Origin of the sequence: Methanosarcina acetivorans C2A (genome assembly GCF_000007345.1) — an archaeon.
In the GTDB taxonomy this organism is placed as follows: Archaea; Halobacteriota; Methanosarcinia; order Methanosarcinales; family Methanosarcinaceae; genus Methanosarcina; species Methanosarcina acetivorans.
Genome location: NC_003552.1, coordinates 3,575,631 through 3,633,301, shown reverse-complemented (window position 1 = coordinate 3,633,301; position 57,671 = coordinate 3,575,631). Strand labels below are relative to the sequence as shown.

Genomic DNA, 57,671 nt, shown 5'->3' with positions numbered 1-57,671 from the left:
GAACAGAAACGCACCAAGTGCTGCATATGCAACTTATAGTCCAAATTTCAGCTACACTTATGATGACAGCGGCCAGATAATCTATTATGGAGGGCAGTTCTGGGACGGCAGGGCGGATAACCTGACAGAGCAGGCGAAAGGCCCTCTCCTGAACCCTCTGGAAATGCACAACCCGAATAAAAGGACCGTGGTTATGAGTATCCGAAGATCGGACTATGCAGATCTTTTTGAAGAAGTCTACGGACCATGTTCCCTGAACAATGTAGATGTGGCTTTCGATTATGCAGCTGATGCGATTGCAGTTTATGAAAGTTCTGAAGAAGTAAATACATTCAGTTCCAGGTATGATGAGTATCTTGAAGGAGAGTATACTCTATCAGATGAAGAGAAACTGGGACTCGAATTATTTAATGGAAAAGCCCTGTGTTCAGGATGCCATATAAGTAGTGGAAGTGAACCGATATTTACGGACTTCACTTATGACAATCTGGGTGTGCCCAAAAACCCTGATAACCCATTTTATAGCATACCAAGAGTATATAACCCTCTAAGGAGTGCATACGTAGACCTTGGACTGGGAGGAAGCGGTCGTACCGAGATAACCGATCCAGAAGGTGAAGAGGGAAAAATGAAAGTCCCCACTCTCCGAAACATAGGAAAGACAGCTCCTTACACACATAATGGATACTTCACCAATCTCGAAGACATTGTCCACTTCTATAATACGAGGGATGTAGCATCAGAAGGATGGCCAGAGCCTGAAGTTGCCGCGAATGTTAATACTGAAGAAATGGGCGACCTGGGTCTGAACGATTCGGAAGAAAGGGCAATTGTTGCCTTCCTGCTGACACTGGATGACGAATAACCGGAAAAAGGTGTACGGAATGGGTGCAATGGTATAATTTTTCAGTGCATTATTTTCCGGCCTGTTTAAAACCCGGTTACATACATTCCTATTCCATACTCCCGATATTCATTACACATTAAAAAATAAAGGAAAATGATTCGGTTCGAGCGGTCATGAACAGGCAGTTTTCAATTTCAGGTAGTAATGGCCCTGTCAAACCAATCATAAGCATTTTTTAATGCATTTTTCAATCCCTATTTTTAAGAAGTTATCCCATAAAGCAAAAAAAACCATTAAGTGAAAAAACGATTAAAGAACTAACAGGTGAACTAACAGGTCTTTTTCGTACCAGAGTTTGGAAATTTAGGTATTTGTTTGATCATTAATTCTCAATGTACAAATGAACAGGTTATCTGTATTTTGCAGTAAGGTACTTTCTTCATGTCATATTTCCTTTCACTAATTAAATAAAACGCATATGAAATTCTTCGAATAACATGCACAAAGAAATGAAAGTAGTTTTTTTTCCTTCCCTTTTTATCGATCAACCTCATCATTCTCTTTGGCAGTAAGGTTGTACTTATTTTGGTTCTTCGAAGCCGTGATAAAACTAACCAGTGAATTGCCATCGAAGGCTCAAATGTGACTTTGATCACGGATGCTAAATTGGCCTTTGAGGCAATTCTACTGCCCAAATTAATTTGGTGATCTAATTTGGTGATCTAAATTGGTTGAGGTTATAAACAAAGCTTGTGGTTTAGACATTCACAAACTCTTTTTCATTGCTACAATCCTCAGTAGATCTGGTGAAAAACAGCAACAACATTTCTATAGAACCCCTGACGAAATATTAGCTTTTAAAAACTGGGTTATCTCAGAGAACTGTGACGTTGTTGCCTGTGAATCAACGAGTGACTTTTGGGTTCCGATTTATGATGCGTTGATAAAACATCTACCTGTTATAGTTGGAAATGCCCGAGATATGAAGGCGTTTACACACAAAAAAACAGATAAGATCGATTCCGAATTCATCGCACAACTTGCATTGAATAATATGGTTCAACCATCAAGAGTTTTCCCAAAAAACCATAGAACATTTCGTTCATGTATTCGGCTTCGCCATAACCTTGTACAAAAAAGAACAGATATAAAAAATGAAGCTCACGCCATACTCGCACCTGAAATGTTTAGTCTGAAGAATGTGCTAACAGATATTTTTGGTAAGAGTGGTAGAGCAATTCTATCAGGAATTTGTTCAGGTAAAAGCGTTGACCAGATTATTGCAAACCTTTCTCCAAATGTTCGTAAGAAAAGTAAGCAGATAAGGGAAATTCTGGACAGAGAAATCTCTCAAGATACTGCATTCAGGCTTCAAATCTGTTTGGATATCATAAAGCATCTTGACAATGAAATCAAAATTTTGGAAAAAGAAATTTTCAATTATGCTTATAAAAATCATAAGCAAGAAATGGAAATTTTAATGTCTGTTCCAGGAATAGGAGAACTTGGAGCAGCAACTCTTACTGCTGAAATAGGCGATTTCAAAGATTTTTCTTCAGGAGATAAGCTTGCTTCATGGCTTGGCCTAGTTCCGAAGGTGTACCAATCAGCGGATAAATACCATAACGGTAGAATCACTAAGAGAGGATCTAAGGAAGCAAGGTGGATCCTAACACAGATTGCCCAGGCAGCAGCAAGAACGAAAAATAGCAGGTTAAAAGAATTTTTCAACAGAAAAAAGAAGTCGATTGGACATTCAAAGGCGATTATCGCCCTAGCAAGAAAAATTGCAACAATTATCTGGCATTTGATTACAAAAGAGGAGATGTATGAAGATGAAACTGGATATAAAAAGGGAGAAATTCAAAAGAGAAAGATAGTTGAGACTGAGATGTTCTCAGTTGATGAAAGGATCAAAATAATGAGTGAAATATACGTAATTGCGAGAAATGACGAAAAAGAGAGTACGTGAGGAAGATCTCCTCATATACTTTCATGCTAATAATTTATATATTTGTTGTACACTTATGTGCTATATGGTACACATTATGACAATTGAATATCATGGCATCAAGCCCTGGGGCAGGTCTTTCGACGAGTATGTGAGGATGTTTAGCCTGACCCCTGCCGACCTAAAGCGAAAGATTCTGGGCTGTGGGGACGGTCCGGCAAGCTTCAACGTAGAGCTTACAGAGCGAGGTGGAAATATCATATCTGTCGACCCGATCTATTATTTCAGCGCTGACCGGATCATGCAGAAAATCAGTGAAACCTATGACGATATAATTGACCAGACAAGGAAAAATCGGGATCAGTTCGTCTGGCAAGAAATCGGCTCAGTTGAGGAGCTCGGAAGGGTCAGGATGTCGGCTATGGAAAAATTTCTGAAAGATTTCCCAAAAGGAATGATGCAGAAGAGATACATACCGGGTGAACTGCCTTCACTGCCTTTTGGTAACAAAGAATTCGATCTGGCACTTTGCTCGCATTTCCTGTTCCTCTATACGGATAACCTGTCGCTGGAGTTTCACCTGAGGGCGCTTGAGGAGTTGTGCAGGGTTTCGAATGAAGTCCGAATATTTCCGCTGCTGGACGTAAACGCCAGCCGATCGACATATGTTGATACTGTTATTGATTTCTTAAGGGAGGAAAAGCGGGATGTGGAGGAAGTAAAGGTGGCATACGAGTTCCAACGGGGCGGAAATACGATGCTGAATATTTGCTGAAACTTTCATTGTCTTTAGAGTTCATTGTCTTTAGCATTCATTGCTTTTTAGCATTCATTGTCTTTAGCGTTCATTGCTTTTTAACATTCATTGCTTTTTAACATTCATTGCTTTTTAACATTCATTGCTTTTTAACATTCATTGCCTTTTAGCTATTATATAGATTTTTTTGAATTTTAAATAAATCATGCCTGAGTCATCTGATTGTCCATCAATAACCTCTTCAACTAACTAATGGAATTTATATAGTCGCCTGTAAAAGTTACGGTGTAATAAGACTGATTCAAATAACCATTTTCGGCTCTGATTGATAAATCTTATACGCCTGTTCAAAAGAGAAGAGGTTTGATTCATCCCGAAGTTCGCTATACATAATATCAAATCCGTAACTACTGAATAGCTGTTCGTATTCCTCTTTGCTTTCGAAGAAACGCTGTGAACTTTCAATGTATTTAAAAATCTCTCGTGTAAACGGATGCGTACGGATTTTCTCTCTCGCTGCAACAAAGTTCGGACAATACAACTAGGTATCGGGAGCCTGTACTCCGATTCTCCCCCCTGCCTAAGCACATTAAAACAACGCATTAACACCTTTTCTGGTTTTTGAAACCACTGGAAACTCGAATTACAAACAATAACGTCAAAGTTAATAGGTAGCTCTAAATTTTCAGCATCCATGACAGAATATCTTAAACTAAGAAATCCTTGATTGGAGCTTACTGCTTGCTCTATCATACCTTGAGAAATATCGATGCCCATCACAGTTCCTTCTGTAATATGTGCGAGTTTTTTGTGATGTGACCTGGCACACCGCCTATATCAAGGACATCTTTCCCGGTTGAATTGACAATAAGTTCAGAATAACTTCGGAAACTGACTTTTGAACCAATGCGTTATCTGCATACGTAAAAGCCCTGGATTTAAATTAATCTCTGACATAGTTAAGCCATCTCCCGGAGTCCAGTTTTTGAATAAACTTTTCGAATGTCATGTCTGTCCCCGCCAACCTTCGAACTATTCTTCATTAGTGATCTGGCCTTCCTCTTTAAGAGATTCTACAGCTTTTATCTGAAGGGTGCTCAATCCAATCTTCCCGGCTTTTTCCTTCATTGACCGATTTTTGCCAAAATAAGGGTTGCATCAGACCCTTTTAGCGGAGCACAGTGGCGAAGTCAACATTTATTAGCCCCCACTTTTTCCATGACCTCCGGCTTTATAATCGTTATACTATGGCATCTGGCATATTCTTCTATCTTTTCTAGGACCTTTCATCCTTCCGTACAAATAGCTCATAATCTTGAAAATTATTTTAAACGCTCCTCAACCCGGCCATTAAGTTTACTCATGCCAGTACGATCACCAGATATCGTTATGGTACAGAAGATACCGCCATCGACGATGCTAAATGCTTGAAAATGTTCAATTTATTCGATCACTGCGTGAGCAAAGAATAAAAGATCGCATACTTCCCTATCTTTATTTATCCCATGGAAGTACATTTTCCTGTACTCCTCAGCAGTCACGTTCTGAACTCCGGAAAATCCCCTTTCACCAAGAAAAGCCTCGACCATTCCTTCCCTGATCCCGAACTGAAGGGGTTCTCCCTGTTGTTTCGTATAATTCCGGATGTTTTTCCCCGCTTCCAGTTCGCATGTCCCGTCAACAACGGACTCAGGGTAGTAATCAAACAGGATAGCACTGCCCTTCTCCGAATTTTTTGCGATAAAGGATAACGTCTCATCAATGGCCTCGGGAGAGATATACATAATGAGCCCTTCCAGAAGGAAAAGAGTTTTCAGCGACCTGTCGTATCCCTGCGCAGCAAGCTTTTCGCCAAAGTTGTCGGTTTCGAAATCAACCGGCACATAGATAACGTGGTCCGGCAGGGAACCAAAGATTTCTTCGACCTTTTCGATTTTTACACTCTGAGTATCCGGGTGGTCCACTTCGAAAACCCTGACTTTCCCTTTCAGCCCTTCAATCCTGTACGCCCTGGTATCATATCCCGCGCCAAGGACGACCAGTTGACGAAGCCCTTCATCGACTGCTGCCCTGACAAAATCGTCAAAGTATCTGACTCTGTCCCGAATAGAATTGCCGAGACCCGGGAAAAGACGCTCCATCTGCTCCACTGCTGCTTTTGCCTGTTCGGGATATTTTGCTGCATATTCCAGAATCGCAGGGTTAACAAAATGAACGGCATACGGATCATAAAATATCCGTTCTTCTTCGGACTTATTTGATTCATCGACTCGGTGGAGGGTAATTCCCTCAGCCATTTTACTGGGTCCTTTTCTCTTTGTGTGCGTTTCATTTGAAGTCGTGGAAATTTCCGGTTCTTGCATTGCATGCTCACCTCTTCTCACATAAATTTCAGAAAGATTTAAGGTTGTTTTTGATTCGGTTGTTTTTGATTTACCTGACCAGCGCATAGGCAAACGAGATCAAGCTGCTAACTACCCGGCCCTCGTTTTTTCCGCAAAAATATGCCTTTTTATAGTCCTTGCTGGTCATGTTCTGGATTCTGGAAAATCCCCTTTCGGAAAGGAATGTTTCGACTTCTCCGTCTCTGATTAGGAATTTAAGGGGTTCCCCCCGTTTTTTAGTGAAATTTCGGATGTTTTTGCCCGCTTCCGGTGCAGTCTCTCCGGCATCTGAAGATCTGAAAACTCCGTAGTCGAAAATAACGGCACTTCCTTTACCAGAATTATGCGCGATAAAAGACAATATCTCATCCATTGTCTCGGGCCGGAGGTACATTACCAGCCCTTCCATGACAAAAAGGGTCTTTCGGGATCTGTCATATCCGCACTCTGTTAGCTGCTGGCCGAGTTTATCAAACTCCAGATCGAGAGGAACGTATGTGACGTGACCTGGGAGAGAACCGAAGACCTCCCTGACCTTCTCTATTTTCACACGCTGGGTGTCAGGGTGGTCCACTTCGAAAACTTTGATGTTTTTCAGCCCCTCAATCCGATAGGCACGGGTGTCATAACCTGCACCCAGGATTACCAGCTGCTCGAGACCATCATCAGCAGACGCTTTTACAACGTCGTCGAAATACCTGACCCTGGCAACTGCCGAGTTCGCCAATCCGGGAAAGAGCTGCTCCAGCCGTTCAATTTCTGCTTTGTACTTTTCCGGATTACGGGCCGCAAATTCCAGTATTTCCGGGCTGATGAAGCGGATGGCATAGGGATCGTAACAGATGCGTTCATCTTCAGGCTTTCTCGATTCACCTGCTCTGATAAGCGCGATTCTCTCAGCCATATTGCTGGGTCCTTTTCTTTTCATGGTTACTTCACCTGAAGCTGTGAAGTTTGTTGGTTCTTGCATTTATGGTCCGTCCTGTGAAAATTTCCATTAAAAATAAGTTCAATCAGACACATCACTTTTAGTTTTTATCCACCTGTCCGGGTTCATGAGCATGTGGTGCATGAAATCAGCGGCGTCTGCGAAAAACTGATGTTGAGTAATTCCCCGTTTCTCCAGTACTTTCTTAAATCTGGGACTCATTTCTGTAAGACCTTTGGCAATCAGGTTCAAGAAAACGGTCATTTCGACAGGGTCGACATCGCTCCGGATCAAGCCTTCATCGATTCCCGACTTTATCGCGTTGCGCGTTATTGCGATTATATCATGGTCCAGCTTGAGAATCTCCTTTGCAACCTCATCCATATCTTCGCTATCTTCCAGGTTGAACCTTCCCGAATGGAAATATGAGTACATCCGACTATAATCGGGGTACTCACCTATGAACTAAAAGTACTCTTTTCCAATCGTGTCCAGGACCTCGATGCTTGTTTTGCAATTTTTAATACCTTCTTCAACCATGGAATTCAGGATTCTTTTTCCGCGCAGGACAACAGTGAAAAAAAGCGACTCTTTATTCTTAAAATAAAGATAAAGTGTCGCTTTGTTGAATTCTACCTCGTTTGCGATATCGTCCATTGAAACGCCATCATAACCCCTGGAGAAAAACAATTTTTCCGCCGCGTCAAGAATATAATTGCGTCTCTGCTCTTTTTCCTGCTCCCTTATTTCTTTCATAGACACTTCTATCACCGAGAAAAACTAACTAGGAGTTATTTTACTAACTAATAGTTACAATTATAACTTTTAGTTAGAATTGGATATAAACATTTGTATTCTGTCAAAATGCAGAGCTTCAATAGAAAATTTCGACATTTTTCAGCAAGAAAGAAACATTAAATAGGCTTCGAGATTCACCCTCTTAGGAGTGATGGTGAATATGGATAATGGAGAAGATGCAAATATGGATGCTGAAGAAATTCGGGCAATCTTCAGATTTTCAGCCCTTGAAAAAAATCTGATTTCCAGCTTTGGAATCCAGGGAGATCTGTTTCTTCCTTTTCTACTTTCACTGAAAGCGGGAGGCTCGTGGAGTTACGCCACCGAAGAGGCAAAAAGCATTGCAGTAAAGGACGTAATCACCTATTATGATGAGGAAAACAGAGCCGGCTATACACTGGAAAAGATATATCTTTTTATCAATCCCGAAATCATAAAAGGGGAAGGAGTAATCTTCAGGCTGGAGAAATGCGGGGAAAGAAAAGAAAGAGAACTGGTCGAACGCCCTTACCGCATAACCCTCCGGGCAAAAAGGATGCTACTTGCAGAGGTAAATCCTGGCCTGAAGGAGATCCGAATCAGGGAACTGAACAAAAAAAAGATATTACTGAAAGGCACTCCGGCATATAGCGCAGCTCATGAGCTGGAACACCTTGAAAAGGGAGAAGTAAAAGGGACTCCGATCTGGACCTTTGAATATATTAAAGACCAGTAAAAATAACAGAAAAAGATTAAGTGGATATCAAATTACAGGGCTTAAACGATTGAATCTTTTTTCTCGATTCCGTACCGCAATAGAGGTTAGTCCGATATAGTCAGTTCTGGTTATCTGAGCTTCTGACTACACTTCGACGAATTTTATCTTTAATAAGATAGAGGAGACCTCCATAGGAAAAAGCTGTGAGTATGGGAAATATAACGAGTCCTTCTTTTGCTGTCTCCGTATCCCCGTTCAGGACCTGAACTATGGCCATCATATCTACAGCAGTTCCGGTGGTAATGAAGAACCCGAAGAACAGGAGCAGTAGCGAATATGCCTTTTTTGGTTTTGAAAGCATCAGGAATAGCGCAAGGAAACCTAAGGGAATACTTATTCCGAGGTCAAGATACCTGATGACCCAGAAGACAGTTGGAGCCTCTTTGTATGAGCCATCGGGAAGGTCTCCAGTAGATGTAACCTGTTGGATTTGAGATATCCACATCACTGCAAAGAGCAGGAAGAATACGGTCATTAGGCCCACGTAGATTCGCAGACCTCCTGGTTTGAAGTCAGGGGCATCTGTTTCGGTAAACATGGATAGGCTACCCAAAAGCAGGATAAGTCCGCCTATAACAAGTATTCCAAAAAGCCACCAGTAACTCTCAACATTGCCGCTGTAGGCCGAATTGCTCCATTCCTGCCCAATCTCCACGGAAAGCCCTGTATACATTAATGTTATCGGTGTAAGTATCAAGAGGTATTTCGAGCCGGTCTTTCCGGCCAGACATAAAATTCCGCCAATTAGCAGTATCGGCGCAATCAGTGCCAGATTTGCAAGGTCCTGCTCGGAGGTCTGCCATATGCCGGATTGAGAGGTTCTATATTGAATTATTCCCTGGCCAACGGGTCCGAGAAAAACGATTAAAACCAGAGTTGCTGCGCAGACAATCGCAGTTATTCCAATTATGTAACAGGGAATTAAGTATTCATGTGCTTTTTCACTTCCCGTTTCACATGAAATATTAAGAAAAGACGTCATTCTACATGGTACAAATTTCCACATTTATATAGTCCTCTCTTTTTTTCCTTATTCCGAGAAGACTTTTAGCTTCCTCTCTTTAATGTCATTATTATATTTTGTCCTCAAAATATCAAATAATTAATGAGGTAGAAATAATCAGCTCCATTTTGCTAAAATACTATTCTTCTTCCAATTTAGCTTTTCTTTGATTTTATTCAACCAATCCGGCTCGTTATCCAGTATCTCGCTTGTGGAATGCATGATTCTTGTATAGCTATACAAATCAATAAATCTTCTGAACACAGGTAAAAGTGCTAACATATCACTTGAGATCTCAAACTCTGTACAATAACCATTCAAAAACATTTTTCTGGCTACAGCAACTCTTTCCTCATCCATGAATTCTGCTAATGAATCGAATACCTGCTCTATATCCAGAGCAAACCAGTGATATATCCCATCTTCAAAATCAATAACGTTACATGTCTCAGTTTCTACATCATAAAAAATATTATCCGGTTCAAAATCGTAATGTACTAATCCAAAATTTTTCTTGTTTTTCGGAAGTGTTTCAAGAAGGTTTTTCACTTCTATGTATTCATTCATCGCGGCAGTCTGTGCACCATATAAACCAAGTTCTTTTTCTATCCATTCCAGCACATCTTCATAAGTCCACTTTTTTACGGATGGTCTGAAATCTGAAGCCAGCCTGTGCAAAGTTCCCAGTGTCTTGCCATATACAAAAATGATATTGTCATTTAAGTCTGTATCTTCTATCGGAACTCCTTCTACTCTTTCAAATACGCTTGCAAAATACGTCCCCCACTCAGTTTTGATAATTTCAATCAGTTGACCGTTCAGTGAAGGCAATGGTGTTAATGCAGAGAAATTATGTTCTCTCAAATATTGAATAAACTCTATTTCTCCATATTCATTATCTTTTATTTTTTCTTCAACAGGTGCCAAACGCAGGAAGCAAATCTTATCATTATTCAGAAAGGGATAGATTGCATTCGATGAAATCCTAAAATATGGGAGTAATTCCTCTACATTGTTCATCTCAGTTTTCCATCTTCTAATTCCGTCCACTGCCAGATTCTTATTAAAAAATAAATATTTTAATTTTAACATAACTTCAACCTATTTTTTTCATAATTTCTTCTGTTTAACTCTATCTGGTTAATTATATACAGATTTCGAAATTCACCAATCATTTTGCTGCTGTCTTAATCTCTTCCGCTTTCTGGGCAGGGCCGTCAGACGGGTTGGCGGAGGCTCCTATTACAGAATAAAAAATAAACTTTAGGAAGACGAAAGTACTTTTTAGTATTTACTTTCTGACCGGTAAGATTTTGGAAAGGAAGAATTATCTTGACCGTTACAACCTTATTCGCTGTATTGTGTCGCTCTTTCCCGCTCGACGCAGGAGAGCGGCCTTTCCCAAGAAGACAAAAATGAATAAAAAAGAGAAAGTAAAGAAAAATAGAAAAGACAAAAATGAGTAAAAAAGAGAAAGTAAAGAAAAATAGAAAAGACAAAAATGAATAAAAAAGAGAAAGTAAAGAAAAATAGAAACAACATGCCAGCAAGTAAAAGCTTCTGAAACGCTTTTGAGTGAAAAAGATAAGCAAACAGGTCAAATGAACTTAAATTTCGGTCTTGTTTTTTATTCAAATCTGTATTTTCTTCTTTTTGGGAAGGGGCGCCAGACAAGCTGGCGGAGGCACCTATTACCTGTAGATTAAAAAACGGTTTCCGGGGTCAAATAATATAAACCGATTGATCAAGAGTCATCATATTATTTTTGTCGGATTATATTTTTGACCCGCCTGTCCCATTCCGTGGATTCGAAAAGCTCCTTCAGTTCCGGGGAAGCGTCAATAAAGCAGAAGCCCCAGTAGACCGCAGGGAGAAACTCTCTTTTCCATTGATCTTTTTTCTTTTTGTCAAGGAACTGGTAGGTTTCGGAAGATGAGAGGCGGCTTACAAAGCCGAGAACCTTAACGAGGTCGGGGATGGTCTTCTGGGCAGAACCTATTTTCAAGCATTTAAGCCTGTGGCTATCTATCTTCCTCATATCAGGTTCAAATCCCAGAGTTTTTAAAATTTTGTTTTTCTCGGGCATAGAGATTCGATCTCCGGCATACTTTAGGGAATTTAGGGCCTGAAGTTTAAGGAGCCATTCGACCTCTCCGAAGACCTTGGGCTTGTGCTGCCTTGAAACATCTCCTAGCCTGCGGTCTTCGTAAGCTTCCCTCTTGAGTTTATTTACCTGGTCACAGAGTGTGGAGAGCTCTTCGGCATCTCTCAGTTCCCGGACCCTGAATCTCAGGGCTCCCCTCATAAGCTCCCGTTTTTCCCGTTCAAAGGCGCCGACGTCCTTTTCCTCAGTGATGGCAAGAAGACGCGAGAAATATTTTGCCCTGAGGGCGGTTGGGGGGAGTCGGACAGGAACTTCTACTGCCTGTGCATTCTTTCTTCCCCTTCCTTTCCCCCTTCCTTTCTTTAAATTGCTGAGGTCTACCTTGCTGATTTCGATTTTTCCTTCCTCAATTGCCAGGGCTGCGTCTCCCTCGGAGAAAAGTTCTTCGAGGCGGATTTCAGGCTGGAGCATCTGCACCTGATCAACCTTTTCCCCGTTGAAAACCCCTTCTCCGAAACGCTGATAGAGGGAATCGATGCTGTCCGAGATCTCAAAGATGTGTCCCTTCCCCTTCCCGGAAACCGGAGAAAGCCTTGTAACCCTTCCCACCTGCTGTTCAAAGAGCCGCATGCTTAGGGTCGGGCGCAGCAGGATGAGGGTCTCAAGGCCCGGAAAGTCGAAGCCTTCGATCAGCATCCCGACCGTGCACAGAACATAGGGCGGCTTTTTTGTGTCCCTGAATGCTGCAAGCAGAGCACTCTGTTCGTCCTTGGGCAGTTCGGAGGTTATGAAAGCAGCATCTCTGAACTTCCCATCTGGAGTGTAATTGTCAAAATCGAGGGGTAAAACAGGGTCAGAGTCTTTTCCCAGCTTCGAAGCAGAGATTTCCCCGTTGAAAACCGAGGCTGTAAGTTTGGCATGGAAAGCGTTAATTTCCTCTCTATCGGCTCCGGCTCCGTAGACACGCTTCCGGACAGGGGCGCAGAAGACGAGGGTCTTTGCATTCTTCCGCTTTACCATCGAATCGTAGACATCTTTTGCGAGCTGGGTTCTGCGGACTACTTTTTTTAACTTATCTGCGGTGCTGCAGTCAAGGAAAAGGTCCTGCTTATCAAGTTCGTCCAGCCCTTTTTCAAAGTCAAAGATCTCAAAGATATCTTCCGAACTTTCGGCAATCGTATACTTAAGGGGGGCGAGTTCTTCGTCCAGGATACACTCAGGCAATGTCTTTGCGTAAACCTCGCGCATATCCCCGGCGATCTCGTCCACGAATTTGACATTTCCGACCACGCCCTGGAACGGAGTTGCAGTCATGCCCAGGATTTTTGTCCGCTCTCCTAACTCATTGAGGAAATCGTTTCCCCTGTTGTTGATGAAATTATGGATCTCGTCCACGATTGCAAGGTCGGTATGTTCAAGAATCAGGTTTTTGATTTCAGCTCCCTGCTTTCCAAGCACTGTCTGCAAGGAAGCAAAAAGCACAAAACCTTTTCCTTTTCCCTTTCCAAGGGCTTTCAACGTTTTAGCAAGCTCTTTTCTATCTTCTTTATGTTCAGAAGAGAGAAGAGCGCTATTGGGAAAAAGAGGCTGGTTTTTCTTCCTGTCATAATATGTCTGACTAAGAAGAGGGTTATTTTTAGAGACCAGGAAAAGCACGAGTTTTCCGTCATCATAATATTTTTTCATTATATGCTTCGAAAGAAAAGTCTTGCCCCAGCCCGTAGGAACCTTGATGTAGCCTCTCTGATGGGTTTCAAAATACTTCAGTATATCTTCAAAGATTTTCTTCTTATCTTCCCTCAAGGGCTCGAGCTCGACGGTTTCCATATCGGCTACGGCTTCATTTGAAATTGTCATCAGTACGCGGTCCTTAAACTTTTAACTATATAAATTCTTTAATGCCATCTCAAAAACCAGAAAGTACCTTTCAAAGAGGTTTTTGGGAAAGCGGCATAGTCCATGCAACAGGCTACTGCATGCAACTGTAAGCATTATAAGAAGTAACTCCCCGTAACTTACAAACAACCTGTAAAAAATTTCAGTCCAGGAAACTTCAAGCGGCATCTCTCAACTCAGTAGCGGAAAAGAATAAACCTGGAACTGCTTTTATTTAAAAGGAATCCCTTTTCATAATAAGAATTACGTCAATATATATGTTATGCCAAAAAGTCAAAGGGAAAGGGCAAATAAGAAGTTTATATCTCCTCTGGCCCTCTCCGATAATCGGTATAATAACTTAGAAGAATTTTGGCCTTGCGGAAAGATACTTTGCAAGGGGCAGTTTTCTGTAAGGTTTGCCAGCTATTTCGCCTCTGATGCGCGCATTGAGTTCTTCAGGAGTTATCTGTACTTTTGAAGGCTTATTCTGTTCGGACTCAGCCCGGACGGTTACATTAATCGTACCTTCCTCCATTTCCTTATCTCCGATAACCACGACATACGGCACCCATTCCCTGCCCGCTTCCCTTACCTTCTTTCCTATGGACAGGTCGCGGTCGTCGATATCGACCCTGCAATCCAGTTTCTTTGAAACCTCTTCGGCAAAAGCAAGGTGTTTTTCGGAAATCGGCACAATCCGGACCTGGGTAGGTGAAAGCCAGACAGGCAGCATAGGGACTTTTCCTTCTTCGGTTTCCATTGCAGCTTTTTCAAGAAGGGCATAGATACAACGTTCGATTGCCCCGCTCGGCGAGCAGTGGAGAACGATCGGCCTTTCCAGTTTGCCATCAGCGTTCACATAGGAGATATCGTACCTTTCGGCATTTTCCACATCGATCTGGACCGTGGAAAGGGCGCTTGCCTTGGCAAGGGCATCTACGAAGTTAAACTCGAATTTGAGTACGAAGTAGAAAAAGCGAGTGTCCCACATCTCCACAAGCACGGGCTTGTTTACGGTTTTTGCCATGTTGACTACAAGCTCTTTATTCGACTCGTAAAAGTCCCTGGTGAAACGGATGGCAACCTCATAATCGTCAATATGAATTCCCACGTTTTCAAGCACATCGATGCAGAGGTCGTACTGTTCCTTGAACTGGCTTACAGCCTGGTTCATGTCCTCGCAAAGGGTGTGCATATCCGGCATGGTAAAAGCCCTGAGTCTCCTCAAGCCTACAAGTTCCCCTCGCTGTTCTTTTCTGAAACTGTAACGGGTCATTTCGATCATCCTGAGAGGCAGATTCTTGTAGGAGATCGTCATGTCATGGTTCATAAGGAACTGCCCGAAACAGGCTGCAAAGCGAAGGAACATCTGCCGTTTGTCCGATTCGATAGAATACTGCCTTGCAGGGAACCTATCAAGGTATTTCTTGAGGGTCGGGTGGTTCATGTCGTACATCAGGGGAGTTTCGACTTCCATTGCCCCGAACTCGGTTGCGACATCAAGCACGTAGTTTTCAAGAAGAGACTTAACAAGCCTTCCCTTGGGGTAATAGCGCATGTTCCCCGAGTCGGACCCTGGCTCGTAGTCTGCAAGTTCAAGTCTCCGCATGAGCTCAACATGGGGAGGGGCTCGTTCAACCGCCCTGCTCTTGGAGATTTCATAATTTACAAACTGCTGAAGTTTGGGGTAGGGGGTGAGGTCAAAGGTCTCAACTTCGTGGAGTTCCCCGTCCGGGGTAAGGATGCGCCAGTAAGACCTGGCAGTACCTTCGGCCTTCAGGGCTTCGGAAACGACTTCTTCTTTTTCTCCGGCTGCCTCAGGTTTGACTGCCGCTTTTGCCGTACCCTCGGGGTGGATGCTCCGGGAAAGTTCGGAAAGGGGATGGCCCTTGCAGCTCACGGTAAAAGCTTTGTACCAGCCAAACGGAGCTCTTTTGACCTCGTATTTGCCAGAAAGAGCTGCTTCAATGCCTTTTAAGACCTGTACTGCAACTTTCGGAGAGGAGAGGTCAGAACTCAGGTGAGCGTAGGGATAAAGCATTATGCGGTTTGTTTTGACCTGGGCTGCAACCTTTTCGATTTCAGAAACAGCTTTTTCTATGGCTTCTTCCGGGTTGGCTTCGTCCACGCTTTCCACAGCCGTAAAAGCGGTGAGGGCTTCTTCTAGCCTGCCTGACTTTAAGGACTCTTCTATTTTTTCAGCAACTGGAGTTTGTTTTTTGGTTTCGTATTCAATATAATCAGAGTGAATGAGCAATAACTGCATTCTATCACCTGTGTTTTCTAAGCCAGTATGGGTTCCGAATTCACTTCGGTTCTTAATCAAACAGGGATCAAACAGTATTACGGTCTGGTATTAAGACTGCGACCTGGTATTGCGACTTAATACTTGACCTGATTGAAGGATCGTTTGAGGCCTGTACCCGTCAGTAGATCTTGATTATAGGATGTAAGGAAGAATATATGACAGTCCTAACATCCTGCAATGATATAAAGCAATCCCTTTCGCCTCATTGAAAGCTATTTTTCTCATCAGTCCTGCAGGCTTTTGCCGGATCTTTGAGGTAGACGTCAGCCTGAGCTACCAGTTCGGGATGGATCTGCTCCTGATAAACCCTATAAGCTGCAACGAGGGCTCCCAGCAGAATGGGGGCTGCAAAAAAACCTGCAATTCCTCCCACAAAAGCCCCTCCCAGGAAGGCGAGCATGAGGAGCATCGGGTGGATCTTTGACTTCAGGCTGGTCAGGAAAGGCCTGAGGATCAGTTCGGGAGGTCCGTAAATTACAAGGGACGAGACCACAAAAAAAAGTGCTGCACTTTGAAATCCCTGTTCGAAATAACGGAACAAGGCCATGGGAACGAGTACCATATACCCGGCAAAAAGAGGGATTACCGATGCTATGAAGACTAGGGTCGCAAGAGCCAGGACATGGGAAAATCCGAAAGCACGAAAAACGAAAACCGAAGTCACGCTCACTATGAGGGCAGAGTAGGCGTTGCCTATGAAAACTCCCTTCAGGATAAGGTCCAGATGAGAAGCATAACGGTTCACAATGTTCTGATAATCTGAAGGTATCATGCCAATAAAAGCACAGTAAAGCCTGTCCCCATCGGCAAGCAGGAAATAACAGAAGAAAATCGAAACTATGAAATTAATAACAAAAAGGCCTATGCTCTGGGCATATGAGATCAAGCCTACACTCCCTACTGCAGGGAGCAGGGAGGTAAAAAGGTTCCATATAGCATTATTTATTCTTTCAACGTAAGTAGAAGGAATTTCCAGTCCATGTATAAAATCTAAAATCCCGCTCATTACTGAAGTCTGGTTTTCAAAAATCCAGGAGATCTGGTTCAGGATCTCAACAACTCCGGCTCCTACAATGAATACTATGGGGATAAAAATAAAAAGGCTGGCTATCAGAGCTCCAATTTTCCTGTATTTTCCAAATTTCACTTGGATAGGCCTGGCAATATAAGCAAAGACTATTCCGAGCACGATTCCGTCTGCCAGGGGCAGCAGGACAAGGAAAGCAAAGAATAGAAGCACAGCTAATGCAAGAGCTACGCCGATTTTCCAGCGGCTGGCAATAAGCTGGCTTACTCCGTCAGGTGGGTAATTAAATCGCATTTTTCAGTTCCGTTATGATAAATATATGATAGTAATTCAGCTAGGAATTCAATTTAATGACTTAATTTAGTAATTCAAGTTAGTCAAGTTAGTAATTCAAGTTAGTAATTCAAGTTAGTCAAGTTAGTAATTCAAGTTAGTCGAGTTAGTAATTCAAGTTAGTCGAGTTAGTAATTCAATCAGTTGCTTGGAAGCCCAGGTAATTCATTATTGTAAACCAGGTAATTCATTATTGTAAAGTTTAGTTAGTTTATTGAGAGCCCGATCAGGTGAATTACAGGATAATCAGGTATTGTCGTGAAGTTCCCAGATGTTTGACCTGAAAAGGCATGGTAAGATTTCAACTATAATATGAAAATATAATTAGGAACTATTTAAAAATTTCATAGAATTCTGATGAGATTCATAAATTTAGAAATTCTGGTTCAATTTTAAACCTCTCTATTTTTTAATAGCCACATCCGGTGTTTACTCTACAGTAATCCGTAGGTTTATGATACCGAGTTTTTCCGCAGGGTTGAAAATTGCTTATTGATAGCTTAAAACCGGGGGGTTCAAGCGCGCCGGAGTGGTCAGTTCCGTTCAAACCTTTAGTTTTTCATCCAGCCCTGGAACAATTTTTTCAAAATACCTGGTTACCACACAGGAATCCGTGCATTTTCCACACCTAATACAGGCCTCACTTACATGAGGCTTTCCTTCCTTAATTGTGATCGCATCGACCGGACAGGCTTTTTCACAGATTCCGCAGCCTGTGCAGCGGGAAAGCCTTACGAACTGTTTTGCAGTCTCTTTAAAGAGGTTGACTGCTTTTTCCTTTGTTTCCGAACTTACGAGTAGATTTCCGTTTGAGAAAAACTTCACGGTCCCGTTTTTGGTTCTGACAAGTAGCATGCCCAGCTCTTCCGCATAAACAGTCTTTCCAAGCATGTTAATGAAATCCGCAGCTTCTTTTTCCCTGATGCCCTTAACTCCTGCCTCAACAGAAAAGCCTCCTGCTTTGCAGGGGGAAATTCCTCCCACAACCTCAATTTCAAAGGTTTCGGCCTTTTCTTCCGCAAGAACCGAGATTCCAAGTTCCTCTGCCAGCTTCAACATTTTCGGAGGCAGTTCTTTCCAGCGCCAGAACCCGTGTTCCACAAACTTTTCCGAAAGCCTGCGCTTTTTTGCCCACTCGAGCAGGAAAGTATTCCACCGGGCATGCATCTCAGGGTGCAGCACTTTTACCCGCGAATATTCGGCAGCAAGGGCAGAAGGGCAGAGCCAGCACCCCACTCTCTCAAAGCCCTGGTCGTAGAGCGGGTTGTAGGATAGTCCCCGCCAGTGGATATAGAGCCAGACCTCCAACGCCCGCCAGTCCCGGATAGGAAAGATATTGAGCTGCGCCGGGACAAAGGGGTTTGTCTCACTTGCCGCAATCCTTGCCCTGGAAAATGATTCATGCTTTCGCTTGCCATCTATTGTCAGGTAGGCAATTGTGTTCCCATTTTTCTGCCTGCCCTCCTCTCCTGGCAGGGCACATGCGCCTTTTCCTGTTTCCAGGTCTCCTGCCGAAGCCAGCTTGCAGACCTTGCAGCACCAGCGGAAATCCTTTGCAGGAGGCCCGAACTTTTCTACCTGCTCCCAGAAAGCTGAGCCTGAACTCATTTCTTCAAGCGGGACTTTCATTTCGCGGCATAAGTCCCGGGCAAACTTCACAGTCTCCGGAAATTCGATCCCCGTGTTCAGGAAAAAAGCCTTAAACTCCCTCTGCTTGAGGGCAGCTCTTGTAAGGTCGAGCACAACAAGGCTATCTTTTCCCCCGCTGAAAGATACATATACAGGTAACTCCCGGTACTCATTTCTGGAAACAATCCCCCGGATGGTATTGATGGCATTTTTTCCCAGGGCCTGCAGATGTTTTTTGTTAGCTTCTATGCATACCCTCAAATCCGGGGTTTTGGGGTGCAGGAATACTTCACTGTTGTCAACCTTTCTGACCCTGAGGATTTTTGTGCCGGTTTCGGGTGAGGGTGCGGGCTCGGCCTTCACTCGAACTTCAGGTTGTACTCCGGTCCCTGATGAGGTTCCGGGCTTTTCCGGGTTCCGGGCTGCAAAATCCGTGCCATCAATGTAAGAAACTCCGTACCCGCTCAGGTTGCCCGCAGTCACGAGGACAAAATCCCCTGCTTTAATGTTTCCGGCAAAAGATTCTATAAGCCCTGCTTCCACGTTTTTTCCGTTAAGGTGCCGGTTTGTCTTCTTGAGCTTGACTTTTCTGCCTTCAGCCGACTTGAGGAGGATCTTTGCCCCCTGAAGGGAAGGTTCAAAGCTGTAGTCCATTTCCGAAAGTTCAAAACGGAGCACGCCGAAAATGAAGCCGTCTACAAGAACCTCGTCGGTTTTGTCTTCTCCGGGGATTTTGTTAAGGAGCACAAGTCGGTCTCCCAGAGGGTCGCAGCCGAAGGCTGAAAGTAGCTGCTCTGTCAGGACTTCCCGTTCGTAGGGAGAACAGAGCCTGACATCTGCCGGCTGGGTAAGATGAAGTATTTCGCCTTTCCCACCACAACCCCCGCACTCTTCCCCTGTGAGAGGCAGGTTGCACTTCCTGCACCAGTAAATATAGTCATCTTCATACTCGAAACGTGTATAAGGTTTTTTCTTTGAAAAAGCCATATCAGAACGTTTTTCAGGGCCTGAGCTCCTTTTGTGAGAGGCATTCCTTCCGGGAGATACTTTTTCTTTGAAATCCCGTACTTTGTGTTCTGCCCTTTTTTCCCTGGGCTGCTGCCCCTTTCTGTTCGAACCGTTTCTTTTTTGTTTTTGTGAATTGGAAGTCTGGTATTTTTCTTTTTTCTGCTGCATGGAAGCCCTGACCGGTGATTCGAAGAAATGGTTAAGTATCATATCGTTTAGTTTTCAGCAAGGATGCGTTTATCGATATATCAATATTTTGAAGGAAAGGAAAGATCCGATAAGGAAAAACATATAATACTTTCAAAAGTCCATTTCAATAGAACTTAAATCTTATTAACATGACCAGAACTATGAATATGACTAAATGCTGTAATATGACTAATAACTTATATTTTAATTGTTATTTAAATTATGTATATGAATCATAAATATATTAAACTTTCTGAGACTGAGTTTAAGCTTCCTTTCGAAAAGTTAAACATCATGAGAAAATTAAAACCTCTCGCAAAGGTAAACCTGTTATTCGAACGTGATAAGGCATGAAGTATGATGTTGTTGTGGTAGGAGCCGGACCTGTGGGCTCAACAGCCGCCCGCTATGCAGCAATGAATGGGGCAAAGGTCCTCCTGCTCGAAGAGCACTCCTCAATAGGGTCTCCTGTAGGTTGTACAGGGCTTCTGAGCACAAGAGCCGTGGAAGAGTGCGAACTCAGGCCCTCGGACGAATTCGTGTTCAACTCCGTGCGCGGGGCTTTTGTGCATGCACCTGACGGGCAGTGCCTGCCTATTGATGGAAAGAAGACAAAGGCGTACGTTATTTCCCGGAAAAACTTTGACCGTACCCTTGCAGTAATGGCTGTGGAAGAAGGCGTTGAGCTATCCCTGAAAACAAGGGCCGTAGGGCTCGAGAAAGAGAATTTTGATGCCGAAACCGGGACAAAAAGAAATGGAAATGGAAAAGAAAACGGAAACAAAAAGAATTCCCCTGTAAAGCTCAAAGTACTCAGGAACGGAAAGCCCGAAACCATATCCACGTCCGTAGTTATCGGGGCAGACGGGGTAAAAAGCCGGATAGCCAGTCATGCAGGCCTTGGAAAGCCTGCGCGCATACTCCCCGGAATTCAGATAGAAGCCCCATATACCTCGGATGACAGCGATTTTGTAGAACTGTTTCCCGGCTCTTCAGCCCCCGGTTTCTTTGCCTGGACCGTCCCTCTTAACGAAAAAGTCTCTCGAATCGGGCTTGCACTTGATTCGGGACTTGCCGGCAAAAGCGGGCCTGGAGGAAGCTCTCCGCTTTTCTATCTTGAAAAACTCCTCTGTTCAAACCCGCACATAAAAGCAAGGTATTCGGACGGTATGCTTGATTTCGTGGTTGGAGGGATTCCCGTTGGTCCCCAGGGAAGAACCTTTTCTGACGGAATACTGCTTGCAGGAGATGCCGCAGGGCAAGCTAAACCCACGTCCGCAGGCGGGGTATATACAGGAGCTTTTGCAGCAAAAATTGCCGGAAAAATTGCAGCTGAAGCAGCCCTTGAGGGAGACAACTCTGCCCGAAGGCTCTCAGAATACGACCGGCTCTGGCGGAAGGGCCTTGAAAAAGAGCTCGAAATAGGCATGAAAATCCATGATTACATGGGAAAGCTGGAAGACAACCAGTTGAACGAACTCATAGGCTCGTTAAATACCCCCTCCATTCTGAATACGATCACGGAGTATGGGGACATGGACCACCCCTCCGTTCTTGTGAGGAAGCTGATGTTTTCAGGAAACTCCCTCAGGCTCGTGAAAGCCTTCGGGACATTTTTAAAGACGCTTTTTTAAAGGAAGTGGTATCCGCGTGTAATTTCAATATCCGGGCCTATTCCTATTTTTAAAATCCTGGCTTAAAATTCTATTTAAAGTCTTACTTCAAAATCTTGATCTGAAATCCTGGCCCAAAGTCCCGGCTTAAGATTTTGATTTTTTTACTATAAGGCCCAAATTTGACAGAAGCACACATTTTATAATGTTGAAATGGGCTTAATGTTTCTGTTTTCTTAATACAATTCAAAGTTTTGTCTTTCATCTTATGATTTTTGGACATTTTTTAATTTACTGAAATGTAGTGTGTCAATGCAATGTGTTTTGTGTAAGAAAATACTGTATTAATTAGCAGAATCTATCAAATTAGGGATAAGGACTATAAATTCCGGGAACCCCTTATATTGAAGGGGGTAACTGTGAGTTCCGGTTCCAAACTTCTTGATGACGTAAAACAGCACCTTTGCACGTGTTCTGCAGGCCTCAGGCTCACTTCTGATATGGAATCTTTCCTGAAAATGCCTATGAGAGAGCTCTATGTCTCCCTGCCCATCCGTATGGATGACGGTTCCATAAAGGTTTTCAAAGGATTCAGGGTTCAGTACAACGAAGCCCTGGGACCTGCCAAAGGTGGAATACGTTTTCATCCGGATGAAACAATGGAGACTATCCGGGCCCTTGAAGCCCTGATGACCTGGAAATGTGCCCTCCATAAGCTGCCTCTGGAGGGGCAAAAGGAGGAGTTGTCTGCTCCCCAAAAGAGCTCACACACCGGGAGCTGGAACGCCTGAGCAGGGCATACATCCGCAGGATTTACCAGATCATAGGCCCTGATAGGGACATACCTGCTCCGGATATGTATACAAACCCGCAGATTATGGCCTGGATGATGGACGAGTACTCGAAACTCGCAGGAAAAAACGTCTTTGGTGCCATTACAGGCAAACCTACAAGTCTCGGAGGTTCTGCGGGAAGGTTTGATGCAACAGCTAAGAGTGGCTTATATGCGATAAGGGAAGCTGCAAAAAAACAGGGCATGGAGCTTAAAGACGCAACGGTTGCAGTCCAGGGATTCGGGAACGTGGGATACCATGCGGCATACCTTTCCGAGAAACTTTTTGGTTGCAGGGTTGTGGCTGTAAGTGACAGCAAAGGGGCTATCTACTTAGAAAGTGGGCTTGACTCCGAAGATGTTTCCGGATACAAGCATTCCAAGAGTTCTGTACTGGACTATCCGGGAGCGGAAAATCTCACCAATAAAGAGTTGCTGGAACTCGATGTAGATATCCTTATCCCGGCTGCCCTTGAAAATGTAATAAATAAAGAGAACGCGAACAGAGTCAGACCGAAAATTCTTGCAGAAATGGCTAACGGCCCCACGACAAGGGAAGCAGAAGAAATCCTTCGTTCAAACGGGGTCCACATAATTCCCGATATCCTTTGCAACGGGGGAGGGGTCATTGTTTCTTATTTTGAAATGGTGCAGAACGAGTCCAACATACAATAGGAAGAGGAGGAAATCGAAATCCGTCTGGAAAAAAAGATGAAAGAAGCATATCATTCCGTGTATGAATTTGCGGCAAAGAACAATGCTGGAATGCGGCAGGCTGCCTATACGCTTGCTGTTGGCAGGGTTGTTGAAGCCATGCAGCTCAGAGGCTGGATCTGAGACCCGAAAAACAGGTATGGAGAGGCAAAAAAAGAAACAAATGAGACGTTTAGAAATTAACGAATCGTTTAGAAATTAACGAATAGTTCAGAAATTAACGAATAGTTCAGAATTTAATGAATATAAGTATTAAACAAATACATGTAAACAAATACATGTAATGAGACAGGCAGGTGATTTGAACGTACCGATGCCGCAACTGCGGATACCTTTACAACCCGGACCCCGGTGATTCTTCACAGTCCATAGCTCCTGATACCAAATTTGAAGAGCTTCCAAAATCCTGGAGATGCCCTAGATGCGGAGCTTTCAGGGAAATGTTTGAAAAAGTGTGATGTTTAAGTGTGATGTTTAAGTGTGATGTTTAAAAGGCGCAGGACATTCAAAAGAAGTTTATACGTAAGCGCATAAACCTTACTGTCCGGCTGTTTCCAGTTCATTCAGAAGGTTTCTTTCAAAGTTCAGGATCTTCCTGATAATTATCTTTTTGGATCCGAGTGCAAGTTCCTCATTTTCAGGATATTTTACTCTTACATACTCATAAAGCTCCGGTACACTCATCGCATCAAGTTTTCTTTTGAGCTGGTTAAAGTTCTCCATAAGGCCAAAATCCTCCATAAAGACATTCTCTTAAACAAAAAGTAAAGTTATATTTATTTTTTTCATGTGGCAGTAATCGCATTTTCATATGCGTTCTGGGGAACTGTTGTAGATTTCTGCCAGTATTGCATATCCTTAATAACAGGCCTTTTTATACATTCATGTTCGGGAAAAAATTGTGAATGGCGTCATACCTCACCCTAACTTATTCAATTTTCTTTAGAGTAATTTCCAAAATATTAATATGTCAATAACCTTATCATACATGTGACTACCGGAAGGATTCTATAAAAACGAATTTCGGAAACCCGGAGTTCTGACTGAATACTCTTAACATTGGGGACGGCTAAGTAAAAGCAGAGCAGGCACTTAAGCCCAGGCACCTAAAGGCGGGGGTTATAGCATAAACGTTATTGAGAGAAAATGCGAAGCCGAAGAAAGCTGGATGGAAGAATTACTTTTAAACAGCCCCAGCCCGATCCTGAGAATAGAAAAAGAGGGAGTAATTCTCTACGCTAATAAAGCAGGAAAATTGTTGCTTGAAACATGGAAAAGCGAGGTCGGAGAAAAAGTTCCCGTAAAAATCCAAAAAACTGTTCGGAAAGCAACCCTCAAGAAGAAGCCAGAATTCGTGGAACTTGATGTAGGTGAAAAAACATATTCAGCCACTTTAATCCCTTCTGCTGACGGGAAATATATAACTCTCCACGCACTGGATGTCACTTTTTCTAAACAGGCAGAAAAAAAATTGAATTGTATAGACAGGCACCGCGAAACCCTTGCCCAGATTGCCGAACTGGCTCTCAAAACCCCGGACCTCCGGACCCTGATGGACAACTCCTTAACCCTGATTGCTACTACGCTTGATGTAGAATATTGCAAGATTTTGAAACTTTTGCCTGATGGAAACTTTTTGTTCGAAACGGGGATTGGATGGAAGATCGAAGATATAGGCAGAGTTATTAAAAGAGACACGGCTTCGGTTGCCGGGTACACAGTGCTTTCAAAAAAACCTCTCCTGATAGAAGATTTAAATAGAAAAGACTCAATTGAAGGAATGGGACTCAAGGAGTATAACAGAATCAAGACAGGAATAAGTGTCCTGATCGGAAGCATCGAAAATCCTTATGGAGTGCTGGCAGTTCACAGCACAAAGAAAGAGAAATTTACAAAAGAAGAAACTTATTTTTTGAATGATGTTGCATTCCTGATTTCGTTAACCATAGAAAGAGATAGGGTAGAAGGTACGCTCCGAGATAAAATACATTTTCTTGAAACGCTGCTTGATACTATTCCTGCTCCTGTATTTTATACGGACAAAGGAGGGGTCTACCGCGGGTGCAACGAACTCTTTGCGAGGATGATTCTCGGGATCCCAAAAGAGGAGGTGACCGGGTGCTCTACAGATGAACTTTCCGAAGCGATTCCCCAGGAGCTTGGAAGCGCCTACAGGAGAGTGGACCGGCAGCTCCTCCAGAGAGGAGGAAGCCAAATTTATGAGTCAAAAGTTATGTGCTCTGACGGGATTATCCGGCAGTTCCTTTTCAACAAAGCCGTATACAGGAACCTTAATGGGACTGTGGGAGGACTTGTAGGAGTAATGCTTGATATAACCGGACGCAAACGTACCGAAGAGAACCTGGTAAAAAGCGAAGAGAGGTACAGGCTGGCTACCGAGCAGACAGGACAGCTGATATACGAATTTGACCTGCAGGACGGACATGGTGAATGGGCAGGGGCGGTCACGGAACTCACAGGTTACAGCTACAATGAGATGCAGGATTTTACTTACTATGACTGGCTCGATCACATTCACCCCGAAGAGCGCAGAAGAGTGCAGCAGGAATTTAAGAAGTGCTGGAACACAGGAGAAAAGTTCAATGAAGAATTCAGGTTTCGGCGGAAAGATGGAAGCTACTTTTTCGTGGAAAACAAAGGGGTATATCTGAGGAATGAAGAAGGCTGCGTATGCAAAGCCCTCGGGGTGATGAAAGACATTACTGAAATCAAACTTTCCTCGGAAAAACTGAAGGAAAGCGAAGAGCTCTACCGTTCATTCTTACAGAACTTTAAAGGAATCTCATTTAAGATGGACAGAGATTTTGTCCCTCTCTTTCTGGAAGGCGCTGTTGAGGAAATAACCGGATACGCAGAAGAAGACTTCATCTCCGGCAGAATAAGTTTGGGTGAGCTCATCGATCCCGAAGACAGGCAAATTCTCGATATCAACCGGGGAAAAATGAATTGTTCCCCGAACTCTATTGTGGAGAATGAGTACAGGCTGAGGCGGAAAGACGGAACTGTAAGGTGGGTTCATGAGTTAATTCACAACACCTGTGACGCGTCAGGAGAAAACGAATTTATCCAGGGCTATGCTTATGATATTACTCAGAAGAAAAAAGCCGAGGAAACCCTTGCAAAAGTCGAAGCTATCGGCATGAGGGAAATTCACCATCGGATCAAGAATAACCTTCAGATAGTTTCGTCCCTGCTCAGCCTTCAGGCTGATAAGTTCAAAGACAAAGATGTTATTGAAGCCTTCAGAGAAAGCGAAAACCGCGTCATCTCCATGTCCATAATCCATGAGGAGCTTCATAAGTCCGAGGACACGACAAATATAGATTTTGCAGCATATCTCAGGAAACTGACTTCCGAACTCCTTTACTCTTACAAGGTCGGAAACGAGAAAGTCCGTTTTTTCCTTGATGTTGACAATGTGTTCCTTGGAATCGATACGGCAATTCCCCTCGGGATCATAATTAACGAACTTTTCTCAAACTCCCTTAAATATGCGTTCCTCAAAAGTGCCGAGGGGGAGATAAGGATCTCTCTTTACAGACAACCTGAAGTTCTGGAACTCTGTAGCACATCCGGCAGAGGCCAGAACACAGGCTCAGTGGTGCATTCCAGCTTTACACTGGTTTATTCGGATAACGGGGGACGTTTCCCTGAAAATATCGATTTTAAAAACCCAGAAACCCTTGGCCTGCAACTCGTAAATGCCCTTGTTGAACAACTCGATGGGACGATTGAGCTTGAGAAAGGGGGAGAAACAAAATTTATTATCAGGTTCGATGATAAGGGCCTTCCGGGGAAGAGCTGAAAAAGCTGTTAAAACCGTCAAGGGCACAAATAGGACAGAATTAAATAGTATCGAGAATCACTCTTTTTCGAGTCTTTTTCTTCTTTGCCAGATGGTTAATAAATACCCTCTGGTTAATAAGATCCCGTCCTGCAGGCGTAAAAGCGGATGCTTGACTGCCCGGGCGGAGTTATGTGCGGAGTACCGGCGCATTAGTCGAAACAGAGCACACAATTATTTCTATGTCAAACTCATTTGAAACTGGATATAAATTAAATCCAGCTACAAATACCAAAAAAGTACGAAAAAAATTGAAAGATGAATTCATTCATGTGAGGATAGGCGAATTGTGAATGCTTATAGGAATTGATGTAGGAGGCACCACCACGGATGCGGTGCTTATCCGGAACGGAGAAGTATACAGTACAGCCAAAGTTTCAACCGAGCGGGGGAACCTGCTGAAGTCTCTGCTCAGGGCTCTTGATGATGTCAGTAGAGGAGTTTCCCCTGAAGAGCTCGAAAGGGTGGTTTTCAGTACAACAGTAATCACAAATCTTATTGCAGAGGGCAAAACTGACCGCGTGGCTCTGTTGCTCATTCCGGGTCCGGGGGTTAACCCTGAAAGTTATATTTTTCCGGATAGTTTCTACCTTAAAGGGGCTATGGATTACAGGGGAAGGGAAATCCAACATCTTGACGAAGATGATGTTCGGGAAACGGTGAGCCGAATCATGGAACAGGGATTTTCCAGAGTTGCCGTGGTAAGCAAGTTCGGGCAGAGAAACCCTGCTCATGAATTCAGGATAAAAGAAATCCTCAGGGAAATGCATCCAGGCTGCAAAGTAGAGCTCGGGCATAAGGTTTCGGGGAAGCTAAACTTTCCGAGAAGGATTGCAACTTCCATGCTGGCTTCTGCAACAGGGGAGCGCTACCGGGAGTTTGTTGCAGAGATCAAAAAAGCCCTTGAGGAAAGGAAAATCAGGGCTCCTGTATACATCCTTAAGGCGGATGGGGGGACTCTCCCTATTGAAAAATCCATAGAGTTCCCTGTGGAAACTATTTTTTCGGGGCCTGCAGCAAGTACGATTGGAGCTCTTGCCCTTACTCCTGAGGGGCATACATCTGTTGTGGTGGATATAGGCGGAACCACGACCGACCTTGCCCTTATACTTTCGGGAAAACCGCTTGTCGCGTCCAAAGGCGCAAAACTCGGCAACTTCCTGACCCATGTCCGGGCTTTTGCCGTCCGTTCGATAGCGGTAGGAGGAGACAGCATTGTAAGGGTCAGGGAAACAGATCGCGGGACCAAAATAACCATTGGCCCGGAAAGGGCAGGTCCTGCTTACTGCATGGGAGGAAAGGAGCCAACCCCTACGGATGCCCTGAGAGTGCTCGGGCTTGTTGAGGTAGGAGACCCGGAACGTGCAAAAGAGGCTATTGCATCTGTCGCCTCCAGCCTCGGAAAACCTGGGACTGAAACCGCTTCCCTTATAGTGGACATAACTGCAGGGATGATTGAAAAAGCCGTCAGGGAAATGTTTCTCGAATGGGAACAGGAACCTGCTTACAGGATCTGGGAAGTTCTGCAGAAGAAAAAAGAAAGGCCTGAAAATGTGGTAGGAATCGGAGGAGGTGCAAAAGGCTTGATTTCAGCAGTCGCGGAAAAGCTGAACGCAAAACCGATTATTCCCAGACATTCGGAAGTAGGAAATGCCATAGGGGCAGCTGTTGCAAGGCCCACACTTACCCTTAACCTGCGCATCGATACACAGCTGAAGGTCTATTCGGTAGCAGAAGATGGAGAGATCGTAAGCCTTAACTCAACGGATATTGGGAATTTCAATAAAATGCGCTCAGAGGAAGCTGAAGCCCTTGCAAAAGAACTTCTCAGAGACCGCGCAAAAAGGTTTGGGATTTCGGAGTATGCAGACGAAGCCGAAATTTCGAACAGTGAGGTCTTTAACGTGGTTGAGGGCTGGTTTACTGCAGGGCGGCTTTTTGATGTGAGTATGCAGATCCCGGCAGGCCTGATCCCCGAATGGAGGAGGGAAAAAGTATGAAACTCGGGCTTGGAAGAATTAAGGATGCCCTCAAAGGCGGAGCAGAAAAAAATGCCGGGACAGAGAAAAAAGAACTAAAAGAAGAGACCATTAAGCCTGATAGAGTAGAGGAAGCTGCGATGAAAACAAAAACTTCAGAGCATAAATCTGAAGATTTATTGAATAATGAACTGGAAAATGAACCGGAAAAAGAAACGAAAGACAAATCAAAAATAAAATCTGAAAACGAATTGAAGATTGAGCCTGAGAAAGAACAGGAAAATAAGCCCATGGTTCCGGCAGACCGGTCAGGAGCAAAAAAGACAGGCCTTATTTTCTTCCCGGCTTTTGACTGGGCAATTTCTCCAACCCATCCGGAAAGAGAGGAACGTCTCCTCTATACGCGGGATCAGATCTTTGAAGAAGGACTTATGGATCTCCCGCAAATTGCGGAGTACAAGCCCCGCCTTGCAGCTTTCAGGGACATTGCAAGGGTGCATTTCTGTGTTCCTGATATAAAAGCCCAGGCTACAACCCCTCACCTGATTGCATCAGGCAGCTGCCTGGTCCTTGCTGATGCGCTCATGCGGGAAGAAGTAAAAAATGCTTTTGCCCTTGTCCGCCCTCCAGGGCACCATGCAATGGCAGTATCCCATGGAAACCGCGGCTTTTGCAATATCAATAATGAAGCAATCCTTGTCGAGTACCTGAGAAAGAAGTATGGAATCCGCAGAATCGCAATCGTGGACACGGATGTCCACCACGGGGACGGGACGCAGGAGATTTTTTACAACGACCCTGACGTGCTTTTTATCTCCTTCCACCAGGACGGAAGGACGATATTTCCGGGGTCGGGTTTCACATATGAATTGGGAGGCCCTAAAGCCCTTGGAAGGACAATCAATATTCCTCTACCTCCCGGGACACCTGATGAGGGCATCCACTATGTACTCGATACCCTGGTGCTGCCCATTCTCAGAGACTTTAAGCCCGAACTCGTCCTCAATTCTGCAGGGCAGGACAACCATTATACAGACCCGCTTGCAAACATGCGCTTTTCCACACAGGGCTATGCAAAATTGAATGAGAAACTTGCCCCTGACATGGCAGTGCTTGAAGGAGGCTATGCTATCCAGAGCGCGCTGCCCTATGTGAATACAGGAATAATTCTTGCTATGGCCGGGCTTGACTATTCCTGTGTAAAGGAACCTGACTTCAAGCCCGGAATGTTTGTCCAGGCTGCAAGGGACAGGCGGGTCCTGGAAGAAGTTGTTGCAACCCAGCTTGAAAACTGGAAAAACAGGGATAGGCTTGTAGCGGCGGAGGTGGCAAAACACGGAGACTTCTACCGTCGGAAAAAACAGATCTTCTACGACACCGATATGATACAGGAATTCCAGGAGGAAACTGTCAGGATGTGCCCTGACTGCCAGGGTTATGTGACCATAGACTCCCAGGCTCACAGGAGCATAAACGATACCAGAATATTCGGGGTTTCGGTCCCAATTTACGCCTGTGACCGCTGCCAGGCTGAAGCCAGAGAAGAGTACAGAAGAAGGCTCAATTATCCCGAGTACGAATACGTCTACCTTCAGGATAAAAAAGCGGATGAATATAAAGAATACAATAGAAGGACAAAACAGGAAACCTCATATTGAAATCCAGGAAAACGAGTATTGGGAGAAGGAATCAGTTTACTATCCGGGAATTGAGATTTTTTGACAGGTCCGATTTATTTAAGGATGTCCGATTCGTTTAAGGATAAAAGATTCTTCGGACAGGAATGATGGGTTTTTTTCTCCCATTTTTTTCTCCCATTTTTATATGTCCATTCCCTCCTCAGTTCCTTTGTCTTTTGAGTATTTTTCCTTCCAGTGTTTTTTCTTAACTTTTGTTTCTTCTCTTTTATTTTTTGCATTTCTAATTTCCGGATTATGCACGCTGTTCTGAGGTTATATTTTAGAGAAGATATCACTTTTTCCGGGGTAAACAGTGTTAATATATTAATTTTTCTCTCTGACATTAAAATAATTATATTCCCAAGGAAAAATTGATCCTATTGTTTGAAAAATACTATCTATATATATAAAATGTTATACAACTGAAACGAAATGGATTTTGACTAGACAAAATAAGAAGAATAGTGCTCTAATGGCATAATAAATCTAAATTTTATTAGAGTAAAACTGGAAACTAAGCTAATTTTGGTAAAAATGATATAAAATAAATTTCAATAAACATAGTTATTATTTGTCCGGATTTTGCTGGAAATATTACTTTTGAAAAATATTAAATAGAACCAGTACATTTATATGTACACGTTGTTAATTTCTAATTAATTGGAGGAAGTATCATTACAAATTTCCTTGACTTGTAGAGGGAGGGATACGAATAAACATATTAAGGATTTTACTACTAACTACTCTCATACTCACCCTAAACTCTTTTGTAGGGGCAGCGGATGTAATTCATGCTAATTCTACGTTTTCAATACAGAATGCAGTGGACAGTGCGGATCCAGGTGATGAAATTATCGTCGCACCCGGAACTTATACTGAAAACATCTTCATAAACAAAGATGACCTGGAAATCAGATCTTCCGGGGAGCCTGAGGACACGAAAATTGTTGCGGACAACTCGTCTACATACGTGATCAAAATACAGAATGTGGATCACGTAACAATTCAGGGACTTACTGTTTCTGGAGGACTCCACGGTATAGTTCTGGAAAATTCAAAAGACAGCATTTTAGAAAATAATGTGGTATATTCAAACCTGCTTTTCGGTATCTATCTGTCAAATTCAAATAATACCAAGCTGGAAAGCAATAAGATGTACAACAATACCAATGGAATCAACTTGGTATTTTCTTCAGGGAATCTAATTTCGGACAACACGGTTTCTAATGACATCCTGGGTTCGAGCACTCATAACATTTTCCTGAATAATTCTCACAACAATGATCTTCAAAGAAATACAGTTTCAAAAGGCGACTATGGAATCGCCATGCGGTATTCCGACAACAACAACCTTACAAGCAATAGTGCTTCTGGAAATAACAGAGGCATTTACCTGACCTTAAAGTCCAGTACAAACACACTTTCAGACAACCAGGTAAATTCGAATTTAATGAGCGGCATAATTCTGGACAATGCCGGTAGCGGCAACAACCTTATCAACAATACTGTCAGGTTGAACAATGGTAATGGCATCTGGCTTGCAAATTCCAACAACAATTACCTGAGCATTAACAATGCATCTCAAAACAGCAAAGGAATATATCTACAGTCCTCTGCCAGTGAAAATACACTTTCAGGCAATATTGTGAATTCAAACACTGGGAGTGGGATTATGCTTGAAAACGCTGGCAATAATAACAAACTCATCGGCAACACTGTAAATTCTAACACTCATTATGGGTTCTACCTGGTGAATTCCAGCAATAATTTCCTGCTCGATAATGTAGTTTCGAGCGGTGAGAAAGGCATCAACGTCCTTAGTTCAAGTGGGATCACTATTTCTAACAATACGCTCTCGGATACTACCAAAGAGGGGATAGCACTCTCACTTTCCAACAACAATAACCTTTCAAGAAATACGGCTTCTAAAAACAGCTTTGGAATTTATTTGAACTCTTCTGATAGCAACGATATCTCAAGCAATATCATAACCTCGTGCATTAACTTCAGTATCGGTATGTGTGCCGCCAGTAATGATAACCTAATTTTTGACAACTACTTTAATAGCAAAAACAATGCAAGGATAAAAAATCCTTCAAACACCTGGTACATAACCAAGACTGCAGGCACAAGTATTGCTGGCGGGCCATACATTGGAGGAAACTTCTGGGGAAAACCTGATGGAAGCGGACACTCTCAAATTTACGGTGACACAGATGGGGACGGTATTACAGATGAGGATGGTGTTATTAAAGAATTTACCACAGAAAACGTTATAGACCGCTTCCCGCTTGTAGCTGTTGCTCCACCTGTAGTTCCTGTTGCAAACTTCAGTACCAACGTTAGCAGCGGATATGCGCCTCTTGCAGTCCAGTTTACCGACCTTTCAGAGGATGCAACAGGAAGGAGCTGGGACTTTGGAGATGGGAACAATTCAAGTGAGCAGAATCCAATCCATTCTTATTCAATGGTAGGAAGCTATACTGTTAACCTGACAGTAAGCAACCCGAACGGCACGGATTCAAAAACTGCGGTTATAACCGTGCTGGAAGAGGGAGGAGATGAAGATAATGAAACTGAAATTCTTCCCGTAGCAAATTTCACAGTGGATAAGACCGGCGGTTATTATCCCCTTACAGTCCTCTTTACTGACACTTCACAGAATGCAACAGGAAGGAGCTGGGACATTAATGGTGACGGAGTCGAGGACTCGAATGAGACAAGCTTCTCTTACACATACACTTCCAGAGGGACTTACACAGCTAAACTGACCGCAATCAATGCAAACGGCACGGATATAAAAACTACCACAATAACTGTGGAAAAGAAGAGCAGTGGTGGAAGCAGTGGTGGTGGCGGTGGAGGGGGATCTCCCGAAGCTTCAAGTAACGTTGAAGTAAAGGAACTTTCCCAGGTCTTCATCACGAACGACAAGGCTATAAAGTTTAATTTTGCGAAGAATGCAACCTGTGTTGTATATGTGGGCTTTGATGCAAAGAAGACCGCAGGTAAAACCACAACCATTGCTGAGCAGTTAAAAAATCAATCTACCCTTGTCTCAGGAACGCCTTCGGATAAGGTCTATAAGTTCTTTAACATCTGGGTTGGAAACAGCGGGTATGCAACCTCAAAGAACATCGAAAACCCTGTAATCGGTTTCAAGGTTGAAAAGGCCTGGGTCCAGGATGAAAAGATCGACCAGTCTTCCATTATCCTGAACAGATACAGCAACAAAACCTGGGAGCAGCTGCCAGCCAGTCTGTCAGGGGAAGATAACAAATACCTGTATTTCACAGCCGAAACCCCAGGTTTCTCTTCCTTTGCAATAACAGGTAAGGCAAGCGCCTCTCAGGAAGAAACTGCAGCTGAAATACAGTCAGAAGATGAGTCTGAAAACTCTGAAGAGAACACGGGGGACACAGGATCGGAAGTTGAGCAAGAAACTGAACAGGAAGAAGGTATGGGCATGCCAGGCTTTGAGATGCTTTATGGTGTGGCTGGTCTGCTTACATTATTCCTGTATAAGAAGAAATAAGCCGTAGATTAAAGACAAGAATATGATTTTAAGTTCAGAAAAGAAATGGGGGAGGTTTGATACCTTCATCCTGCTTTCCTTTTGTTTTTCTTCTTTCCTTTTGTTTTTCTTTTTCTTTCTGCTTTATTCTTTTTCCTGAATTGCTTTCTTCTTACTTTTTAACTCATATTCTTGAGTTTGGCCCAACGGATTGGTATTGACACTCTTCTCCGCGTACTTTTACGGGTATTATTCTGATGTTATTTTCTAATAGATTTATATTATTGCATGTTTATTTTATGTTGTGGAATATAAATTAAACTAATAAAAATATTGGCGTGGGGGATTTATATACAAAGGTTTATCGCTCTATTTTTAGCCTTACTCGTCTTTATGTTAAGCTCGGGTATAGGAACTGCAACTGAGATTATTGTCCAGCCAGGAGAATCAATACAGGACGCAGTTAATAATACTGTTCCGGGGGATGAGGTTGTCGTGAGTCCCGGAAGTTATACTGATAATCTCAGGATAACAACTGGGGACCTGATAATAAGGTCAGCTTCCGGGAACCCCGAAGATACTACAATTATAGCGAACAGTCAATCTGAGGATGTATTTTATGTCGAAGCAAATAACGTAACAATTACAGGGTTCGGCATTAATGGTGCCGGAACAGACCGTGCAGGGGTTTACCTTGTAAGGTCCGGCAACTGTATCATCGAAAATAACAGGTTAGCAAATGACACCCTGGGAATATACCTTAAACAGTCAAATTATAACCTTATACTCAACAATACGGCAGTAGATGGTAAGAGAGCAATTAATATCGAGAGATCAAACTATAACAGGGCTTCAGGAAACACAATTTCGAATCAGAGGTTTGGAATATATTTGCTTGTCTCTGAAGGGAATACGCTCTCGGATAACACAATAAGTATGAGCGCCGACCACGGTATTGTCCTGGAAAGCTCCAGTAACACCAGCCTTGAAAACAACATTGTAAGTTCAAATGGAGATTATGGTATTTACCTTGCGAGTTCAAGTAACTGCAACCTGACCGGCAATACGGCAGATTCCAATATAATCTATGGCATCTATCTGAAGGATTCCAGTAGTAACAACCTGGTAAACAACACAGCATTAAACAACAGTAGAGGTATTTTCCTGTTAAGGACAAGGGAAAGTATGCTATCGGGGAATCTGGCTTCAAATAATGGAAGAGGTATTCAGATCACATCTGCAGGAAACAACGATGTCTTAGAAAATTCGGTTTCGGATAATTTCTACTCCGGAATTTCATTCCTGAACTCTACTAACTGTAATGTAAGCGAGAACATACTGGCGAACAACACAATTGGAATAGACCTGGCTTTTTCCAGCAACAGTACCGTTCTTAATAACACTATGCAGAACGGAGGAAGAGGACTTAACCTGGAGGATTCCAATTACAATACGCTTTTAAACAACAATGCTGTGAAAAACAGGTACGGAGCTTACCTGCTGCGCTCGGGATGGAATGTCCTCTCGAACAACGATGTGAGTGAAAGCGAGGATCATGGCATTGTCCTGGAAAACTCAAGCAATTATAATGACCTGACCGGCAACTTAGCAAGCTATAATCGCGCTTACGGGATCTACCTCGGAGATTCGAGTAACAATAACTTAAATAGCAACGAAGCTTCCGGCAATAATAGGGGAGTTTTCCTTACAAAATCAAACAGGAACACGCTTTTGAACAATACTGTTCTGGACAACAGCGAATACGCAATACTGCTGACTTACTCCTCAGAAAACAACATCTCGGAAAATGACGCTTCCAACAGCAACCGGGGCATCCACCTGAGCACTTCCAGTGATAATACGATTTCAGGCAATAATATTGTTTCAAACGGTGTTTCAGGCCTTTATATGACTTCTACAAGCAACAACAATACAGTGTTTAATAACTACCTGAACAACAACGTTAACGCAAATATTAAACCTGGAAGCTTTGGAAATGTCTGGAACACAACAAAAACCGCAGGTACGAATATTGCGGGTGGACCCTACATAGGAGGAAACCTCTGGGCAAAACCTGATGGTACCGGCTTTTCCCAGACTGCAACGGATGCGGATGGAGACGGCATTGCAGACGGAGTGTACAATATCGGAACCAGTGGCTATACGGATTACCTCCCGCTTGTAACTGCCTCTATACCAGGGCAACCCACAACTCCTGTAGATGTAACAGACAACCAAACGGAATCTCTGGATAACCAAACGGAATCTCTGGATAACCAAACGGAATCTCTGGATAACCAAACGGAGTCTATGGATAACCAAACGGAGTCTACGGATAACCAAACGGAAATATCCACAGATAACCAAACGGAATCCATGGATGACCAAATGTAAATATCTACAGTGGAATCGGAGGGATCTACAGACTAAGAGACATCTGCAAACTAAACAAAAACAATTACTTACGAATCAACAAAAAGGAGTTGACATAAAGCCTGGTTTCATAGAGACCGCAATCAAATAACTCGACCAGCACGAAAAGAGACGGGATTGAGGAGTAACTCCTTCATCCCGATTATGTCTTTATTTTATACTTTTTATATTGTATCCTGAAATTATTTCGCAGATTCAAATCGGTTTGAATGTTCAATACATGATACCGCAGCAGATGGAGCAAAATGTAGAACATTGAGTAAATTTCAATTCCATTCTGATATTGTGGAGTGATCATGTAAAATAAAGCAAATTCGAAGTTGAAGTAAACAGTGAGTCGCATGTATATGATATATAACTACAGCAAAAGAAATTAAAAAAGCGAACTAATTTTGGGATAAAACAAAATTCATCGAGAGGGATTTTAATAAAATCCTGGGAAGCCTTCGAAAGATATGCAGAAAAATACGATGCTTGGTATGAAAAATATAAACCTGCATACGAATCCGAACTTCTTGCCCTGAAAACGTTCATCCCGGAAAATCCGGGAATTCTTAAAACCCTTGAAATCGGGGCTGGAACTGGCAGGTTTGCAGTTCCCCTCGGGATAAGGTATGGGCTTGAACCTGCAGGATCAATGGCAAAGATAGCAGAAAAAAGAGGTATGCAAGTCGTGCTTGGAGTTGCCGAGTTCCTGCCTTTCAAAAGACAGAGTTTTGACCTTATTTTGATAGTAGCTGCCCTTTCTCTTTTCAAAGACCCGGAAAAGGCACTTTGTGAAGCTGCAGGGGTCCTTAAGCCAGGCGGGCAAATCATCATAGGGATACTTGACAGAAACAGCCTTCATGGATATTTCTATGAATCGAGAAAAAAAGAGGGCAGGTTCTCTTCTGAGGCGAAATTTCTCTCGACTGCAGAAGTGTCAGGCTGGCTTATAGAACTTGGATTTGAAGAAATTAAGGCCTGCCAGACCCTTTTCAAGCATCCCGAGAAAATAGAACGGATAGAACTCCCACAAAAAGGATCAGGAACAGGGAGTTTTGCTGCGATCTCAGCCAGAAAAACATTTTGTGGATTCGGTGATTGAAAGATTAATATCCATGATTAATATAATAATGAATGAAAAAACAGAGTATTTTCACTCATATTTTCAAAGGGAATAATAAAACTGGGGGGTAAGACCCGTGTCTGTGGAAAAAATTCCGGGTTACACCTATGGAGAAACCGAAAACAGGGCTCCTTTCAACCTGGAAGACCTGAAACTTTTAAAAGAAGCCGTAATGTTTACAGCAGAGGATGAAGAGTACATCCAGAAAGCCGGAGAAGTGCTGGAAGACCAGGTCGAGGAGATCCTTGATACCTGGTACGGATTTGTGGGCTCACATCCGCATTTACTGTATTATTTTACCAGTCCGGACGGCACTCCTAATGAAAAATACCTTGCTGCTGTTCGAAAACGATTCTCCAGATGGATTCTTGATACCTGCAATCGCAGCTATGACCAGGCATGGCTGGACTATCAATATGAGATTGGGCTGCGACATCACCGAACCAAGAAGAACCAGACCGATAATGTAGAGTCTGTTCCAAACATTGGCTACCGCTACCTTGTAGCTTTTATCTACCCAATAACAGCAACGATGAAACCTTTCCTCGCCAGGAAGGGCCATACTCCCGAGGAAGTCGAAAAGATGTATCAGGCCTGGTTTAAAGCAACTACACTCCAGGTAGCTTTATGGAGCTACCCATATGTGAAATATGGTGATTTCTGAGGGATTCAGAAACTCAAAACTATTTTATTATTTCGATACTGCCTGGGAAATTTTTTCAAAAAATAGAGAAATGCCTTAATTAGATTAAGGTTCTTTTTGTTTTTTCTCTCTTTATCTGCTCCTTGTTATCTGTATTCCCACTTCTACCTAACCACTATCTGAAATCCTGGCATTATCTCAAAAACTTGGAGACAAAAGGAGAAGTATCGCCTCTGCGCAGGAAGTGTCCGGAAGGCCCTTCTCCGAGGAATTCGGAGAACCATGACTCATGTTCGATTTCTTCGTTAAGGATTGCCTGGGACAGGTCATAGGTGCGGTGGTCTTTACCGGCAGTTAAGTTGCAGATTTCGGTGTATCCGCGCACTGCACATCTTTCTGCGTCAACAAGCACTTGCAGCATCGCCCGGATGTCTGTCGGATCTTCCGGAAGATATGCCGGCGAGCAGGCGGAAATATCGTGGAAGTCATTCATGTTTCTGGGAAGTTTTCCGCCCAGTTCGTAAATCCTGGGTACAAGAGCTTCAAAGTGGTTCCGGTCTTCGACCCGGGCCGTTTCGGCAATCTCTTTTATCCCTTCCCCCTCCAAGCCGATTAAATTAAACCTCAGTATGGTATAGTAGTAGTAAGTTGTGAGTTCAGCAGAAGCATTTTTGATCAAAAGTTCTAGCAGTTTTTCAATGTCAACTCCTGCTTTCTCTACAACTTCTCTTGCCACTTTTGCCACAGTAATCACCCCTGTTGTAGCTATCGATTTCGATCTATTGTTGTTTTATTATTATGTTTTTTATTATATTATTGATATATTATATTTGGCCTTATATATCCATTTTGAAACAATCTTACATCGATAATCTCAAAAATAAAAAAGAAAGCAAGCAACCTTATTCTATCTTTTCTCTTTGAGTCCGCTGGAGACTGAGGCCAAAACAAAAATATGTCACAGGTCTGTGAAAAACCAGAGATCGCCATAAAAAGTTAATTTCCCGGAAGTTGTTTGAGATAAATTATTAGCCAAAAGCCACGTCAAGGACCATCATTACCGAGAAGCCTATCATTGTACCTATTGTTGCAAGGGGAGCATTCCCTCCGTGCTGGGACTCGGGAATAATTTCTTCAACCACAACAAAGATCATGGCGCCTGCGGCAAAGGCAAGAGCATATGGCAGGATAGGCCGTACAAGCATAACTGCTGCGACCCCGATCACACTTGCAATAGGTTCGACTATTGCGGAAGCCTGGCCGTAGTTGAAGCTTTTAAAACAGGACATGCCTTCACGCCGAAGAGGAACGGAAACCACAAGCCCTTCCGGAAAATTCTGGATCCCGATCCCTGTAGTCAGGGCAATGGCTGCCGGAAGGCTATACATGTATCCTGAAGCTGCAGCTCCAAAGGCAACCCCGACGGCAAGTCCTTCAGGGATATTGTGCAGTGTTACGGCAAGAACCAGCAGGGTGTTTCGCCTCCAGGAGGTTTTTAGGCCTTCGGCAGCTTCAGTCGCAGAGCCAAATTGAAGGTGAGGAAGTATTTTGTCTATCCCTCTGAGGAAAAGACCTCCCAGGAGGAAGCCCAGTACGGCAGGAAGCCATGCCGGAATACTCCTGCCTTCCGACATTTCAATAGCTGGAGCGAGCAGGGACCAGTAGCTAGCAGCGATCATTACACCGGCTGTAAAACCCAGCATCGAATCAAGTACTTTCCTGCTAACCTCCCTGGTAAAAAATACAGATGCTGCTCCGAGCGCAGTCATTCCCCATGTGAAAATTCCTGCAAGCAGTGCCTGTTCCAGTGGGTGTAACTGCTGCAAAAAATAAATAATATCTCCAACCCCTCTTATGTACATTCAGGATAAGTAATCCTTCTAAAGTGTTCGCAGCCGTATTTTTTGAATACAAACATTTCCAAAGCTCACATTAAAATCCTGAGAAGCATGACACCTGGGAACTAAAATTAAATCTGACTACATTGAGAACATAAAATTAAGATCTGCAGATGAATATGTTACGGTAATATTATATAAGAATAGAAAATATTGTTCCGAATTTAAGATTCATCATTTCCGAAGCTACATTTTTTCGGTACGCTGCCGTCAAATCTTCATTTTGGCCTGTATTTCACTCAGTCTTTTTTTCCCGAGTTCAACAATTTTCATCAGTTCCAGGTGCTCGTTTTCTGAGATAACACTACCTGGAGATAAAGGTTTTACAGCATTCCCGTCAGAGTACAGCAGAACGCCGTTCCAGGCTGCAAAATGAGAGCCAGACAGGTATTCACAGGGCAGTTCCCATCTGGATTTTACATTTTCAAAGCCTTCAAAATTGTAGAAAACAGTTCCGTTTTTCAAGACCCTGGTAAATTTCAGGAGTACATCAGCCATACTCTCATCCGGTTTGGTTTTAAGAAAAAAACTGAAAAGGGAGAAAATAAAGCAGAAAAAGTAAATTTCCGTTTTTACTATTTTTTTGTAAGTTATCTTTTGCAAGCTATCCTCTAAAGGCTGTTAACGGTTATCTTTTAAAGCCTCTTTTCTCCCATTAAGCCTGCCAAAGAAAGTTAAAACTCGATTTCGGTTACTTTTTCTCCTTTTGCGTTGGTAACGGTTACGGAAATGTCTTTGAATTTGGGGACCCCGGTGCCGCCCGTTCCGTCCGAGACCAGCATATTGGACCAGGGGCTGTTAGGCATATACGCAATGCCCCTATGAGGGGTTTCGTATCCGGACTCCTCAGCTTTGACCACAATCGTTCCGAAGGAGTTTTTCAGGACTACGGTGTCGCCTTTTTTCACGTTCAACTGCTTGAGGTCTGCAGGGTCCATTTTTATTACGGCAGAAAGGTTCCTGTACTCTTCTCCAAAACGGTTTTCAACCATCGCTTTGTCCTGAAAGATATCACTGTAGGTTATGATCCTGATCTTTATTTCAGGGGATTTAAGAAAAGATCCGAAATCCATCAGAGAGCCTCCATTATCTTTTTGAGAACAGCTTCATCCGAGAGCCGCTTTGTTTCAACAACAGGTTTGAAGTCTACCTTTACCCCGTCCATACGTGTGGCAGTCCCTCCTGACTCAACTCCGCCGACTGCAGTATTAATATAGACTTTTGCGTTTCTGGAAGTCAGGGTTTCGAAGGGGTTTAGCGAGATGACGGGAATTTCAAGCAGGTTCTTTGCAATAGACCTGGGGAGGCTTGAAAACGGATCATAACCGATTATAAGGGCTGCATCCACGGTTTTTGCTTTCAGAGATTCAACGATCGAATATTCGGGTCCGTGCTTTACGGCACCGTCTTCAAACTTTACACTGTTTACGTACCCTGTTTCTTCAAAGAGGTTTTCATTAAAGCCCCGTGTGTTGGAGTATCCCACCATGGGGATCAGGTGGAAATTTGCTTTTTCGTTCAGGGCATCCATGAGCCGGAAAAGAGGTTCCAGGTTTTCCAGGGAGTAAACCAAACCAAGCCCCACAAAGACCACTCCGAACTTTGCCCCCTTAAGGATGTTTGCCAGTTCAAGGATTCTTTTTGGGGGGAAGTTGTAGGAGGTTTTCGGAAGCTTTCCGGAAAGGGCTGCAATCAGGGCATCGATGAACTCGGCATCTCCCCCTGGAGGGATCTCGAAGAAATAGTTTCCGCAGATCTTTGCAGTATGGGACTTCCGGACATCTATTGCAATTGCAGTTCTTTCTTCTTCCCAGCCCCGCTGTTTTTCCTTGCCTCTGGGGAAATAGGAATGTTTCGAAAGGTGGCGGGGGTGAGAGTCCGAGGGGTTCGTCCCCCAGTAAATAGTAACATCGGCTTTATTCCTCACATCGTCAAGCGTACAGGTCTTGAACCTGTTTTGAAGGAGGGCTTCAACCAAACTCCCCAGACGGAATGAAGAAGGATCATCAAGAGTTGCACTGGTTTTTTTTGCAAGCTCGATTGCAAGTTTCTGCGCTTCATTACTGGAGGTCCCAAGCCCGAAAATCAGGGGGTTTTTTGCATTCTTCAGGATAGCTACAGCCTCGCTTACAGCAGTAGCTTCATCAACAGGCTTATCGCCAACACGGAAAACTGCATTATCCGTGCCTTCTTTCATGTGGGCTACCCCAACCCTGCAGGCTGTATATACTTTGTTTACGATGTTCTTTTCAGCCTCGACCTCGATATCGTCGCAGAGCATTCCACAGCCTGTGCATACGTAGTAATTTTTCTCCATCCTCTCAGCCTCACACAAACTCGATTGCCTCTACAGGGCAGGTTACTATACAGCCGTTACAGAGGATCTTATTCTTCCCGAATCTGCGGCACTCCCCAAGGTTCTGGGCTTTTACAACGCCGTCTTCTACGGTCAGGACCAGCTTGTTAGGATTCGTAGGGGCATTTCCAGAACCTACCCCATAAGGATCGTTTGCTACATTAGGAGGGCAGGCAACGACGCAGTTTCCGCAACCGAAACAGAGGTCTTCATGCACTATGAGCCCTGTTTCGGTTGCTCCTTCCGACGGCTTGAAAAGGCCGCTGATCTTTTCGTAGTTTTCTTTATATTTGGGTTCTTCTTTCAGGGGCGGGCAGTCCTCAGGCGTCAGCTCATGAGCCATAAGGGCAACTGCAAACGCCATACAGGAGGTCTTTCCACATTTTTTGCAGTTAGTCTTTGGAAGCATCTGATAGAGTTCCATTGCATTTGTCATTTCAGGTCACCCTTGAGTCAAATTTATCCTAAGTAAATTAAAGAAATGGCAGGTCAATACCATACCAAGGAAATAGTGTCTGTAAAGGCCAGTAATGTGAACCGAAAATTACTCATTTGAATTCCGGTTTGAAGGAAACGTGGTCTGAGAATATTGAGCGTCTAAGAGCATTGGAATACAATGTTAATAGATTTATTTAAGAGATGAATTTAATCCACCTTAAACTATTGCTTTTTAATTCTCAATGTTAATTTTGAGTTACAGTGTTAACGGGCTTTCTGTTCCCGGATAAGGTTCTTGCCTTTTGCAGGTTGAAATACATGAATTTCAATTTAACTGCTCATCCGGAAAGAAAAAATAAGAATTTACGTTTTTATAAGAATTCACGTTTTTTAATTTATCGGTATCGGGCTTCAAATGGTACAAGATATACGCCATCGTCTCTTTTTTGGCCTTTTACCAGCTCACAATGTCTCAGGAGAGCAAACTGGTTTTCGGCTTCGCGGGAGGATATCTCGAATTTTTCGACAATTTCTTCCTTTTTTACTCTTCCCCTGGAGACGATGAATTCATAAATGGCTTTTTGCAGTTCAGTCAGGCCTTCAGTCCCCTCAAGCCCGGCTTCTTCCCTGAAAATCTTTTTCGAACGGACAGCCCAGGGGTCACATGCCTGGATTTTATGGTGGCCTTCGATATAACAGTCTTCACAAAGAACCTTTCCATTTTCTTCGTAAATGTCTTCTTTTTCCAGTTTGCATCCGCAGACTGAACACTCGGTTTTTTCTTCTGTAATCTTTTATCCCTCCGAAGTTTCAAACATTCATTTCATCAAGAATTTTGAGAACAACCGTTGACCCGTAAGCTACTGAAGGCCCTCCTCCCATCACTATTGCAGTGCTGACCGCCTCCATGATCTCTTTCCTGTTTGCTCCAAGGTTTACGGCTTCGGGAACATGCTTCCAGAGGCAGGGCTCACAGCGCAGGGCAACTGCAATCCCCACCATCATCAGCTCTTTTGTCCGGGCACTTAAAGCTCCGTCTTTGACGACTTCTGAATGAAGTCCCATCATAGCGTTCATCACTCCCGGGAGTTCCCCGGCCATTTCTTTCATCCTTTCGTTCATCTCTGTTTTATCTGTCAACTTCTCACCTCAGAAAGCTTCAAAGTACATATATACACTATACAAGAACTTTCAGGAGTCAAAAGGTACCATATACATTTCTTCTCCCATTTTTCTCCACTTCAAAAGTTCGCAGTGCCGCAATAATGCAAGCTGGTTACTGGTCTCCTGCAGGGTGAGTTTGAAAAGCTTCGAGATCTTTTCGGGGGTTGCTCCTCCTTCCTCCAGGATAAAGTCATAAATTTCTTTTTGCAGTTCGGTCAGGCCGTCGGTTCCTTCAAACCCGTGCTGTTTTCTGAAGAGTTTTTTAGAACGCACTGCCACAGGGTCTGCAAACTTTATTTTCTGGTGCACTTCCAGGTAACAGTCCTCACATACAGGCTTTCCGTTTTCTTTGACGTATTCGCTCCCCGGAATTTCCTTCCCGCATCCAAGACACGTTACAAAATAAGCTACTGACCCGTCAATTTCTCTGTTCCCGGCTTTATTAGTCTTTATAAGGCCGTGAAACTCCAGATAACCCACTATTTCGTAAACTGTCGACCTTGATAATCCATATCCGGTTTTAGCTTTCTTTATAATGTCTCGAATATGAAATCCCTTGTCTATACGGGCTTCTTTTATGCATTCAAGAACCCATATCTCTTCTTCATCCAGCACAAGAGCCATTGAAATTTAAGTCCTTTGAAGTTCCTTAGATTCTTATTCGGTCCAGAGTAGTATTTTGAATACTCACTGTCTTGATGCCTTACTTTTCCATTCTCTTGCTTCTTATATTGTCATTAACAGCTTTTCTCATTATATCTGTTTTGTCTCTCTATCTCTGCTCTTATTATATTAATAACTATCGATAACAATATATATAATATTTTGTAAAATCAACGCTTTGATAAAACTAAGAAAATTCTCAAACATTGAGATGTTCTTCGAAAAAATTCGGAGTTTATGGGTTTTATGTGGATTCGCGGGTTTCTGGAAACTTCCGGTCAGACCCGGCATTCGTATCCTCTTTCTTTGAGGATCCGTACCTGCTTTTCATAAGAGTCAACAAACTCGTCCTGCACGGCTTTTCCTGTAGCAAGGGCGGGGTCAAGAGGGGTATGGTGATTATATCCTCTTCTTCCCATTTCTTCCACAAGAGCCTCATGTCTCAGGTAGAGAGCCTTTAACTTTCCTTTCCAACTCAGTGTTTCTGGATGGTGGGCATAAGCTTTCTTGTTATTGGTAATTATGGGCCACAGGGCGTGCAATTCGCGGTGTTCCCCTAGAGGCGCTGCCTGCACATATTTTCAGGAGTCGAGAAGATGATTGGAAAATAATGAGTGGTATTTTTTATCTCCTTCGTACAGGTTACCAATGGAAAGCATTTCCAAGATGTTATGGAGTGCCAGGTACTGTCCATGATCGATTCCAAGAGTGGCAGAAAGATGGATTATTTGAACGAATGTGGCAAACTGGTCTGCTGGATTATTATAATGAAAAAGGGCTAGAGTGGGAGTGGCAAGCAATTGATGGAGCTATGATAAAAGCACCATTGGGTGGAGCTGGGGCCGGAACTAATCCTGCTGATCGAGGAAAAAAGGCACAAAAAGAAGTATATTAACTGATGCGAAAGGCATACCACTTTCTGTTGTTGTGGATGGAGCAAATCGTCATGATAAAATGCTTATAAAAGGGACTCTTGATGCTATTGTTATTGAAAGACCTTCACATGAAGTAACTCAGAATATCCGCATGGATAAAGGATATGATTTTCCTGATATCAGAGAATTGGTTGATGACTACGGATATACTGCCATATCAGGAGATGTGGAGAAGAAAACATAAGAATAGATATACCAGGTTATAGGACAAGAAGGTGGGTTGTGGAAAGGACACATTCATGGATAAACAGATTTAGAAGATTGCTTATTAGATGAGAAAAGAAGATTGAGAATTACCTGGCAATGCTACATTTCGCATGCGTATGGATAACTTTCAGAGCAGCAAGACTTTTCAATTAGGCTCTAAGTGAAAAGCTTTGAGAGGCTGGAAGGACAAAAAGTATTTATAGAGATTGTCCTCCCCCACCTTCGCTGATAACATTTAAAGCCCGTTTTTGGAGCAGGTCTGGCAGAACAAAATCCGTCAGGAGGGCTTGAAGAAAAGTTCACAGTGGCAGTTTCCATCTTTCTCAATTTCATCCTTATGATAGATGCAGGGACAAACTATCTTTTTATCCTCATCCTCGTCCCCGGTTACTATTCTGCAGGGACAGTAGCGCCTCCCAAACTTTTCAATCCTTGAAGCAAGCCCGTCAAGAACATAATCAAGAGCTTCTTTATCCGGGTTAAGCCTGTAGCCTGCCTTGTTTGCGTATTTTTCTGTCCATTCATACATCTTATTTTTTAATTCATCATGTTCACTCATTAGAGTTCCCTCCTGTTTTTGTAAGAGTGATACTGGTTATTCGTGAGAAGGTCATACACGGAAATATTAGATCGGGAGTCAGGAGCACTCTTACTCTGGCATAACTGTCTGAGACGATTGCCTGAGAACTGTAACTTATCCAGGTTTTTGACAATTATTCTTGAGAATTATTTTTGAAAATTTTATTATACCCCTGCTCACAGGAAAATTCCCGCATATATAATAAATAACAATTCGATACTGACTGATAGATTACGGATTAAGTTCTCAAACTATAAATTAATTGGTGAGCCCAAAAAGCCTTCAATCAGTTTATCTTAGCTTACTCTCTCAAATTAACCAGCTTCTCTTCAGGGAACTTAAACACAGGCCTTAACAGGAATCTAAAACTTAATATATATGAAATTAGCATAACTATAATATAAATATTATATATAATATATAAAATATGTGTAAATATTTTTTTCTCTAAAAAGTCCACGGATTACCCATGATGAAATTACAGTTGCCCTATATTTCATGTCTGCAATAAAGCTCAAAAAAGATAATCTGAAAGTCACTGGAAAAGCTAAAAAGGCGTGTGTTTCAGGATAATAATTCTGAATTTGATACTATTCATTATGAAAAAGCTGCAGGGACGAGGCTCGGAAAACATTTACAAAATAAAGGTTTTGATTTTGTATAAAACGGCTACATTTTTATCCTGTTTGAGGGAAAATTTATATTGAGATTTATAAAACACAAAGCTCACAGGTATCTGGAAAGCCTGAAGGAAAATCTGAAGGAAAACCAGAATGAAAATCTAGATGGAAACCTGAATGGAAATCTAGATGGAAACCTGAATGGAAACCTGAATGGAAACCTGAATGGAAACCTGAATGGAAACCTGAATGGAAACCTGAATGAAAACCTGAATGGAAAAATAAAGAAAAGTTTTTCCAGGCTCTTACAAGAATAATATGAACCGGACCATACAGGACCTTACTTTTACTGCACGAGAGTAAATGTTGTGCAGAAAAGCGTTTTAGAATTATAATTTTCAAAATTTTAACTTATATATTATATATATGATCACATCAAAAGATATATCAAAACTCAATTCGAAGAATATTTGTAAATATAAGGAGTCAACAAGCATGCGAATCGGAGTCTACATTTGCCATTGCGGACTGAACATTGCAGGAGTAATTGACGTTTCAGCCCTTGAGGCAATGGCAAACGAACTGGAAGATGTGGTGCTTGCCCGGGAAGTACAGTTTCTATGTTCCGATTCCGGACAGGAAGGCATCATTAAGGACATAAAAGATAACAAACTTGACAGGGTTGTGGTAGCTGCCTGTTCCCCAAGGCTGCACGAAAAGACCTTCAGGCACGTCATGGAAAAAGCCGGCCTTAATCCTTACCTAATGGAGATGGTAAACATAAGAGAGCAGTGCTCCTGGGTGCATGCGGATGACCCGCAGATGGCGACCCAGAAAGCTTTTGACCTGATAAGGATGGGGGTTGCAAAAGCCCGGTTCCTAAGGGAATTGAGTGCAACAAACTCAAAAGCCAGCCGAAATGTTCTTATCATAGGGGGAGGGGTTGCAGGAATCGAAGCCGCCTTAAACCTTGCAGAAGCCGGTTTTCCCGTAACCATGGTAGAGAAGGAATCTACAATCGGAGGCAAAATGGCCCTGATGAATGAAGTATTCCCGACAAACGACTGCTCGATCTGTGTGCTTGCTCCCAAAATGACAGAAGTTCAGAACCATCCCAACATCACTCTTTATACATATTCTGAGGTTACCGATATCTCAGGATCGGTCGGAAAATTCCATGTTAGGGTCAAACGCAAACCAAGGTTCGTACTTGAGGACAAATGCAAGGGCTGCGTTGACCTCTGCTCCGGGGTCTGCCCTGTTGAAATCGAAAACCCCATGAACTACGGGATCGGAAAGACCCGGGCTATCTATATGCCAATCCCCCAGTCCGTTCCTCAGGTAGTGTTAATCGACCCTGACCACTGTGTGGGTTGCGGGCTCTGCCAGCTGGCATGTCCTGCAGAAGCTGTGGATTACGAACAGAAGCCGGAGGAAATCGAATTCGAAGCCGGAGCCATAATCGTTTCTACAGGTTACCAGCTCTTTGACGCTTCCCGGAAAAAGGAGTACGGGTTTGGAAAATATCCCGATGTCATAACGAATATGCAGCTTGAACGGATGCTGAACTCTGCAGGCCCGACAGGAGGAAGAGTCCTTGTGCCTTCCACCGGTGAGCCCCCAAAAAGCGTTGCATTTATCCAGTGTGTAGGATCAAGGGACAAAACCGTAGGCAACGAATACTGTTCAAGGGTCTGCTGTATGGCAGCCCTTAAAAATTCCCAGATGGTAAAGGAACGCTACCCTGATACTGATGTTACTATCCACTATATCGATATACGGGCTGCGGGGGAGATGTACGAAGAATACTACACAAGGACTCAGGAAATGGGTGTTGACTTCATCCGTGGAAAGGTTGCCGAGGTCTATTCCGGCGAAGACGGAAGGCCCGTTGTCCGTTTCGAAAATACCCTGGAATCCAGCGTTGAAGAAGAAGCCCATGACCTTGTTGTGCTCTCGACAGGCTACGAGCCGACCAAGGCTGCAGAGGGAATAGGCAGGATGCTTAACCTTGCGCGTCGCCCGGACCGTTTCTTTGCAAGCGCCCATCCGAAAATGCGTCCTGTAGATGCCCCGGTAAGCGGAGTTTTCCTTGCAGGCTGTGCTTCGGGGCCCAAAGAAATCCAGGTCTCCATAGCTCAGGGCAGTGCCTGTGCCTCTAAAGTTATGCAGCTTCTCGGGACCGGAGAACTTGAAGCCGACCCCATGGGAGCCCATGTTGATCCTGATAAGTGCATTGGCTGCAGGACATGTGTGGAAGTCTGCAAATTCGGAAAGATCAGCATTGAGAATAAAAAAGCTGTTGTGGACGAGGTCTCCTGTTACGGCTGCGGGGACTGCAGTGCCGCATGCCCTGTTGGGGCAATTCAGATGCGGAACTTTGAAAACGAACAGATCCTTGCCCAGGTCAGGGAGGCAACTGCTCATAAGTCCCAGTGCCCCTTTATTGTGGCTTTCCTCTGCAACTGGTGCAGTTATGCCTGTGCCGACCTGACCGGAATGTCAAGGATCCGTTATCCGACAAACATCAGGGTAATCCGTACCATGTGTTCGGCAAGGGTAAACCCCGAATTCGTGCTTGAAGCCCTCAAAGGCGGAGCGGACGGCGTGCTTGTTGCGGGCTGCAGGATGGATGAGTGCCACTATATTCACGGAAACTTTGATGCGAAAAAGCGTATGGACATCTTAAAAGAAGTCATTAAGGAAATCGGGCTTGACCCGAAAAGACTCCGGACTCTCTGGATCTCGGCTGCCGAAGGAGAACGTTTCTCAAATACGATTAATGAGTTTGTAAAGGAACTCGAAGAAATAGGGCCCATAGGAAGCGAGTTCAAGCAAGAATGTGCTGTTCCCGGGGTTGAGGAGGTGACACAGTGAGCGAGAATGAACCCGAAGAGTTCCCGGAGCAGGAAACTCAGGTATGTGGCGGGTGCTGCTGTGGAGCCGGAGAAAACGAAGAGTCCGAAAAAGGAGAAAATGAAACTGAGGATCTCGAATCCGAAGAGTTTGAGGAGCAGGCAGAGGCGGAGCCAGAAGAAGAAAACCAGGAAAAGCTCACGGTTACGACCAGCATGGACCTGCAGGGAAGCCATTTCCTCTATACGCAGGCAACCGAGAAGTCTCTCAAGACCCTCGATTACGATTACAAGCGCTGCAACGGCTGCGGGATCTGTGTGGATATCTGCCCCACAAAAGCTCTTGAACTGGGCCCCATGCATGAGATCGCAACCGGGCTTGATGCCCCTCCTGTCATGATGGACCTTGATAAATGCACCTTCTGCAGGATGTGTTCAAACCTCTGCCCTGTGCATGCCATAACCTTCGAATCCGTAGGAGAGGTTCCTGATGAAGAACAGTATCCAAAATACGATGCGTTTGTGAATATCAACGAAAAATGCCTCCCCTGCGCCCTCTGTGAAGGAGCCTGCCCGCAGGACGCAATCGAAGTCGAGTTCACCTTCCCGAAAAAAGAAGAGATAGCTCCCTTTAAGGAAGGAGCGGGGGGTGAAATCGAAATTGACCCCGAAAAATGCAACTTCTGCGGGATCTGCGCCCGATTCTGCGACGCTTTCATCCTGCTTGAACGTGAACCTACCCCTGATAACCCTGTGCCTTTTGAGCAGCTCCTTGTAGACGAGGATAAATGCGATTACTGTGTGCTCTGCCAAGACCTCTGCCCGGAAGAGGCAATAAAGGTCAAAGGGGAACGCCCCTGCGAAGCTCCGAAGGTGGAAGGCAAGGTAACAGTTGATGACATGAAATGCACACAGTGCGCCCGCTGTCAGGCTGTCTGCCCCTACGAAGCTGTGGACCTGCAAAAGCCCATGGAAGGGAAACTGAGCCTTATCGAACTTAACCTGAAGGAGTGTGACCCCCAGGGCTGCCGTGGCTGTTTTAATGTTTGCCCCTCGGAACTCTGGTACGTGCCTACAGACCCCGAAGACCCTCGAAAGATTGCTTTCGCCGAGGATTTCTGCATGTACTGCGGGGCCTGTGTGAAAGCCTGCCACCTTGGAGCCATAAAAGTGGAAAGAACCGATGTCCACCACACCAAGATCCCGGATACTCCCTGGGCTTCCCAGTGGAGGGATGCGATAGAGTCCCTGAAGACCGGAGTCCGGAAGGGGGTTGACCGTGCCGTCTTCAGAGAAACGGAAACCCTCAAAGCCCAGAAGTTTATGGGTATAGAGCCTCCATGTACCGATGAAGAGGCGCTTGCAGCCGTGCAGGCAAAAATCGATTCCCTCATTCCTGCCCTTAAGAGTGCAAAGGTCAGGAAACTCTGGGAAACCGATTCTCCGGAAAGCACTGCTGCAGCCGTGAAAAAGAAGATCGAAGGCTGAATTGGAATCTGATTGAAAGCTGATTGAAAACTGATTAAAAGCTGATTAAAAGCTGGATTGAAGCCAATTGAAGCCGGATCTAAGTTAAAAAGAAATCGTCTGCCAGGCTAAAGAAGAAAGTAAAAGAAGGACTGTTGAATAGAAATAGATTGATGAAGATACAGAGAACATAAACCTGAGGCTGAACGTTATTTTTTTGGGATCTTCAGCCTCGGAATTTGCATTTTTCGCTTATAACCATTACCGGTACCTTGCAGTGCCGGACAACTTTTTCTGCCACGCTGCCGAGCAGCAGCCTGTCAAGCCCGGTCTTGCCGAGGGTTCCCATAATAACGACATCCATTTCGTTGTCTTCAGCATAACGGATCAGCTCATCTGCCGGATGTCCTTCAAGCAGGATTGGGGCCACATCGACCCTGTCCATCTCTCCTGCCCTTTTTACATAATTTACGGCAGCATGTCCCTCTTTTTTCAGGGCTTCATTCATCCTTTCCCAGTCAAAATCCACAGCCATAGAAGAGAAATAATCCGTGGACACCACATATACCGCATAAACAGTGCCCCCGCTCAAACGGGCAAGCTCTATCGCATAGTTCGCAGCTATCCTGGAACAGATCGAACCATCGGTTGCAATCATTATTTTCCTGAAATTGACGATTCCCATTCAGTAACCCCAATTACTTTATTCACCTGCAAGAAATATAATTGCATCGGATTTAGAAGGGGTAATAGGGAAGAGAAATTTAATTTTTGGAAGAGTGAAAAGGGCAGAGAACTGGACAAAGGTCATCCCAGTGCAGCATAACTTATTGTCCTTGATCATACGAGTATAAACTATGAAGATAGATGATGAAAACTACAGGCTTCTGGAAGAAAAGGCAAAAGAGCTGGGTGCAAAAAGTCTCAGACTCTTGCCCGCAGAAAATATCGTGATAGAAGATCGAACTGTCCTGAAGTGTATTTTCGGCTGCAATGGCTACGGGAGCCGTGTCTGTCCCCCCTTCATCCCGACAGTGGACGAATTCAAAAAAATGCTTGCAGACTACGAATGGGCCCTTCTCGTTGAATGGAATTCCGATAATGTCTTTCCCCGGGAAGTCAGCGAGAATTTCGTAAAATACAGCTTCGAACCTCCTGGAGACGAAGCTGTAAAACAGCAGTTCCAGAATAACCTGAAAACAATAATGAAAGACCGAAAAGAAACGATTCAGCCCGGTGTCCTTGAACTCGAAAAACTCGCCTGGACCCTGGGATATAACACCGCCCTTGCCACCTTTCCAGGCATGTGTACCTGGTGTGCTACAAAAGACTACTCCGACGTAAAGTGCGCGGGAGCAGGCGGGCCCTGCCATCACCCGACTCTCCGCAGGCCGTGTCTTATGGGGCTCGGGGTAAGGATGGACAAAACCCTGGAAAAAATCGGTACTCCGCTCCAAAAGTTCCCGATGGACGATACGGCTCCTGTACCGTATACATTGATTCTGCTGGACTGAAAAGGTTTCAATTTTCCCTTTTCTACAAAAACGGGAAAGTTCAACGCAGTGACTTCCCCAGGCAAAAAGCACAGTTGTCATAACCTTCCCAGTGAGCCTGAGCGAGAGTATCTTTTGCAAACACAAGAGAATGTCCGTTTCGGATTATTTTATCTATCTGGCACTGCGCTTTTTCATTGTTCAGGTCATGGACCTCCTGACTGTTAGAATTTGCAAGGAAGCGCTTATCAGCCGGCCGGGATTTTGCAGGGATAACGGTGATTTTACGGGCTTCTTCCCAGCGCTTTCTGGACAGCTTCATGGCAAAGTCACGTTCGATACGCCGCACAGTCCGGCTGTACAGGCTCACGTGGTTGCTGTCCGGATCTATAGCAAAAGCTCTGCGACTTTTCAGCAGGAGCTGCCTTTCTGCACATGCCCCGAAGCAGTGAGCAAGTTCTTTTGGCCGGGAGGAACCCTTGAGTGAGAGTTCCAGGCTTTCGCCGTTCGTGGTGTGCAGGAACAGACGGGTTCCGTTTAACTTCAGAGAGTCACAGGCTGGCATGTCCGGCAGCCGGGAGACCGGTTCGAAACCTTCGTCTTTCCTTCAGATACTCCTGGTCCACCGCAACAGCAAAACGGTTATGGACAGCTACAGGGGCTGTAATAATCCCGAGGTTGTTGCCGGCAAATGTCGACGCACTCAGGGAAACGTCAGTTGCTAGGCCGAAAAGGAACTGTCCGGTTTCAGTGGCCTTGATATAATAACGATATACGTTTCCGAACAAATCATCTTCAACAGGCAGCGATAAAGTACGGGCTTTACCAGCTGCAGGTAAGCAGGGATCATATTGAAGTCCCGGAACATTTCCCAATCCAGAAGCCCGGTCGATTCGGCCTCTACAAACTCCAGCCTGACCTCCTCATTATGTTCCCCCTCAAGAAAGAGCCTGAGTAGAATGGTATCTCCTGTATAGGCTCCGCCCCCATCCCAGGTCGAAGCGCAAATACAGACTGTCAGCACCAGGAGTTTCCGAAGGCTCCGGATAGGTTAGATGCTGAATAGTCCATTCCACACAGACATTATTTATGCACAGAGCCCTCTCACAAATAAAAAACCGATTGACAGCATTTTCAATAACTTTTGGATCAAATTGCGGTTCAAGCTGCTCCCTTCCCGTTTCTACTGGCATCCTAATCTCTCTCAACTATTAAATTTAATTCTATAACTCACAAAAGTAGGGAATCTGTATGTAAAATAAGTGTTAGCCAGGAGTAAAAAATAATACCTTTAGTACATCTTTAGACTTTATAACACTTTTATTTATTGTTTTGTCCCGGAAATGTTTCTCATCAACTTGTTGATATGCCTGATTTCTATTGAAAGCGATCAAGCTCTACTAACTTATTTTATCATGCAAAATGGGCCAGCAATTACTTCAATCTTATATACAGAGATACCTTTATACATTCTACCGCACCTTTTACATTCAGTTTCTTACGGACAATTCCTGATAACTACTAATGCAGCACCTAAAAGAGCTAAGAGAGGAAACAAGCGCAGAAAGAGGGTTTAAAAAGAAGAGGAAATTATAGCGAGCCGATGAGCTTAAAAGATAAGGAAGAGCAAAGAGAGCTGGATTTGAAAGAGAAATTAACGGAAAATTAAAGACAAATTGAAGGGAAGACTAAAGGAAAAATTAGAGATATTTAAAAAGGATTAAGGCGCCTCCTGCTTAGATTCGGGTGAAAATATGGAAAAATACGACTACAGTGAACTTGGGCTGAAAGCCGGGCTTGAAATTCACCAGCAGCTTGACTCAAAAGAGAAATTGTTCTGCAGGTGTCCTACCCTGATCAGGGACATCGGGGATTCGGACTTCGAGTTTTTCAGGTATCTCAGGGCTACGGAAAGCGAGATGGGAGAAAAGGACAGGGCTGCGGTGGAGCAGACAAAGATCAGGAGGAAGTACATTTACAAGGCTTATGACACTACCTGCCTCATAGAAAACGACGAGGAGCCTCCAAGGGAACTCAATAAGGAAGCTCTGGACATTTCCCTCGGGGTTTCCAAGCTTTTCAACATGAAGCCTGTCGACCAGATGCATGTGATGAGAAAGATCGTTGTGGACGGATCAAACACCAGTGGCTTTCAGAGGACTGCATTTCTGGCAAGTGACGGGTACATTGAGACCTCGGAAGGGCGCTGCGGAATTGACAGCCTCTGCGTGGAAGAAGAAGCCGCCCAGAAAATAGAGGAAAAAGGAGACTCAATAGTCTATTCCCTGGACAGGCTAGGGATTCCGCTTGTCGAAATTGCAACCGCCCCTGACATAAGGTCCCCAAGGCACGCCCGGGAGGTTGCAGAATATATAGGAATGGTGCTCAGATCCACAGGGAAGGTAAAAAGAGGGCTTGGCACGATCAGGCAGGACGTAAACATCTCAATTGCCAGAGGGGAAAGGGTTGAAATCAAAGGAGTGCAGGCCCTTGACCTCATAGAAGACATCGTCCGAAGGGAAGTTGAACGGCAGTTGAACCTTCTTTTTATCAGGCAAGAACTCCTTGAGAGAAAAGCCTTTGTTTGCGAGGAGATCTATGATGTAACAGGGCTTTTCATGGACACGAAGTCCAAAGTCCTGCAAAAGGGCGTAAAGAAAGGCTCAATCCTTGCTGCCCTCCTGAAGAAATTTAACAGGCTTGTGGGCAAGGAAGTCCAGCCCGGAAGAAGGCTGGGAACCGAGTTTTCGGATAGGGCAAAGACTGCAGGTGTCGGAGGGCTTTTCCACACAGATGAACTTCCGAACTACGGGATAACCGAAAAGGAAGTCCAGGCTGTAAAGGACGCAATCGGTGCAGGCCCTGAAGATGCCTTCGTCATGGTTGCGGATGAACCCGAAAAAGCCAGGCTTGCAATTGAGGCAGTAATTAACAGGGCAAAGGAAGCCATTGAAGGAATCCCTGAGGAGACCCGAAAAGCTCTTCCTGACGGGAACACCGCTTACATGCGCCCCCTTCCGGGTGCGGCAAGGATGTACCCTGAAACCGATGTCCCCCAGATAGAAATCTCACAGGAGTATTTTGATTCCATAAAGCCTCCGGAACTCCTGACCAAAAGAGCAAAGCGGTTTGCCTCCGAAAGCGGCCTGAATAAGGAACTTGCCGAAAAAGTGGCTTATTCAAGGTATCTTCCCCTCTTTGAAATCCTTCTGGAGACCTACACGAAGGACGCAAATGTTAACTCAACCCTTATTGCCAGAACCCTTGTAGGAATCGTCCCGGAGATCAGGAGAAACGGAGTTGAGACGGATAACCTCACGGATGAACACTTCAAAGGACTTTTTGCAGCCATTTCAAACCAGGAAATTGCAAAAGAAGCAATTCAGGACCTTCTGACCGCCCTTGCAAAAGAGCCTGAACTGACAGTCCAGGAGGCAATCTCAAAGCTCGGCCTGAGTGCCTTTGATCCTGAGGAAGTAGAAAATTTCATAAAACAGATGGTCATGGAAAAAGGAGATTTCATAAAAGACAAGGGGCCTTCTGCCCTCGGTCCTCTCATGGGCATTGTCATGAAGGAATACAGAGGGACAGTTGACGGAAAGATCCTGAGCCATATGCTGAAAAAGGAGATAGATAACTTTATCGGTCAGGGATAAAACCCTGATTTTTTTTCTGCATTTCCTTTCCGATATCTCATTTAGACTTTCCTTTCAATTTTTCTTATATCTTCAGGTTCTGCTTTTTCAGTTATTTTACCTTTTTTTTCGCCCCTACTTTACCTGCCTTAATTCTTTCGCATCTTCCAGAACTTTTTTTAATGATAATAAGTATTTTTTGTAAAAAACAAATAAAATTGTTATAAAATCCGAGCAGCTTGTGAAAGAACTTATTTACGTAAGATAACTTTTTATATTAACTAAAAGATCTTATTACTTATAACATAAAAACTCAGTTGAGAAATATGCTCTAATGGTATTTCAAAACCATACGATATCAGACGACTTAATTCCTGTCTGCCGGGGTTGAGCTTGCAAAAGGGGGATAGAAGTATGAAATTGTACCTTAGCTTGGCATATACCAGTTCCATGCAGGAACTACCAAAAATGCAACTGAACTGCAAAACCTCTTAACGGGAACATGGTGTTCCTTTTATATTGCAAATCATAACGTTGCGGAGAAAACCCCCATGAAAGTACTGCTTGTAGACGACGACCCAGTATTCTTGGAGCTGTCAAAAACGTTCTTAGAGGTATTCCACGACATAAACTCCGATACCGTGGAATCCGCAAGACAGGCTCTTGAGAAATTAGATGAGCTCTCCTATGACGTAGTGGTTTCGGATTATGATATGCCTTATATGGACGGCATTTCGTTTCTGAAAACTATCCGTGATAAGAGAATTAATATCCCGTTCATCCTGTTTACGGGAGTGGGCAAAGAAGAAATTAAGAGTCAGGCTATCGAAAACGGTGTAGACTCCCTTATTCAGAAAAGAGGAGATCCTAAAGCTCAGTACTCTGAACTATCAAAGCGGATCTGGCAAATAGTTAAAAATGGTTCAGGTTAATGAATTACAAATATGGATCAGATATCTTTGAGTATTTTTAACTAATCCTTCTTAGCCAATACTTTTTTACTACCCATTTTTAACCACCCATTTTTAACCACCATTTTTAACTACCCATTTTTAATTTGTCTCTACCACTCCTTTAGG

Annotated in this window: 44 protein-coding genes and 4 pseudogenes (1 of these 48 only partly in view); 23 read left to right on the top strand and 25 right to left on the bottom strand. The window is 43.8% G+C overall.

Going from position 1 to position 57,671, the window contains the following annotated elements; all coding sequences use genetic code 11:
* The 3 genes from MA_RS15245 to MA_RS15235 form a co-directional block, all read left to right on the top strand.
* On the top strand, nucleotides 1–865 hold the 3' portion of the coding sequence (locus tag MA_RS15245; protein WP_226990623.1) for a cytochrome-c peroxidase. The gene continues 203 nt to the left of window position 1, outside the view; 865 of the gene's 1,068 nt are visible here — the last part of the coding sequence; its start codon lies off the left edge, out of view; its stop codon occupies nucleotides 863–865.
* A gap of 709 nt (nucleotides 866–1,574) precedes the next feature.
* On the top strand, nucleotides 1,575–2,819 hold the full coding sequence (locus tag MA_RS15240) for an IS110-like element ISMac14 family transposase (protein ID WP_011022856.1): 1,245 nt from the start codon (nucleotides 1,575–1,577) through the stop codon (nucleotides 2,817–2,819).
* A 64-nt stretch (nucleotides 2,820–2,883) separates the two neighbouring features.
* The gene (locus MA_RS15235; RefSeq protein WP_226990622.1) at nucleotides 2,884–3,573 is read left to right on the top strand and encodes an SAM-dependent methyltransferase; all 690 of its coding nucleotides are present in this window, start codon (nucleotides 2,884–2,886) and stop codon (nucleotides 3,571–3,573) included.
* A gap of 231 nt (nucleotides 3,574–3,804) precedes the next feature.
* Here the strand turns inward: MA_RS15235 and MA_RS29820 are convergent.
* The 5 genes and pseudogenes from MA_RS29820 to MA_RS28830 form a co-directional block, all read right to left on the bottom strand.
* Nucleotides 3,805–4,356 (bottom strand): annotated as a pseudogene (locus MA_RS29820) (class I SAM-dependent methyltransferase); the annotation flags it as partial.
* A 641-nt stretch (nucleotides 4,357–4,997) separates the two neighbouring features.
* Entirely contained in the window at nucleotides 4,998–5,918 is a 921-nt protein-coding gene (locus MA_RS15225; protein ID WP_048066424.1) for a class I SAM-dependent methyltransferase, read from the bottom strand.
* A 70-nt stretch (nucleotides 5,919–5,988) separates the two neighbouring features.
* Nucleotides 5,989–6,909 carry a class I SAM-dependent methyltransferase gene (locus tag MA_RS15220; protein WP_048065555.1) on the bottom strand — a complete coding sequence of 307 codons (921 nt, stop codon included), beginning with the start codon at nucleotides 6,907–6,909 and terminating at the stop codon, nucleotides 5,989–5,991.
* A gap of 39 nt (nucleotides 6,910–6,948) precedes the next feature.
* Complete coding sequence (locus MA_RS28835) at nucleotides 6,949–7,251, bottom strand: hypothetical protein (RefSeq protein WP_226990621.1); 303 nt, start codon at nucleotides 7,249–7,251, stop codon at nucleotides 6,949–6,951.
* A gap of 81 nt (nucleotides 7,252–7,332) precedes the next feature.
* Nucleotides 7,333–7,623: a TetR/AcrR family transcriptional regulator gene (locus tag MA_RS28830; protein WP_052279185.1), complete on the bottom strand. Its 291-nt coding sequence runs from the start codon at nucleotides 7,621–7,623 to the stop codon at nucleotides 7,333–7,335.
* A gap of 193 nt (nucleotides 7,624–7,816) precedes the next feature.
* Between MA_RS28830 and MA_RS15210 the strand changes: the two genes are divergently transcribed.
* A complete protein-coding gene (locus tag MA_RS15210) occupies nucleotides 7,817–8,380 on the top strand; it encodes a RimK/LysX family protein (protein ID WP_226990620.1) in 564 nt (187 codons plus the stop codon).
* Nucleotides 8,381–8,480: 100 nt separating this feature from the next.
* Here the strand turns inward: MA_RS15210 and MA_RS15205 are convergent, their stop codons facing one another.
* From MA_RS15205 to MA_RS15180, 6 genes are all read right to left on the bottom strand, one after another.
* Nucleotides 8,481–9,428 (bottom strand): hypothetical protein, encoded by a 948-nt coding sequence (locus MA_RS15205; protein ID WP_011022849.1) that lies wholly within the window; start codon nucleotides 9,426–9,428, stop codon nucleotides 8,481–8,483.
* A gap of 114 nt (nucleotides 9,429–9,542) precedes the next feature.
* Nucleotides 9,543–10,517, bottom strand: coding sequence for a phosphotransferase enzyme family protein (locus MA_RS15200; RefSeq protein ID WP_011022848.1), 975 nt, complete (start codon nucleotides 10,515–10,517; stop codon nucleotides 9,543–9,545).
* Between the two features lie 667 nt (nucleotides 10,518–11,184).
* The gene (locus MA_RS15195) at nucleotides 11,185–13,386 is read right to left on the bottom strand and encodes a DEAD/DEAH box helicase (protein WP_011022846.1); all 2,202 of its coding nucleotides are present in this window, start codon (nucleotides 13,384–13,386) and stop codon (nucleotides 11,185–11,187) included.
* A 379-nt stretch (nucleotides 13,387–13,765) separates the two neighbouring features.
* Nucleotides 13,766–15,673 carry a threonine--tRNA ligase gene (locus tag MA_RS15190; protein ID WP_011022845.1) on the bottom strand — a complete coding sequence of 636 codons (1,908 nt, stop codon included), beginning with the start codon at nucleotides 15,671–15,673 and terminating at the stop codon, nucleotides 13,766–13,768.
* A gap of 244 nt (nucleotides 15,674–15,917) precedes the next feature.
* Complete coding sequence (locus MA_RS15185; protein ID WP_011022844.1) at nucleotides 15,918–17,036, bottom strand: AI-2E family transporter; 1,119 nt, start codon at nucleotides 17,034–17,036, stop codon at nucleotides 15,918–15,920.
* A 582-nt stretch (nucleotides 17,037–17,618) separates the two neighbouring features.
* A complete protein-coding gene (locus MA_RS15180) occupies nucleotides 17,619–19,922 on the bottom strand; it encodes a phosphoadenosine phosphosulfate reductase family protein (protein WP_011022843.1) in 2,304 nt (767 codons plus the stop codon).
* Nucleotides 19,923–20,251: 329 nt separating this feature from the next.
* Here MA_RS15180 and MA_RS15175 point away from each other — a divergent pair, with 329 nt between their 5' ends.
* The 3 genes and pseudogenes from MA_RS15175 to MA_RS29225 all read left to right on the top strand — a co-directional run.
* Nucleotides 20,252–21,535: an NAD(P)/FAD-dependent oxidoreductase gene (locus tag MA_RS15175; RefSeq protein WP_011022842.1), complete on the top strand. Its 1,284-nt coding sequence runs from the start codon at nucleotides 20,252–20,254 to the stop codon at nucleotides 21,533–21,535.
* Nucleotides 21,536–22,014: 479 nt separating this feature from the next.
* Nucleotides 22,015–23,183: pseudogene (locus MA_RS15170) on the top strand (Glu/Leu/Phe/Val dehydrogenase).
* A 197-nt stretch (nucleotides 23,184–23,380) separates the two neighbouring features.
* Nucleotides 23,381–23,518: pseudogene (locus MA_RS29225) on the top strand (rubredoxin); the annotation flags it as partial.
* Nucleotides 23,519–23,597: 79 nt separating this feature from the next.
* Here the strand turns inward: MA_RS29225 and MA_RS15165 are convergent.
* Nucleotides 23,598–23,783, bottom strand: coding sequence for a hypothetical protein (locus tag MA_RS15165; RefSeq protein WP_048066422.1), 186 nt, complete (start codon nucleotides 23,781–23,783; stop codon nucleotides 23,598–23,600).
* Between the two features lie 445 nt (nucleotides 23,784–24,228).
* Here MA_RS15165 and MA_RS15160 point away from each other — a divergent pair, with 445 nt between their 5' ends.
* The 7 genes from MA_RS15160 to MA_RS15125 all read left to right on the top strand — a co-directional run bounded on the left by MA_RS15160 (nucleotide 24,229) and on the right by MA_RS15125 (nucleotide 38,302).
* A complete protein-coding gene (locus tag MA_RS15160; RefSeq protein WP_011022840.1) occupies nucleotides 24,229–26,886 on the top strand; it encodes a PAS domain S-box protein in 2,658 nt (885 codons plus the stop codon).
* A 332-nt stretch (nucleotides 26,887–27,218) separates the two neighbouring features.
* A complete protein-coding gene (locus MA_RS15155) occupies nucleotides 27,219–28,925 on the top strand; it encodes a hydantoinase/oxoprolinase family protein (RefSeq protein WP_011022839.1) in 1,707 nt (568 codons plus the stop codon).
* Nucleotides 28,922–30,562, top strand: coding sequence for a histone deacetylase family protein (locus tag MA_RS15150; RefSeq protein ID WP_011022838.1), 1,641 nt, complete (start codon nucleotides 28,922–28,924; stop codon nucleotides 30,560–30,562). The genes MA_RS15155 and MA_RS15150 overlap by 4 nt, the downstream gene beginning before the upstream one ends.
* Nucleotides 30,563–31,406: 844 nt before the next feature.
* Nucleotides 31,407–34,118, top strand: a complete 2,712-nt coding sequence (locus MA_RS15140) for a NosD domain-containing protein (RefSeq protein WP_011022836.1) — start codon at nucleotides 31,407–31,409, stop codon at nucleotides 34,116–34,118.
* Between the two features lie 372 nt (nucleotides 34,119–34,490).
* Nucleotides 34,491–36,491, top strand: coding sequence for a right-handed parallel beta-helix repeat-containing protein (locus MA_RS15135; protein WP_157860269.1), 2,001 nt, complete (start codon nucleotides 34,491–34,493; stop codon nucleotides 36,489–36,491).
* A gap of 436 nt (nucleotides 36,492–36,927) precedes the next feature.
* Complete coding sequence (locus MA_RS15130; RefSeq protein ID WP_052279183.1) at nucleotides 36,928–37,617, top strand: methyltransferase domain-containing protein; 690 nt, start codon at nucleotides 36,928–36,930, stop codon at nucleotides 37,615–37,617.
* 97 nt (nucleotides 37,618–37,714) lie between these two features.
* A complete protein-coding gene (locus MA_RS15125; protein WP_011022833.1) occupies nucleotides 37,715–38,302 on the top strand; it encodes a protoglobin domain-containing protein in 588 nt (195 codons plus the stop codon).
* A gap of 172 nt (nucleotides 38,303–38,474) precedes the next feature.
* On the opposite strand, the gene dps is transcribed toward MA_RS15125, so the two are convergent.
* The 6 genes from dps to MA_RS15095 all read right to left on the bottom strand — a co-directional run bounded on the left by dps (nucleotide 38,475) and on the right by MA_RS15095 (nucleotide 42,971).
* On the bottom strand, nucleotides 38,475–39,026 hold the full coding sequence (gene dps, locus MA_RS15120) for a DNA protection during starvation protein (protein WP_048065551.1): 552 nt from the start codon (nucleotides 39,024–39,026) through the stop codon (nucleotides 38,475–38,477).
* Nucleotides 39,027–39,309: 283 nt separating this feature from the next.
* Complete coding sequence (locus MA_RS15115) at nucleotides 39,310–40,143, bottom strand: ZIP family metal transporter (protein ID WP_011022831.1); 834 nt, start codon at nucleotides 40,141–40,143, stop codon at nucleotides 39,310–39,312.
* A gap of 246 nt (nucleotides 40,144–40,389) precedes the next feature.
* A complete protein-coding gene (locus tag MA_RS15110) occupies nucleotides 40,390–40,677 on the bottom strand; it encodes a hypothetical protein (protein WP_048066421.1) in 288 nt (95 codons plus the stop codon).
* Nucleotides 40,678–40,853: 176 nt separating this feature from the next.
* A complete protein-coding gene (locus tag MA_RS15105; RefSeq protein ID WP_048065550.1) occupies nucleotides 40,854–41,252 on the bottom strand; it encodes a molybdopterin dinucleotide binding domain-containing protein in 399 nt (132 codons plus the stop codon).
* Nucleotides 41,252–42,496 (bottom strand): formylmethanofuran dehydrogenase subunit B, encoded by a 1,245-nt coding sequence (locus tag MA_RS15100; protein ID WP_048065549.1) that lies wholly within the window; start codon nucleotides 42,494–42,496, stop codon nucleotides 41,252–41,254. The genes MA_RS15105 and MA_RS15100 overlap by 1 nt, the downstream gene beginning before the upstream one ends.
* 10 nt (nucleotides 42,497–42,506) lie before the next feature.
* Nucleotides 42,507–42,971: a (Fe-S)-binding protein gene (locus tag MA_RS15095; RefSeq protein ID WP_011022827.1), complete on the bottom strand. Its 465-nt coding sequence runs from the start codon at nucleotides 42,969–42,971 to the stop codon at nucleotides 42,507–42,509.
* 469 nt (nucleotides 42,972–43,440) lie between these two features.
* Here MA_RS15095 and MA_RS27260 point away from each other — a divergent pair, with 469 nt between their 5' ends.
* Nucleotides 43,441–43,740 (top strand): hypothetical protein, encoded by a 300-nt coding sequence (locus tag MA_RS27260; protein WP_157860268.1) that lies wholly within the window; start codon nucleotides 43,441–43,443, stop codon nucleotides 43,738–43,740.
* Between the two features lie 43 nt (nucleotides 43,741–43,783).
* Here the strand turns inward: MA_RS27260 and MA_RS15085 are convergent, their stop codons facing one another.
* The 3 genes from MA_RS15085 to MA_RS15075 all read right to left on the bottom strand — a co-directional run bounded on the left by MA_RS15085 (nucleotide 43,784) and on the right by MA_RS15075 (nucleotide 45,342).
* Complete coding sequence (locus MA_RS15085) at nucleotides 43,784–44,113, bottom strand: carboxymuconolactone decarboxylase family protein (protein ID WP_011022825.1); 330 nt, start codon at nucleotides 44,111–44,113, stop codon at nucleotides 43,784–43,786.
* A 51-nt stretch (nucleotides 44,114–44,164) separates the two neighbouring features.
* Complete coding sequence (locus MA_RS15080) at nucleotides 44,165–44,761, bottom strand: hypothetical protein (RefSeq protein ID WP_011022824.1); 597 nt, start codon at nucleotides 44,759–44,761, stop codon at nucleotides 44,165–44,167.
* 317 nt (nucleotides 44,762–45,078) lie between these two features.
* Nucleotides 45,079–45,342, bottom strand: coding sequence for a pyrimidine dimer DNA glycosylase/endonuclease V (locus MA_RS15075; protein ID WP_248698048.1), 264 nt, complete (start codon nucleotides 45,340–45,342; stop codon nucleotides 45,079–45,081).
* Between the two features lie 68 nt (nucleotides 45,343–45,410).
* Here MA_RS15075 and MA_RS15070 point away from each other — a divergent pair.
* A pseudogene (locus MA_RS15070) lies at nucleotides 45,411–46,095 on the top strand (IS5 family transposase).
* Between the two features lie 124 nt (nucleotides 46,096–46,219).
* On the opposite strand, the gene MA_RS15065 reads toward MA_RS15070, so the two are convergent.
* On the bottom strand, nucleotides 46,220–46,501 hold the full coding sequence (locus MA_RS15065; RefSeq protein ID WP_011022822.1) for a ferredoxin-thioredoxin reductase catalytic domain-containing protein: 282 nt from the start codon (nucleotides 46,499–46,501) through the stop codon (nucleotides 46,220–46,222).
* A 724-nt stretch (nucleotides 46,502–47,225) separates the two neighbouring features.
* On the opposite strand from MA_RS15065, the gene MA_RS15060 reads away from it, so the two are divergent.
* The 3 genes from MA_RS15060 (at nucleotide 47,226) to MA_RS15050 (ending at nucleotide 51,485) form a co-directional block, all read left to right on the top strand.
* The gene (locus MA_RS15060) at nucleotides 47,226–47,459 is read left to right on the top strand and encodes a hypothetical protein (protein WP_011022821.1); all 234 of its coding nucleotides are present in this window, start codon (nucleotides 47,226–47,228) and stop codon (nucleotides 47,457–47,459) included.
* A 178-nt stretch (nucleotides 47,460–47,637) separates the two neighbouring features.
* Nucleotides 47,638–50,019, top strand: a complete 2,382-nt coding sequence (gene hdrA2, locus MA_RS15055; RefSeq protein WP_011022820.1) for a CoB-CoM heterodisulfide reductase HdrA2 — start codon at nucleotides 47,638–47,640, stop codon at nucleotides 50,017–50,019.
* Nucleotides 50,016–51,485: a 4Fe-4S binding protein gene (locus tag MA_RS15050; protein ID WP_011022819.1), complete on the top strand. Its 1,470-nt coding sequence runs from the start codon at nucleotides 50,016–50,018 to the stop codon at nucleotides 51,483–51,485. Before hdrA2 ends, MA_RS15050 begins: the two co-directional genes overlap by 4 nt.
* A gap of 205 nt (nucleotides 51,486–51,690) precedes the next feature.
* Here MA_RS15050 and MA_RS15045 read toward each other — a convergent pair whose 3' ends face one another.
* Nucleotides 51,691–52,149: a universal stress protein gene (locus MA_RS15045; protein ID WP_011022818.1), complete on the bottom strand. Its 459-nt coding sequence runs from the start codon at nucleotides 52,147–52,149 to the stop codon at nucleotides 51,691–51,693.
* 172 nt (nucleotides 52,150–52,321) lie between these two features.
* On the opposite strand from MA_RS15045, the gene MA_RS15040 reads away from it, so the two are divergent.
* Nucleotides 52,322–52,978, top strand: a complete 657-nt coding sequence (locus MA_RS15040) for a DUF2284 domain-containing protein (RefSeq protein WP_048065547.1) — start codon at nucleotides 52,322–52,324, stop codon at nucleotides 52,976–52,978.
* 40 nt (nucleotides 52,979–53,018) lie between these two features.
* Here the strand turns inward: MA_RS15040 and MA_RS28825 are convergent, their stop codons facing one another.
* Entirely contained in the window at nucleotides 53,019–53,522 is a 504-nt protein-coding gene (locus MA_RS28825) for a hypothetical protein (RefSeq protein WP_011022816.1), read from the bottom strand.
* Between MA_RS28825 and MA_RS27250 the strand changes: the two genes are divergently transcribed.
* The gene (locus MA_RS27250) at nucleotides 53,521–53,682 is read left to right on the top strand and encodes a hypothetical protein (protein WP_157860266.1); all 162 of its coding nucleotides are present in this window, start codon (nucleotides 53,521–53,523) and stop codon (nucleotides 53,680–53,682) included. The genes MA_RS28825 and MA_RS27250 overlap by 2 nt on opposite strands.
* Here the strand turns inward: MA_RS27250 and MA_RS15030 are convergent.
* Nucleotides 53,679–53,981, bottom strand: coding sequence for a hypothetical protein (locus MA_RS15030; protein ID WP_011022815.1), 303 nt, complete (start codon nucleotides 53,979–53,981; stop codon nucleotides 53,679–53,681). The two genes, MA_RS27250 and MA_RS15030, sit on opposite strands and share 4 nt — an antisense overlap.
* Nucleotides 53,982–54,711: 730 nt before the next feature.
* Here MA_RS15030 and gatE point away from each other — a divergent pair.
* Both gatE and MA_RS15020 read left to right on the top strand, forming a co-directional pair.
* Nucleotides 54,712–56,613: a Glu-tRNA(Gln) amidotransferase subunit GatE gene (gene gatE, locus MA_RS15025; protein WP_011022814.1), complete on the top strand. Its 1,902-nt coding sequence runs from the start codon at nucleotides 54,712–54,714 to the stop codon at nucleotides 56,611–56,613.
* Nucleotides 56,614–57,143: 530 nt separating this feature from the next.
* Nucleotides 57,144–57,524 carry a response regulator gene (locus MA_RS15020; RefSeq protein ID WP_011022813.1) on the top strand — a complete coding sequence of 127 codons (381 nt, stop codon included), beginning with the start codon at nucleotides 57,144–57,146 and terminating at the stop codon, nucleotides 57,522–57,524.
* Nucleotides 57,525–57,671: the final 147 nt, after the last annotated feature.

Coding starts and splice junctions, on each gene's coding strand:
- MA_RS15225 (WP_048066424.1), bottom strand. CDS start 5,918: ATGCAAGAACCGGAAATTTCCACGACTTCAAATGAAACGCACACAAAG.
- MA_RS15195 (WP_011022846.1), bottom strand. CDS start 13,386: ATGACAATTTCAAATGAAGCCGTAGCCGATATGGAAACCGTCGAGCTC.
- MA_RS15020 (WP_011022813.1), top strand. CDS start 57,144: ATGAAAGTACTGCTTGTAGACGACGACCCAGTATTCTTGGAGCTGTCA.
- MA_RS15095 (WP_011022827.1), bottom strand. CDS start 42,971: ATGACAAATGCAATGGAACTCTATCAGATGCTTCCAAAGACTAACTGC.
- MA_RS15100 (WP_048065549.1), bottom strand. CDS start 42,496: ATGGAGAAAAATTACTACGTATGCACAGGCTGTGGAATGCTCTGCGAC.
- MA_RS15040 (WP_048065547.1), top strand. CDS start 52,322: ATGAAGATAGATGATGAAAACTACAGGCTTCTGGAAGAAAAGGCAAAA.
- MA_RS15210 (WP_226990620.1), top strand. CDS start 7,817: ATGGTGAATATGGATAATGGAGAAGATGCAAATATGGATGCTGAAGAA.
- MA_RS28825 (WP_011022816.1), bottom strand. CDS start 53,522: ATGCCAGCCTGTGACTCTCTGAAGTTAAACGGAACCCGTCTGTTCCTG.
- MA_RS28830 (WP_052279185.1), bottom strand. CDS start 7,623: ATGAAAGAAATAAGGGAGCAGGAAAAAGAGCAGAGACGCAATTATATT.
- MA_RS15220 (WP_048065555.1), bottom strand. CDS start 6,909: ATGCAAGAACCAACAAACTTCACAGCTTCAGGTGAAGTAACCATGAAA.
- MA_RS15185 (WP_011022844.1), bottom strand. CDS start 17,036: ATGCGATTTAATTACCCACCTGACGGAGTAAGCCAGCTTATTGCCAGC.
- gatE (WP_011022814.1), top strand. CDS start 54,712: ATGGAAAAATACGACTACAGTGAACTTGGGCTGAAAGCCGGGCTTGAA.
- MA_RS15200 (WP_011022848.1), bottom strand. CDS start 10,517: ATGTTAAAATTAAAATATTTATTTTTTAATAAGAATCTGGCAGTGGAC.
- MA_RS15065 (WP_011022822.1), bottom strand. CDS start 46,501: ATGAGTGAACATGATGAATTAAAAAATAAGATGTATGAATGGACAGAA.
- MA_RS15180 (WP_011022843.1), bottom strand. CDS start 19,922: ATGATACTTAACCATTTCTTCGAATCACCGGTCAGGGCTTCCATGCAG.
- MA_RS28835 (WP_226990621.1), bottom strand. CDS start 7,251: ATGGATGAGGTTGCAAAGGAGATTCTCAAGCTGGACCATGATATAATC.
- MA_RS27260 (WP_157860268.1), top strand. CDS start 43,441: ATGTCTCAGGAGAGCAAACTGGTTTTCGGCTTCGCGGGAGGATATCTC.
- MA_RS15080 (WP_011022824.1), bottom strand. CDS start 44,761: ATGGCTCTTGTGCTGGATGAAGAAGAGATATGGGTTCTTGAATGCATA.
- MA_RS15115 (WP_011022831.1), bottom strand. CDS start 40,143: ATGTACATAAGAGGGGTTGGAGATATTATTTATTTTTTGCAGCAGTTA.
- MA_RS15190 (WP_011022845.1), bottom strand. CDS start 15,673: ATGCAGTTATTGCTCATTCACTCTGATTATATTGAATACGAAACCAAA.
- MA_RS15160 (WP_011022840.1), top strand. CDS start 24,229: ATGGAAGAATTACTTTTAAACAGCCCCAGCCCGATCCTGAGAATAGAA.
- hdrA2 (WP_011022820.1), top strand. CDS start 47,638: ATGCGAATCGGAGTCTACATTTGCCATTGCGGACTGAACATTGCAGGA.
- MA_RS15150 (WP_011022838.1), top strand. CDS start 28,922: ATGAAACTCGGGCTTGGAAGAATTAAGGATGCCCTCAAAGGCGGAGCA.
- MA_RS15165 (WP_048066422.1), bottom strand. CDS start 23,783: ATGGAGAACTTTAACCAGCTCAAAAGAAAACTTGATGCGATGAGTGTA.
- MA_RS15110 (WP_048066421.1), bottom strand. CDS start 40,677: ATGGCTGATGTACTCCTGAAATTTACCAGGGTCTTGAAAAACGGAACT.
- MA_RS15175 (WP_011022842.1), top strand. CDS start 20,252: ATGAAGTATGATGTTGTTGTGGTAGGAGCCGGACCTGTGGGCTCAACA.
- MA_RS27250 (WP_157860266.1), top strand. CDS start 53,521: ATGTCCGGCAGCCGGGAGACCGGTTCGAAACCTTCGTCTTTCCTTCAG.
- MA_RS15105 (WP_048065550.1), bottom strand. CDS start 41,252: ATGGATTTCGGATCTTTTCTTAAATCCCCTGAAATAAAGATCAGGATC.
- MA_RS15155 (WP_011022839.1), top strand. CDS start 27,219: ATGCTTATAGGAATTGATGTAGGAGGCACCACCACGGATGCGGTGCTT.
- MA_RS15045 (WP_011022818.1), bottom strand. CDS start 52,149: ATGGGAATCGTCAATTTCAGGAAAATAATGATTGCAACCGATGGTTCG.
- MA_RS15135 (WP_157860269.1), top strand. CDS start 34,491: ATGTTAAGCTCGGGTATAGGAACTGCAACTGAGATTATTGTCCAGCCA.
- MA_RS15235 (WP_226990622.1), top strand. CDS start 2,884: ATGGTACACATTATGACAATTGAATATCATGGCATCAAGCCCTGGGGC.
- MA_RS15205 (WP_011022849.1), bottom strand. CDS start 9,428: ATGTGGAAATTTGTACCATGTAGAATGACGTCTTTTCTTAATATTTCA.